The following is a 56,050-nucleotide window of genomic DNA, read 5'->3' as shown; positions in this document are numbered from 1 at the left end:
GCAGCGGGCCAAGGTCGCCAACGCCCGCCGCGACCCGGCGGTCTCGCTGTGCGTGCTGTCGGACGACTTCGACGGTCCCTGGGTGCAGGTGGACGGGACGGCGGAGGTGCTGGACCTCCCGGAGGCGCTGGAGCCGCTCGTGGAGTACTACCGCTCGATCAGCGGCGAGCACCCGGACTGGGACGAGTACCGGGCGGCGATGAGGCGCCAGGGCAAGTCGCTGCTGCGCGTCACGGTCTCCGCGTGGGGCCCGGTCGCCACGGGCGGCTTCCCGGCCGAGGTGCTCGACAAGCTCTGACCCTTGACGCACCCTCCCCGGGTGCCGTTCGCGCTGTGCACCGCCGCCGACGAGGACGCCGCCGTGCTGACCGACCCGGCGGCGGTGGTCGACGCCGTCGTGCGCCTGGTGCGGCTGCGCCGCGGGCCGATCGGCGTCGGGGTGGGACCTGCCGTCCGGGTGCCCGGTGCGACCACCGCCACCGCGGCGGCGTCCGCCGCGCTCGCCGCCGCGACGCGCCGCCCCGCACGGCTGGCCGTCCGGGGGCCGGTGCCGGCCGACGCGCTGGACGTCCAGGCGGTGCTCGGCGCGCTGGCGGCCCTGGTCGGCCGGCGCAGCCCGTCGGCGTGGGCGGCGGTGGACCTGTTGACCGCCGGTCGCACGCAGGCCGCGGCCGCCGCGGAGCTCGGGGTGAGCCGCCAGGCGGTGGGGCAGCGGCTGGCCGTCGCGGGCTGGGACCTCGAGTGCGAGCTGCGCCCGGCCGCCGCGCGGCTGCTCGCCCGCGCCGAGGGGTGAGCCCGCCGGCCCGCGCCGACGAGCGCGGTGATCATGCGGCGGCGAGAATGGTCGGGTCCGCGCCGGCCCGCCCTGGAGGTCCCGTGTCCCAGCCCACCGCCGACGGCGGGATCCGCTCCCCGGACCTGCTGGGCGTCTACGTCAACGACCACCTCGCCGCCGCGACCGGTGGGGTGGAGCTGGTCTCCCGGATGCTCGCCCGGCACGGCGGCACGCCCTACGAGCGCCGGCTGGAGGAGCTGCTGGACCAGCTGCGCGAGGAGCGCACCGCGCACCTGGCGATGGCCTCGGCGCTGGGCATCCCGGTGCGGACCTACAAGCAGGTGGGCACCTGGGTGGCCGAGAAGCTGTCGCGCGCCAAGCTCAACGGGCGGCTGTTCTCCCGCTCGCCGCTGAGCGACCTGGTGGAGTTCGAGTTCATCGCCACCGCCGTCCTGGCCAAGCGCGCCGGCTTCGAGACGCTGCTGGAGCTGTCCGCGGTCGAGCCCCGGCTGGACCGGGCGCTGCTGGAGCGGCTGGTCGCCCAGGCCGACGAGCAGCACCGGTGGCTGGCCGACGCCCGGCGCGAGGTGGCCGCACGGGTCTTCGGCGGCAGCGCGGGCGCCGCCGACCGGGCCGCCGACACCTGAGCTGCCCGGGGGGCGCCGCGCTGGTAGGGAGGGGGCATGTGCCACGACGTCGACAGCCGCCCGCCCGCCCCGCCGCGCGTCGGTGAGGTCGCCGAGCGCGGGCTGCTCACCCTGACCTCGGCCGACGGCACCGAGCTGGACGCGGCGTACGCCGCCCCGGCGGGCGAGGCCCGGGCCGGCGTCGTCGTGCTGCCCGACGTGCGCGGGCTGCACCCCTACTACGTGGCGCTGGCCGAGCGCTTCGCCGAGGCCGGCGTCCCCGCCGTCGCCGTCGACTACTTCGCCCGCACCGCCGGCCGCGCGGAGCGGGGGACGCGCGACCAGGACTTCGACTGGCGGGCGCACGTGCCGCGGACGACCGCCGCCGGCATCGACGAGGACACGGCGGCCGCCGTCGCCTACCTGCGCCGGCGCACGCGCCCGGACCTGCCGGTGGTCACGGTCGGCTTCTGCTTCGGCGGCAGCAACGCCTGGCGGCAGGCGGCGGGCACGCTGCCGCTGGCGGCCACGGCCGGCTTCTACGGCCAGCCGCGCATGGTGGGCGACCCGGCCGGCGGCGCGCGGCTGCCCGTCCTCATGGTCATCGCCGGCGACGACGCCGCGACCCCCGTCGCCGACCAGCTCGCCCTGGCCGAGCGGCTGCGCGCCGGCGGGGCCGAGGTGGAGACGGCGGTCTACGACGGCGCGCCGCACTCCTTCTTCGACCGCGCCGCCGAGCAGTGGGCGCAGGCCTCGGCCGACGCGTGGCGCCGGGTCCTGGCCCTGGTCGACCGGGCCGCCGCGGGGGAGGCCGCGCCGCGCTGAGATCGGGCCGCGGCCGTGCCACCCTGGTCACGGCCGCGGCGTGCCGTGGACCGGCCAGCGGCACGGCGCGCCGCACGGGGGAGAGCGGAGAGCAGATGGGAGCCCGACGCGACCTGTCGCGGGAGCGGACCGGGGGTGGCGCCACGCCGTCCGGGCTGGCCGCCGAGGTCGCCGACGCGCGCGCCGAGGCCGCGACCGCGGCGACGGCGCCGCCCGCCGTCCCGCTCCCCGGGGCGAGCCCGGCCCCACCCGCGGAGGACCACGACGGCGGCGGGGCCGCCGGGGAGCCCGCGGTCCCGCCGCCGGGCGCCTCGGGGCTGCCGCGCTGGCTGGTGCTGCTGGTCGGCCTCGCCGCCGCCACGATCGCCCTCAGCGGCGTCCGGACGCTGGCCTGGCTGATCGCCCCGGTGATGCTGGCCCTGGTCATCGTCATCGCGCTGATGCCCGTCCAGCGCTTCCTGCTGCGGCACGGCTGGCCGCGCTGGGCCAGCGCCACGGTCCTGCTGCTGCTGGTGTGGGCGGTCCTGCTGTCGTTCGTCGCGCTGCTGGTGGTGTCGGTCGCCCAGCTCGCCGCGCTGCTGCCGGACTACGCGCCGGAGTTCAACAGCCTGCTGCGCTCGGTGCAGGCCGACCTCAACGACGCCGGCGTGGTCTCGGGCCAGCTGTCCGACCTCGTCGGGCAGATCGACTACGGCCAGCTGGTCGGCGTGGCCACCGGCCTGCTGGCGAGCCTCACCGACGCCGCCTCCACGCTGCTGCTCCTGCTGTCGGCGCTGGTCTTCCTCGCCATCGAGTCCGGCGGGTTCGGCCGCCGGCTGGCCCTGGTCGCCGGCGAGCGGCCGCACCTGCTCATCGCCATGGGCCTGTTCGCCCGCGGGACCCGCAGCTACCTGCTGGTCAGCACGGTCTTCGGGTTCATCGTCGCGGTGGGGGACACGGTCGCCCTGGCGGTGCTCGACGTCCCGCTGCCGCTGCTGTGGGGCCTGCTGTCGTTCATCACCAACTACGTGCCCAACATCGGCTTCGTGCTGGGCCTGCTCCCGCCGGCGCTGCTGGGTCTGCTGGACGGCGGCTGGACCGAGTTCTGGGTCATCGTCGTCGTCTACTCGGTGCTCAACTTCGTCGTGCAGACGCTCATCCAGCCGCGCTTCGTCGGCGACTCGGTGGGGCTGTCCATGACGGTCACCTTCGTCGCGCTGCTGTTCTGGGGCTGGGCGCTGGGGGCCCTCGGGGCGCTGCTGGCGATCCCGCTGACGCTGCTGGTCAAGGCGCTGCTGGTCGACGTCGACCCGCGCGGGCACTGGCTGGACGCCCTGCTCCGCGAGGAGCCGCGGGCACCGCGCACCAGCCGGGCCCGCCAGCGGGCGCACGCCCGCCGCGCCGCCCTGGCCGCGGTGCGGGCGCTGGACGCGCCCCGCTCGCACGTCCCGCGGGGGCACGGGCCGCGCGCGCACCGGCGCGGGCACGACACGGACCCCGGCTGAGGGCGCGGACCCCGGCCGGGGAGGAGACCTCCGCGCGGGGGTCCCTCGGTCGCCGCGAGGGGCCCGTGCCGGGTGGCGTCGTACCCGCCGCGAGGTCGTGCGGTAGACACAGCAGGCCGTCGTCCCCCCTCGAACCCGGAGGTCATCGCCCGTGCTGGAGAGCATCGGCTACGCCGTCGCCTACACCGGCGTGGGCATCGCCCTGCTGGTCCTCGGCTTCTTCGCCCTCGACCTGCTGACCCCCGGCCACCTCGGGCGGCACATCTACGAGCACCGGTCGGTCAATGCCGGGATCACGCTCGCCGCGGGGTTCCTCGGCCAGGGCGCGATCGCCTTCGCCACCATCTGGACCAACGCCACCAGCGGGTTCGGCGAGGCGCTGGGCTACACGGTCGTGTTCGGCGTGCTCGGCGTGGTGCTGCAGGCGGTCGCCTTCGGCGTGCTGGACCTGGTCACCCCGGGCCGGCTGGGCGCCCACCTCACCGAGCCCGGCTTCCACCCGGCCAGCCTCGTCAGCGCCGCCGCGCAGCTGGCGGTGGCCGCGATCATCGTGGCCAGCATCTGGCCCTGACGCCGCCGGGCACGGTTCCCCGGCACCCCGCGGGCGGGCCCGCGAGCGAGGCGGCGGGAGCCGCCCGTACGGTGTCGGTCGAGCCTCTGCGAGACGACCCGGCGCCGCGTGGCGCCGGCAGGAGAAGGAGCGACATGACCGACGCACAGCGCCGCGTGGCCATCGTGACCGGGGCGGCCCGCGGGATCGGCGCGGCCACGGCCCAGCGCCTGGCCGCCGACGGCTTCGCCGTCGCCGTGGTGGACCTCGACGAGGCGGCGGGCAAGAGCACCGTCGAGGCGATCCAGGCCGCCGGGGGCACCGCGCTGGCCGTGGGCGCCGACGTGAGCGACACCGAGCAGGTCACCGCCGCCGTCGACCGCATCGCCGCCGAGCTCGGCCCGCCGGTGGTGCTGGTCAACAACGCCGGCGTCCTGCGCGACAACATGCTGTTCAAGATGAGCGACAGCGACTGGGACATCGTCATGAACGTGCACCTGCGCGGTGCCTTCCTGATGACCCGGGCCGCCCAGAAGCACATGATCGACGCCAAGTGGGGCCGGATCGTCAACCTGTCGTCGACCTCGGCGCTGGGCAACCGCGGCCAGGCCAACTACTCGACGGCCAAGGCCGGCCTGCAGGGCTTCACCAAGACCCTCGCCATCGAGCTGGGCAAGTTCGGCGTCACCGCCAACGCGATCGCGCCGGGCTTCATCCAGACCGAGATGACGAAGGCGACCGCCGAGCGCATGGGCATCGACTTCGACGAGATGATCAAGCACAGCGCCTCGCAGATCCCGGTGAACCGGGTCGGCCAGCCCGAGGACATCGCCCACCTCGTCTCGTTCTTCGTCAGCGAGGGCGCGGGCTTCGTCTCCGGCCAGGTCGTCTACGCGGCCGGTGGCCCCAAGGCCTGACCTGCTCGACCCCGAGGGGCCCGGACGGCGACCGCCGTCCGGGCCCCTTCGCGTGCGCGGTGCGACACGCTGCACACACTGAAACATTGCACGGACTGCAATGAACGTGCTGCACTGGGCGGCGTGACCGGACCGGGCCTGCGCGAGCGCAAGAAGGCCGACACCCGCGCGGCCCTGGCGCGCGCCACCCTGCGCCTGGCCCGGGAACACGGCTGGGCCGCGGTCACGGTGGAGCGGATCGCCGCCGCGGCCGACGTCTCCGCGCGGACGTTCTTCAACCACTTCGCCTCCAAGGAGGAGGCCCTCGTGCAGCCGGCCGGCGTCGAGCCCGGCCGCTTCGCCCGGCTCCTGGCCGAGCAGGACCCCGCCCTCCCCGCCCGCGACGCCGCCGCCGCGGTGCTGCGCGCCGAGCTCGCCGCCCTCGCCCACGGCGAGGACGGCGGCGGCTGGCGCGAGCGCCTCGAGGTCATCGGCAGCGACCCGGCGCTGCTGGCCCGCGCGGTGGAGGTCGGCACCGCCAACGAGCGGGAGATGGCCCAGGCCCTGGCCGCGCGCGCCGGGCAGGACGCCGGCCGCGACCTGGAGCCGGTGCTGCTCGCCGCCGTCCTCGGCGCCGCCGTCCACGTCGCCGTCGTCCGCTGGGCCTGCGCCGACGGCGGCACCGACCTGCCCGCCCTGCTCGACCAGGCGCTGGCGCTCGTCGCCGCCGGCGTCCCCGGGCCGCCCGCCCGCGTGCCCGGCCCGGCCGGCCGCTCCTGACCCCGGCGCCGACCGGCGCCGCACCCACCCCGCACCACCGAACGAGGAGTCCCGCGTGTCCGCGATGGCCGACCCCGCCGTCCCGACCAGCCCACCCGAGGAGACCGGCCCACCCGAGGGGACCGGTCCGGCCCCGATGAGCCGCCGGGAGGTGCTGTCGGCGCTGTCGGGCCTGTTCATGGGCATGTTCGTGGCGATCCTGGCCGCCACCATCGTGGCCAACGCGCTGCCGACGATCATCGCCGACCTGCAGGGCAGCCAGTCGGTCTACACCTGGATCGTCACCGCCGAGCTGCTGGCGATGACGGCCTCGGTGCCGCTGTGGGGCAAGCTCGCCGACCTGGTCAGCCAGAAGCTGCTCATCCAGTTGTCGTTCGCCCTGTTCGTCAGCGGCTCGCTGCTGGCCGGGCTGTCCCAGGACGTCGGCATGCTGATCGTCGCCCGCGCCCTGCAGGGCCTGGGCGCCGGCGGTCTCACCGCCCTCGTCCAGATCGTGATGGCGGCGATGATCCCGCCGCGCGAACTGGGCCGCTACGCCGGCGTCTTCGGCGCGATCTTCGCCGTCGGCACCGTCGCCGGGCCGCTCATCGGCGGGGTGCTGGTCGACACGTCCTGGCTGGGTTGGCGCTGGTGCTTCCTGCTCGGCGTCCCCTTCACGCTCGTCGCGATGCTGCTCATCCAGCGCACGCTGCACCTGCCGGCCCCCGCCCGCCGCGCGAAGGTGCACGTCGACTGGCTCGGCGCGCTGCTGCTGACCGCCGGCATCAGCACCCTGCTCATCTGGGTCACGCTGGCGGGCAACCGCTTCGACTGGCTGTCCGGCCCGACGTTCCTCATGGTCGGCGGCAGCCTCGCCCTGCTGGCGCTGGCGCTGGTGGTGGAGGCCCGCTCGCCCGAGCCGGTGATCCCGCTGGGGCTGTTCGGCAACCGCACGGTCTCCCTGTCGGTCCTGGCCAGCGCGCTCGTCGGCATCGCGATGTTCGGCGGCACCGTCTTCCTGTCCCAGTACTTCCAGGTGGCCCTGGGCTACTCCCCGACGAAGGCGGGCCTGCTGTCCCTGCCGCTGGTGATCGGCCTGCTCGTCTCCTCGACCGTCGCCGGGGCCCTGATCACCAAGACCGGCCGGTGGAAGCGCTTCCTCGTCGCCGGTGGCGTGCTCATGACCGCCGGGTTCGGGCTGCTCGCCACGATCGACGCGGACACGCCGCTGGCCCTGCTCGGCCTCTACATGCTCGTCGTGGGCACCGGCGTCGGCCTGATGATGCAGAACCTGGTCCTCGCCGCGCAGAACGACGTCCCCGCCGCGGAGCTGGGCACCACGACCTCGGTGGTCTCCTTCTTCCGCAGCCTGGGCGGCACGGTCGGCGTCAGCGTCCTCGGCGCCGTCCTGGCCGCCCGGGTCGCCGACGGCCTGGGCGCCCCGGCCGGCGGGGGCGGCGGGCACGGCGCGGCCGCGGCGCCCGACCCGGCGGCGCTGCCGCCCGAGGCGCTCGCGCTGGTCCGCGACACCTACGCCGACGCGACGGCGGAGCTGTTCCTCATCGCCACCCCGCTGGCGGCCCTGGCGCTGCTGGTCGTCCTGTTCATCCAGGAGAAGGCGCTGAAGACCACCTCGGGCGCGCAGCGGCTGGCCGCGGAGCAGGCGCCGGCGGCGCAGCACTAGCTGCGCGGATCACGCCGTCCGGCGGGCAGACCCGCCCGCCGGACGGCGTTGTCCCCACGTGACGACCTCCCCGCTGCGGCTCACCGTCCTGGGTGACTCCATCGCGTTCGGCACCGGCGCCTCCCATCCCCGGGACGGGCTGGGCCCCCGGCTGGCCGGGGCGCTGCGCGAGGAGGGCCACGACGTCGAGCTGGCCGTGCTGGCCGTCCCCGGTGCCGTCTCCGCCGACCTCGCCGCCCAGGTGCGCCGGGCCCGGCCGGCGGCGGACCTCGCCGTCGTGGTCGTCGGCGCCAACGACCTGGCCCGGCTGGTGCCGCCGCAACGGGCCGCGGCCGCGCTCGGCGACGCCGTCCGCGCGCTGCGGGTGGCCGGCACCGACGTCGTCGTGGTGCCCGCCCCCGACATGTCGAGCATCCCGTTCGTGCCGCCGGCGCTGCGGCCGCTGGTGCGGGCCGCCTCCGCCGAGCTGCAGCGCCGGCAGGAGGCCGTCGCCGCCGACGCCGGGGCGCGGGTGGCCGCCGTCGCCGCGCACGTCGGGCGCTCCTTCGAGACCGACCCGGCGATGTTCGCCGCCGACCGGTTCCACCCCTCCTCGGCCGGCTACGCCGCCATCGCCGCCGCGCTCACCCCGGTCGTGCTGGCCGCGGCCCGGGACCGGCGCGACGCCGCCGCCTGACCCGGCCTCACCAGAGCGACACCGAGCGGCGGAAGATGCCGGCCAGGTCGTCCTCGGTCACCGGCTTGGGGCAGGTGGCCAGCAGCCGCTGCTGCTTCATCGCGCCGTCGACCAGGTCCGGGACGTCGGCCTCGCCGTAGCCGACCGTCCCGATGCCGCCGGGGATGCCGATGTCGCGCATCAGCGCGACCAGCACCCGCGGCAGGACCTCGGCCGGCTCCCCGGAGTGGTCCCCGCGCGGATCGAGCAGCTCGGCGGCGCGCAGGTGCCGCTCCGGCGCGGCGTCGAAGGTGAAGCGGAAGGCCTCGGGCGCGGTCAGGGAGACCGACATGCCGTGCGGGACCATCGGCTCGGAGGACGGGTAGTCCCGCGGGTGGAAGTCCCGCACCCGCCCGGCGATCGGATAGGCGTTCGCATGCGGCACGTGCACGCCGGCGTTGCCGAAGCCCAGCCCGGCGAAGGTCGCGGCCATGGCCATGTCGGCGCGGGCGGCGTCGTCGTCCCCGTCGCGGACCGCGCGCCGGAACGAGGTCGCCAGCAGCGACAGCGCCTTCTCCGACCACATGTCGGCGATCGGGTTGGCCCCGCAGTAGGGCACCCGCTGCTCGGGCCGCTTGCGCTCGAAGCTGTCGTAGGGCCGGGCGGTGTAGCTCTCCAGCGCGTGGCAGAGGATGTCCATGCCCGAGGAGGCGGTGACCCCCGAGGGCTGGGTGCGGGTGAGCGTGGGGTCGATCACCGCCAGCGTCGGGCGCAGCCGCGGGTGGCTGATCCCGGTCTTCACCTTCAGCGACAGCACGTCCAGCACGCAGATGGTGGTGCTCTCCGAGCCGGTTCCGGTCGTGGTGGGCACGGCGACCAGCGGCTTGAGCGGGTGCACCGGCGCCCGGCCCCCGCCGACCGGGGCGTTGACGTAGTCCATGAGCTCGCCGGGGTTGGTGGTGAGCAGGTCCACGGCCTTGGCGGTGTCGATCGTGGACCCGCCGCCGACGGCCACGAACGCGTCCCACGGCCCGCCGGCGCGGGCGGACTCCACCGCCGCGGCCAGGCTCTCGTCGGTCGGCTCGACGTGGACGCCGTCGTAGACGTGCGCCTCGATGCCGAACTGCGCCATCTGGTCGGCGATGCGCTGGGGGGAACCGGTGGCGGCGACGCCGGGGTCGGTGAGGACCAGCACCCGGCGGGCGCCGGTCTGGGCGAGGTCGTGGCCGACCTCGTCGGCCGCGCCCGCGCCGAACTTGAGCTGGGGGGCGCCGTAGGTGAACACGCTCTCGGGGCTCGCCGGCGCCGTGATCGGGGTCATGCCCGGATCCTGGCGCGCCGGGGCCGGCGGGGCCACCGCTCGTGGCACCCGCCGGCCCCGGCCGCAGGTCAGGAGGCGATCAGGACGCCGGGGGCTCGTCCTTGCCGGCCTCCTCCAGCTCGTCGGCCTCCTCCTTGGTCTTGTGCACCGCGCCGTCGGCGTGCTCCGGCGGGCCGTAGACGGTGTACAGGACCAGCGGGTTCGGGCCGGTGTTGACGAAGTTGTGCTTCGTCCCGGCGGGGACGACGACGAGGTCGCCCTGCGCCACCTTCTTGGTGGACCCGCCGACGCGGGCCTCGCCGGTGCCGCTGACGAAGGTGAGGATCTGGTCGATGTCCTCGTGGACCTCCTCGCCGATCTCCCCGTCCGGCGGGATCGTCATGATCACCAGCTGGGTGTTCGAACCGGTCCACAGGACCCGGCGGAAGTCGGCGTACTTCTCGGCCTCGGTGGCGATGGGGTAGTGGATGACGGCCATCGACGGCTCCTCTCGACGCGTGCGTGCGCGGTCTGCGGTGGCCGCACGGGACCCGGCCCGGCGGCGGACAGCGGTGCTCCTGCCCGCCTGACCGGCGGGTTAGTCCTCGCCGGCCTCGCCCGATCAGGCGGTCCGTGCCCGCGCGAGCGTCCCGGCGGTGTGCGAGCGCCACAGCCGCAGCACGCCCGCGGCCACCAGCAGGACGCTGGCGGCGACGGCGACGCCCGCCACGGTCAGGACCCGCATGTCCCCGCCGGTGGCCAGCAGCTCGACGACGGCCACCTCCAGGGCGACCGCGCACCACACCGCGACCGCGGCGACCCGGTCGGCGACCGCGATGCCCGAGTACAGGAGCAGCTGCGCGAGCGCGAACAGGGTGCCCAGGAGGGTGAACAGCCACGTGGCGCCACCGAGGGCGTCGCCGTACTCGCCGCCGCCCACGAGCGGGAGGGCGTGCGCACCGAGGACGGCGGTCGCGCCGGTGAGGAGCGCGCCGACGGCGGCGACCAGGGCGACCGCGGCCGGCAGCATCCGCCGCCGGGTGCCGGGGTCGCCGAGCTTGGGCAGGAGGACCACGCTGACGCCCTGCGGCAGCCAGAACGCCACCTTCGCGAAGATCGAGGCGACGGCGTACTCGCCGGCCAGGTCCGGCGGGAGGTGGTGGCGGGCCAGCAGCAGGTCCAGGTTGACGAGCAGGACCAGCCCGAGCAGGGCCCCGGAGGCCTTGGCGGCGCTGAGCACCGAGCGGCGGGCGCCGCGGGCGACGCCGGGGCGACCGCAGGCGACCCAGCCGATCCCGGCGCTGGCCGCGCAGCCGGCGGCCATGCCGATCAGCGCGCTCTGGGGCGTCCCGCCGACCAGCAGCCCCACGATGCCGCCCCCGGACTTGGCCAGGCCGAAGACGGTGGTCACGACCGCCAGCCGGGTGTACCGGCCGGCGCCCTGGAGGATGCCGTCGTAGCCGCCGACGAGGGTGTGCGGCACGAGGACGGCGACCAGCCACAGCGCGGTCGAGGGGCTGTCCAGGTGCAGCACGGCGACCAGCGGGGCGACGGCGAGCAGCCCGAGCACCCCCACCGTGACCGCGCCGACGATCGTCGCCGCGTGCAGCCGGGCGGCCGTGGCGCGCCGGTCGCCGCGCCCGGCGCCGAGCGTCAGCGCCGCGGCGGTCTGCAGGCCGGTCGCGGGGACGACGCCGATGAACATCACGCTGAGCAGCGCGGCCAGCTCGCCGTAGGCGCCGGGCACGAGGAGCCGGGCGGCGATGACGGTGAAGACGTAGGCGATCCCGTTGACGCCCAGCAGCGCCAGGGACACGAGCGCGGCCGGGACGGCGGCCCGGGGGCCCCGGCGGACGCCGCCGGGTGCCGCGTCGGCCCGGGTGGTGGTCACCGCCGGTCCCCGGGCCGCGGCCGCCCCGCGCGACAGGCGCCGGGGGAGGAGCCGGGGGTCACGCCGTCGCCGCGCGGGCGGGCGGGGCGTCCTCCTCGGGCCGGTCGTGGGCGCCGGCCCCGGTCAGGTCCCGCAGGGTGGTCCGCGGCCGGCCGGCGCGCCCGCCGTCGCCCCGGGCGGCCCGGTCCAGCGTCGCGAGCAGGGCCCGGCCGGCCGCGTCGGGCCGCCCGGAGCGGCGCAGCGACCCGGCCAGGACCGCGGCGAAGGCGCTCACGCTGGCCGGCCACCGGTAGCTGGCGGCGTGCCGGGCGGCGGCCGCGCCCATCGACCAGCGGGTGTCGGGCTCGTCGAGCAGGCGCTCGACGGCCGCCGTCATCCCGTCCAGGTCGTCGACGAGCACGCCGCTGATGCCGTCGACGACCGACTCGCGCAGGCCACCGGCGGAGCGGTAGCCGACGGTCGGGACGCCGTGGCCGCCGGCCTCGGTGACCACCAGGCCCCAGCCCTCCTTGACGGAGGGGCACAGGTGCACCCAGGCGGCGGCCAGCTGCCGGTGCTTGGTCACCTCGTCGACGTGCCCGGTGAACTCGACCCGGTCGGCGACGCCGAGCCGCTCGGCCTCGGCGCGCAGCTGCTCGTCCCACCAGCCCTCGCCGACGACGGCCAGCCGCAGGTCCGGCCAGCGCGGGCTCAGCCGCGCGAGCACCTCGAGCGCGTGCTCGACCCGCTTGTGCGGCACCAGCCGGCCGAGCACGACCAGCCGCGGCGTGGCCGACCGCGGCGTCCCCACCGGCAGCGGCGGCTCGATGCCGTTGGGCACCACGGTGATCCGCCCGCCGTCGACGCCGAGCTCGACGAGCTCGGCGCGGGTGGCGTCGGACACCGTGACGTAGCGGGCGCGGCGGTACAGCCGCGGGGCGACGACGGACTCCAGCCACCAGCCGATCCGGCCGCCGACGCGGCCGAAGACGATCGGCCACTGCTCGCGGTGCACGTGGTGGACGACGACGGTGACGGGGGAGCGGGTGACCAGCGTGCTGCCGAAAGGGATGCCGTTCTGCACGTCGACCACCAGCCGCGGCCGGGTGCGCAGCACGTGCACCAGAGCGCGCGGGTAGACGGTCAGGCGCCCGCCGCGGCGCAGCACGCGGACGCCGGAGACGACCTCCTCGGCCGGTGCCCGGTCGTGGGCCGCGCACAGCAGGGTGACGCGCAGTCCGGCGGCCGCCAGACCCTCGGCCACCCGGTGCACGTACCGTTCGGACCCGCCGCCCTCGGGATGGCTGGAATCGCGCCAGTTCACGAAGAGGACGTCGGTGTCCCGGGCTGTCTCCAACACTCGCGGCACACTAATCGACCTCGGCATACATCTCGACTGACGAATTCCCCCCGGACCCGGACGGAGTAGCGCATGGACCGATCGGCCACCCTCTCGAGGTCGGTCACGTTGTTCCGGGCGTTCCTGCGCGAGCAGACCGAGCCCGACCGGTTCTACGGCGTGCTGGCCGCGGACTCGGTCGCCCAGCTGTCCCACCACGTCGGGCTGCAGGGGGCGCGGGTCCTCGACGTCGGGGGCGGTCCGGGCTACTTCGCGGCCGCCTTCCGCGGCGCGGGCGCCACCTACGTGGGGCTGGAGCCCGACGCCGGCGAGATGGAGGCCCGCGGCGAGACCGAGCCCGGCATGCTGCGCGGCAGCGGCGAGGCGCTGCCGGTGCGCACCGGCGCCGTCGACGTCTGCTACTCGTCCAACGTGCTCGAGCACGTCCGCCGGCCGTGGGTCATGGCCGACGAGATGGTGCGCGTGACCCGGCCCGGCGGCACGGTCTTCCTCTCCTACACGCCGTGGCTGTCGCCCTGGGGCGGCCACGAGACCGCGCCGTGGCACTACCTCGGCGGGCACCGGGCCCGGCGCCGCTACCGCCGCCGCACCGGCGCCGAGCCGAAGAACAGGTTCGGGGAGTCGCTGTTCGCCGTGTCGGTGGGGGCGGCGCTGCGCTGGGCGCGCTCCTGCCCCGACGCCGACCTCGTCGCCGCGTACCCGCGGTACCACCCGTGGTGGGCCGCGTGGGTGGTGCGGGTGCCGGGGCTGCGCGAGGTCGTCTCCTGGAACCTGGTCCTGGTGCTGCGCCGCCGTTCCTGACGGCGGCCCGCGGCGTCGGGGGAGGGGCCCCGCCGGACCGGCTCGCGACCGGGCCCGCCGAGTATCGTGTCCCGAGGTCGTGACGCGTGTGCCGGCCGCGACGCGGCGGCAGGAGGGTCTCGAGCAGGTGGCGGAGCCGATCTGGGAGGACGTGCCCCCGCGGGTGCCCGTCCCGGCCGCCTGAGCCGCCGGGCCCTCATGGCGACCCTCACGACCGGCGAGCCCGCCGGCGCCTCCCCCGTGGACGCGGCGGGTTCGGCGCCTCCCGGCCCGCCCCTGCTGCGGCGGCTGGGCGCGCTCCTGGTGCGCGGCCGGCTCGCGCTGGTCTGCCTGGGCTTCCTGCTGCTGTCCCTGCTGCAGCAGCCGGGCCGGGTGCTCGGGGACACGAAGCTGGACCTGGTCGTCGACCCCGCCGGCTTCCTCGCCCGGGCCCTGACCCTGTGGGAGCCCGAGGGTGCCGCCGGGCAGGTGCAGAACCAGGCCTACGGCTACTTCTTCCCGATGGGGCCCTTCTTCGCCGCCGGGGACCTGGTCGGCCTGCCGCCCTGGCTGGTCCAGCGGTTCTGGCTCGCGCTGCTGATGAGCCTGGCGTTCCTCGGCGTCGTCCTGCTCGCCCGGCGGCTGGGCATCGGCACGCCCGCCACGGCGATGGTCGCCGGGATCGCCTACGCCCTGGCGCCGCGGATGGTCACCGCGCTGGGCGCCACCTCGGTCGAGGTGGTCCCCATGGCCCTGGCCCCGTGGGTGCTGGTGCCGCTGGCCGGCGCCGCCCGGCACGGCTCCGCGCGGCGGGCGGGGTTGCTGTCGGCGCTGGCGGTGTTCTGCGTGGGCGGGGTCAACGCCGTCGCCACGTCCGCCGTGCTGCCCCTGGCCGTGCTGTTCCTGCTCACCCGCCCGGCGGGCCCGCTCCGGCGCCGGCTGGTGCTGTGGTGGGGCGCCGGCGTCGCGCTGGCGACCGCCTGGTGGGCCGGGCCGCTGCTGCTGCTGGGCCGCTTCAGCCCGCCGTTCCTCTACTACATCGAGACGGCGTCCACCACGACGGCGCCCACCGACGTGCTCAGCGTGCTGCGCGGCACCTCGCACTGGGTGGCGCAGCTGTCCTCGCCGTCGGGTCCGACCTGGCCGGCGGGCTGGTCGCTGGTGCACGACGCGCTCCCCGTGGCCGGCACGGTCGTGCTGGCCGCCGCCGGGCTGGTCGCGCTGTGCCGGCGCGACGTCCCCGAACGGGTCTGGCTGGTGCTCGGGGTCCTGGCCGGCGTCGGGCTGGTGACGCTGGGCCACCTGGCCTCGGTCCAGGGCCAGTGGGCCGGCCCGCTGCACGACGCGCTGGACGGCGCGCTGTCCCCGCTGCGCAACGTGCACAAGTTCGACCCGGTGCTGCGCCTGCCCCTGGCCCTGGGCCTGGCCCACCTGGGCGCCGTCCTGCTGCGGCGGGCCCGCCGGCGCGGGCAGGCACCCGCCGGGCGGGCCGCGCGCTGGGCGCGCGGGGGCGGCCGGGTCGCGTCCGCCGGCGTGCTCGGCGTGCTGGTCGTCGCCCTGGTGGCCACCGCCTCCCCGGCGCTGGCCGGCCGGCTCGCCCCGCCGACCGGCTTCACCGAGGTGCCCGGCCACTGGGCGCGGACGGCGGACTTCCTCGCCGACGAGCAGCCCAGCGGGCGTGCGCTGCTGGTGCCCGGCTCCTCCTTCGGCACCTACGAGTGGGGGACGACGGGCGACGAGCCTCTGCAGCCGCTGGCCGGGTCGGCCTGGGACGTCCGCAACGCCATCCCGCTGACGCCCGAGGGCCACATCCGGCTGCTCGACGCCGTCGAGGAGCGGCTGGCGCGCGGGGAGGGGTCGGCCGGGCTGGCCCGCTACCTGGCCCGGGCGGGGTTCTCCCACCTCGTGCTGCGCAACGACCTGGACACCGGCGCCGCCGCCGCGACCCGCCCGCTGCTGGTCCGCCAGGCGCTGCGGGACTCGCCGGGCATCACGCCGGTGGCCTCCTTCGGCCCGGTGGTGCGCGACGGGGACCGCGACGGGGGCCGGCTGGTCGACGCCGGGCTGGTCGAGCCGGCCCCGGCGGTCGAGGTGTACGCGGTCGCCGACCCCGCGCCGCGGGCCTGGACGGCGCCGCTGTCGGCCGCGGTCACCGTCCGCGGCGGGCCCGAGTCCGTGTTGGAGTTGGAGGACCGGGGCCTGGTCACCGACCGCCCGATCCTCATGGCCGGGACGACGGACCTGGTGGCCGGGCCGACGATGGCCGGCGACGCCCAGGTGCGGCGCGAGCGGAACTTCGGCCGCCTCGCCGGGGCGACCTCCGGCGGCCTGGCCCTCGACGACCCGCGGCGCCTGGACACCCCGGTCCGCGACTACCGGGTGCCGGGGCTGGCCGGCGCCGAGAGCGTCGTCCGCTACACCGGCGCGGCCCCGTCGGCCTCCAGCTCCGCCGCCGACCCCGACGGGTTCACCCCGACCCGCCTGGACAGCCAGCCCTGGTCGGCGGTCGACGGCGACCTGACCACGGCGTGGCGGCCCGCGCCCTGGGCCGCCACCGACGAGCCCTCCTGGTGGCGGCTGACCGCCGACCGGCGCTTCCTGGCCGGTTCCGTCGTCGTCACGCTCGGCACCGACCTGGGCGGCGAGCGGCCGGCGCGGCTGCGGCTGACCACCGACGCCGGTGCGCTGACGGTGCCGGTGGCCGACGTCGACGCCGAGCAGGTGCTGCCGCTGCCGCCGGGCTACACGGGCCGCCTCACCATCAGCGCGACGGAGACGGGACCGGACGCACCCGCCCTGGTGCTGGCCGAGGTCCGCGTGCCCGGCGTGACGCCGGAGCGGTCGGTGGTGCTGCCGCAGGGCCCCGGCTCGGTGGACGTCGTCGCCGTCGACGCCGAGCGGGGCCGCTCCGGCTGCGCCGTCGACGCCGACGGCGTGGCGCGCTGCGCGCCGCTGCTCGTGGAGGGTCCCGAGGAGGCCGTCCTGGTGGACCGGACGTTCGGCACCGACGCCCGGGCCGAGTACGACGTCGTCGCCACCGGGGTGCCGCGGCCGGGCGCGGCGCTGGACGCCGTGCTGGGGGCGGCCCGCGGCTCGACCGCGGTGACGGCCAGCAGCACCCCGGTCGCCGACCCCCGGGCCACCGCCGCGGCCGCCGTCGACGGCGACCCGGGCACCGCGTGGCTGGCCGACGGCGAGGACGCCGACCCCACCCTCGTGCTCACCTACCCGCAGCCGCGGGCCGTCGACTCGCTGCGCGTGGTCCCCGCCGGCGTCGGGACCGGCGTCGCGCCGACCGCGGTCACCGTCGACGACGGGACGCAGACGCGCACCCTCCCGCTCGGTGCGGACGGGACGGTGACGTTCCCGGCGGTGGTCACCGCCCGGCTGGCGGTGACGTTCGAGACGGCCGGCGAGGTCCGCTCGACCGACCCCTACACGCGGTGGCAGCAGCGGCTGGGCGTCGCCGTCGCCGAGCTCGAGGTCGGTGGCCCGAACCCGGTGACCCCGGCGACGACCCCGGTGGTCCTGCCGTGCGGCCAGGGCCCGCGGGTGCAGGTCGACGGGGTCGTCCTCGACACCTCGGTCAGCACCACGACCGGTGCGCTGCAGGCGCTGCAGCCGGTGCCGCTCACCGTCTGCGACACCAGCCCGCGGCTCGCGCTGCCCGGCGGCGAGCACCGGGTGATCGGCCGCAGCAGCGCCGCGGTGCACGTGGACTCGGTGACGCTCACCCGCGCCGGGGCGCCGCTCGCGCCGCCCACCCCGGTCGCCGGCCGGGCCGCCGCCGAGGTCACCCGCTGGGACGCCGAGCACCGCGCCGTCGAGGTCGCCGCCCGCGCCGAGACCACGCTGCTCGTCGTCCCCGAGAACCCGAACGTCGGCTGGACGGCGCGGCTGGGCGACCAGCGGCTGGAGACCGTGACCGTCGACGGCTGGCAGCAGGGCTACGTGCTCCCCGCCGGCGCCGCGGGCACGGTGCGCCTGGACTTCCCCGGCGGGAGCGAGTACCGGCAGGCGCTGCTCGGCGGGGCCGGGGCGGTCGCGCTGCTGGCGGTCGTGGCCGTGCTGCCCGCGCGGCCGTCGCGCTCGGGGGGTGGCCGCCGCCGGCCGCGGCCGCGCGCCCTCGCGGTCGTCGCCGCGGTCGCGGCCGGCGTCGTCCTGGTGGCGGCCGCCGCCGTCGGCACGGCCCTGGTCGGCGGGACGGCGGGGCTGGTCGCCGTGGGGGCGCTGTGGGTCGCCGGGGCGCTGCTGCCCGGCGGCTGGCGGTCGGGCCTGCTCGGCACGGTCGCCGGCGGCGCGCTGCTGGCGGCCGGCGGGATGCTGCTGGCCGACCGGGCCGGCACGGCCGACGCCCGCCAGGTGCTGGCGATCGTCGCGCTGGCCGCCGTGGTCGCCGGGGTGCTGCCCGCGCCGCGGCTGCGCCGCCGCCCGTCCCCGCCGCCGGACGCCGGCCCGGAGCAGGACGACGGCTCCGGGGACGACGGCTCCGGGGACGACGGCACCGGGGACGACGGCACCGCCACCCCGGCACCCGCGGCGGACCGGCCGTGATCGGGCACCATGGCGGCGTGTCCCGCCGACGCTCGCCCCTCGTGGCCGTCGCCGGGCTCCTCGTCGCCGCCGGCCTGTCGGGCTGCCTGGAGTTCCAGGCGCCGGTCGAGGAGCAGCTCCCGCCGGACGCCGGTGACTCCACCCCGGCGCAGCTGCCGCCGCCCAGCCCGCCGGGCCGCCTCGAACCGGCCTGCCCCCCGCCCGCCCAGCCCGGCACGCTGTCCGCGGAGGAGATGAACGCCGCGCTGTTCTCCCTGGACCTGCCCAACTGGCAGTCCGCGGACGTCGGCGCCAGCGCCCCGCTCAGCGACGGCCGCATCGCCTGGTTCTACGGCGACACCGTCGGCTCGCCCGAGGTCGAGCCGCGGCTGGTGTCCAACTCCGTGCTGGTCACCTCCGGCACCTGCACCTCCCAGCTGGTGCTGGGCGACGGGACGCCGACGCCGGTCGTCCCCGAGACCGGCAACGGGCTGTCGACCTGGCCGATGTCGGTGGTGCGGGTGCCGCCGACCGAGGCCGACGGGCCGGGGGTGGCCGACGTCCTGCTCGTCTACTCCTCGCGCGTGCAGCGCGGCGCCCGCATGTGGGACTTCGCCTACCGCGGCACCACGGTCGCCGTCTTCACCGTGACCCCCGGCGGCGTCCCGCAGCTGGCCCGCACCGCGGCCCTCACCCCCGACAGCATCGACCTCGGCCAGGTCAACTGGGGCGCGGCCTCGGCCGCCGACGGTGACTGGGTCTACGTCTACGGCACCCGCGCCACCGGGGAGGCCTACGTCTACGGCCGCGAGCTGTACGTCGCGCGGCTCCCGGTGGCCCGGGCCACCGACGGGTCGGCGATGCAGTACTGGGACGGCACCGGCTGGCAGGACGACGCCACCCGCGCGGCGCCGGTGCTCGGCGCCCTGGACGGCGTCGCCCAGACGCTGTCGGTGGACCGGGTGGGCGACCGGTGGCTGGCGGTCTCCAAGCTCGGCGGCGACCTCGGCGACTCGATCGCGATCTGGTCGGCCGACGGGCCCACCGGGCCGTGGACGGTGCAGCCCGTCCTCTCCTCGCCGGACGGCCACGACACCGGTGACCTGCAGTACACCCCGATGGGCCACCCCGACGTCCGCACGCCGTCGGGCCAGCTGCTGGTGTCGGTGTCGCGCAACACCACCGACTACGACGAGCTGCTGCGCCGCCCCCGCCTGGGCCGCCCGTACTTCTGGGAGGTCCCGCTGCCCTGACCCGCGGGTGGGCAGGGTCACCCGCGCGCGCGGAAGAACGGGGCCGCGCGCGGCGTCGGGTATGGGGTGCCCCCGCCTCCCGCCGTCCGCGCCCACGCCGTCTGGCTGGTGGCCCTGGCGTCGTACGTGGTCGCCGTGTTCCACCGCGCCTCCCTCGGCGTGGCCGGCCCGGAGGCCCAGGAGCGGTTCTCCGCCGGGGCGTCGGCCGTCTCGCTGTTCCTGGTGCTGCAGCTGGCCGTGTACGCGGGCATGCAGGTGCCGGTCGGCGTGGCCCTGGACCGCTTCGGCCCCCGGCGGCTGATCGTCGCCGGCGGCCTGACCATGGCCGCCGGCCAGCTGGTGCTCGCCGTGGCGACCGACGTGCCGACGGCGATCGCGGCCCGGGTGCTCGTCGGCGCCGGCGACGCCATGACGTTCATCAGCGTGCTGCGCGTGATCGGCGCCTGGTTCCCCTCCCGCACCGTGCCGGTGGTCACCCAGCTGACCGGCATCCTCGGCCAGCTCGGCCAGGTGCTGGCCGCGGCCCCGCTCGTGGCGCTGCTGCACGGCACCGGCTGGCAGCACACCTTCCTCGGCGCCGCCGCGGTGGGCGTGCTGGTGGCGGTGCTCGTCCTGGGCACCCTGCGCGACGCCCCGCCGGGAACGGTCCGGCCCGCGGCGCCCGGGCTGGCCGCCGTCCGCGAGGGGCTGGTGCAGACCTGGCGCGAGTCGGGCACCCGCATCGGGCTCTACACCCACCTGGTCACCCAGTTCTCCGGCACCGTGTTCGCCCTGCTGTGGGGCTATCCCTTCCTCACCGCCGGGGAGGGGCTGGCGCCGGGCACCGCCGCCGCGCTGCTCACCCTGCTGGTGGTCGTCGGGATGGTCGTGGGCCCGCTGCTGGGCCGCCTGTGCGGGCGCTGGCCGCTGCGGCGCTCGGTCCTGGTGTTCGCGATCCTCGCCGCGACGGCGGGCACCTGGACCCTCGTGCTGCTGTGGCCCGGCCGGGTGCCGCTGCCGGTGCTGGTCCTGCTGGTCGTCGTCCTGGGCACCAACGGGCCCGGGTCGATGATCGGGTTCGACTTCGCCCGCACCTGGAACCCCGCCGAGCGGCAGGGCAGCGCCAGCGGGGTGGTCAACGTCGGCGGCTTCCTCGCCTCGCTGCTGACGATCCTGGCGATCGGCGCCATCCTCGACGTCCTCACCCCGGGCGCCTCCACCGCCTACGACCGCGACGCGTTCCGGGCCGCCTTCGCCGTCCAGTACGTCTTCTGGGCCGTCGGCCTGGTCGGCGTGGTCCGCCACCGCCGCCTGCTGCGCGACCGGCTGGCCCGCGACGGCGTGGTGCTGGCCCCGCTGCGGGTGGCCGTCGCCGCCCGGCTGCGCGGCGGGTCCGCCTACCGCTGAGTCCCGCCCCGGACCCGCGCGCCGACCGGTCGCCCCGCGGGCGGCCGAGGGGCATGGTGAGGCGCATGAGAGGACTCGCCCGCACCGCCGCGGCCGGCCTCGGCGCAGTCGCCGCCGTCGCCGTCCGGGACCTCGTCCAACGGCAGCACGCCGTGCTGCGCAACTACCCCGTCGTCGGGCACGCCCGCTACCTGCTGGAGCGGATGGGCCCGGAGATCCGCCAGTACCTCGTCGCCGGCAACGAGGAGGAGCGGCCGTTCACCCGCGACCAGCGCCGGTGGGTGTACGCCTCGGCCAAGAAGCAGAACAACTACTTCGGCTTCGGCACCGACAACGACCTCGAGCACACCGCCGGCTACCCGATCATCAAGCACACGACGTTCGGCACCGCCGTGCCGCCGTCCCACCCGGCGTCGGCCGAGGACGTGCCGCTGCCCTCGGCGAAGGTGCTCGGCGGGCCGCGCGGCAGGCGGGCGGCGTTCCGGCCCCCGTCGGTGGTCAACGTGTCGGCGATGAGCTTCGGCTCGCTGTCGGGGACGGCGGTCGAGGCGCTCAACCGGGGCGTGGCGCTGGCCGGCTGCCTGCAGAACACCGGCGAGGGCGGGCTGTCGGTGCACCACCGGCACGGGGGCGAGCTGGTGTTCCAGATCGGCACCGCCTACTTCGGCTGCCGCGACGAGCAGGGCCGGTTCGACATGGCGCGTCTGCGCGACGTGGTCGCCGGTGCGCCGGTGCGGGCGCTGGAGATCAAGCTGAGCCAGGGCGCCAAGCCGGGCCTGGGCGGCGTCCTCCCGGCGGCGAAGGTGTCGGCGGAGATCGCCGCGGCGCGCGGGGTGCCGGTCGGCCAGACCTGCGTCAGCCCGTCGCGGCACGCCGAGTTCCGCGACACCGACAGCCTGCTGGACTGGGTGGAGCTGCTGGCCGCCGAGACGGGGCTGCCGGTCGGCATCAAGGCCGCCGTCGGCGACATGGGGTTCTGGGACGAGCTCACCGAGCTCATGGCGACCACCGGCCGCGGGGTGGACTTCGTGACGATCGACGGCGGCGAGGGCGGCACCGGCGCGGCGCCGATGGTGTTCGCCGACTCGGTGTCGCTGCCCTTCCAGCTCGGCTTCACCCGCGTCTACTCCACGTTCGCCCGCCGCGGGCTGCAGGAGCAGGTGACGTTCGTCGGCGGCGGCAAGCTCGGCCTGCCCGACAACGCGATCGTCGCCTTCGCGCTCGGCTGCGACATGGTGAACGTCGGCCGCGAGGCGATGCTGGCGATCGGGTGCATCCAGGCGCAGAAGTGCCACACGGACACGTGCCCGACCGGCGTGGCCACGCAGAACGCCTGGCTGGCCCGCGGCCTGGACCCGGCGCTCAAGTCGGTGCGGCTGGCCAACTACGTCGCCACGCTGCGCCGCGACCTGGTGAAGGTCGCCGAGGCCTGCGGTGTCGAGCACCCGGGGTTGATCGGCACCGGGGCGGTGGAGCTGCTCGACGGCCGGACGTCGTCCACCCCGCTGGGCGAGGTGTACGGCTACGAGCCCGGCTGGGGACTGCCCTCGGCGGCCGACCGGGCGGAGATCACCCGCATCATGCGGGCCGAGGCGCCCCACGGCGGCACCGCGCCGGCGTCGGCGGACGCCCGGCGCTGAGGCATGGGAGGCCATCCCCACGTCCTGACCGGCCGGGTGCGGGGATGGCTTCCCATGCCTCGAGGGGCCGTGACCCGTCAGCCCCGGCCGAGCAGCCGGTCGAGCGGGACGACGTCGGCGAACGGGTCGGCCGGCCGGGACGACACCGGGCGACCGGCGACCAGGTCGGCCAGCTCCCCGCCGGCGCGCGCGATGCGGGTCGCCAGGCCGCCGGAGGTGTCGGCCCAGTCCTCGGCGGCGGCGAAGACCGCCGTCGGCACGGTGGCGGTCCGCAGGAAGGCGAACAGCGGCCGCATCGCGTGCTCGAGCACCAGCGAGTGGCGGGCGCTGCCGGCCGTCGCGCCGAGCAGCGTCGGCGTGCCGGTCAGCGCGTCGGGGTCGAGCACGTCGACGAAGGTCTTGAACAGCCCGCTGTAGGAGGCGGTGAAGACCGGCGTGACCGCGATGAGCCCGTCGGCGCCGGTGACCGTGTCGATCGCGGCCCGCAGGCCCGGGCCGGGGAACCCGGTGACCAGGTGGTCGGCCAGGGCGCGGGCGTGCTCGCGCAGCTCGACGACCTCGACGGTGGCGTCGTCGCCGTGCCGGCCCAGGGCGTCGACGGTCGCGGCGGTCAGCCGGTCGGCGAGCAGCCGGGTGGACGACGGCGTGCTCAGGCCGGCAGTGACCACGGCGAGGGTGCGGGTGGTCATCGCACGGTCACCTCCTCGGGGGTGCGGTCGGGGGTGCCGGGGACGGTCGCGGCGCGGGCGGCGACGCGCGCGGCGTGGGTGGGGGCGTCGGGGACGGCGGCCGGCTTCAGCGCGGCGAACTCGCGGCGGAGCACGGGGACGACCTCCGCGCCGAGGATCTCCAGCTGCTCGAGGACGGTGCGCAGCGGCAGCCCGGCGTGGTCGACGAGGAACAGCTGGCGCTGGTAGTCGCCGACGTAGTCGCGGAACCCGAGCGTGCGCTCGATGACCTGCTGCGGGCTGCCGACGGTCAGCGGGGTGTCGCGGCTGAAGTCCTCCAGGGACGGGCCGTGGCCGTACACCGGCGCGGCGTCGAAGTAGGGCCGGAACTCGCGGACGGCGTCCTGGCTGTTCTTGCGCACGAACACCTGGCCGCCGAGGCCGACGATCGCCTGCTCGGGGGTGCCGTGGCCGTGGTGGGCGAACCGGTCGCGGTAGAACTCGACCATCCGCCGGGTGTGCTCCGGCGGCCAGAAGATGTGGTTGGCGAAGAAGCCGTCGCCGTAGTAGGCGGCCTGCTCGGCGATCTGCGGGCTGCGGATGGAGCCGTGCCAGACGAAGGGCGGGACGCCGTCCAGCGGCCGCGGCGTCGAGGTGAAGCCCTGCAGCGGCGTGCGGTGGCGGCCCTGCCAGTCGACGACCTCGGTGTCCCACAGCCGGCGCAGGAGCGCGTAGTTCTCCACCGCCAGCGGGATGCCGTCGCGGACGTCCTTGCCGAACCACGGGTAGACCGGCCCGGTGTTGCCGCGGCCCAGGGTCAGGTCGACGCGGCCGCCGGAGAGGTGCTGCAGCATCGCGTAGTCCTCGGCGATCTTCACCGGGTCGTTGGTGGTGATGAGCGTGGTCGCCGTCGACAGCTGCAGCGTCGAGGTCTGCGCCGCGATGTAGGCCAGCGTCGTCGTCGGCGAGGACGAGAAGAACGGCGGGTTGTGGTGCTCGCCCAGCGCGAAGACGTCGAGACCGACCTCCTCGGCCTTCCGCGCGATCGCGACGATCGCCCGGATCCGCTCCGCCTCGCTCGGCGTGCGCCCGGTCGTGGGGTCGGCCGTGATGTCGCTGACCGAGAAGATGCCGAACTGCATGTCACTCGCCTCTTGGGTTGAGAGTTCAACTACTGCCGCCTGCAACGGGCCGGCGGGCCGGGGGATTCCCGGGCGCCGGCACCCGGACGGACGCCGGTGGGTGACCGGCCGGGCACGCCCGGTGCGACACCCGCGTCGTGGCCGATCCGAGACCTGCCGGGCGCTCCCGCAGCCGCCACCGCTGGGCATCCTTCCCCCACCGCGGCACGGGGGCCGGGCGCGGTGGGGGAGTGCGAGGGGGACGTCGATGTCGGTGCACGCTGCGGTCCGGCCCGGTCCGGGCGCCCTCGACGCCCTGCTGGGCACCGAGCCGACCTTCCGGGGGGCGCTGCGCGGCTACGACCGCATGGAGGTCGACAACTACGTCGCCTGGGCCGAGACGGAGATCGCGGTGGCCCGCCGCGAGAACGACCACCTGCTCACCCGCTTCTCCGCCTGCTCGGCGGAGCTCGCCGACGCCCGCCGCCGGCTCGCCGGGGTGGACCGGGGGGACGCCGACCCGGTGCAGGAGCTGCTCGTGCGCGCCGCCGAGCACGCGGCCGCCCTGACCGCCGCCGCCGAGGCCGAGGCCGACCGGATCCGCGGGGCCGCCCGCGCCGAGGCCCGCGCCCGGCTTGCGAACGTCGCCGTCCTCCGGCAGGCGGTGGCCGCCGTCCGGGACGAGACACTCGCCACACTCGCCGCCGAGCGGCGGGACCGGGCCGCGGCCGAGCGGGAGTCCGCCGGGCGCATCGCCGCGCTGGAGGCCGAGGTCGAGCGGCTGCGCCGCGAGCGCGACGCCGCGCACGCGGCGTCGGCCCTGCTCGGGGAGCGGATCGAGGATGCGCTGCAGGTGGTCACCGCGGGCGTGCCCGACCTGCCACGGCCGGCCCGCGCGAGCTGACGGGGTCGCCCGCCGGTTGCCGCAGCGCGACCGAGAGCTCACGCAGCGTCCGCGTCCGGTCGCATCCCGGGGTGTGTGGGACCACTGGGGCGAGATCCGTCACGCACCGGATCCGGGGGCAGGGATTGTCACGGCGCGGTAACGGCACCTAACGTGGCTGCGTCCGGCCGGTCGTCTCGTCCCCATCCGGGGAGTTCGGCCGGACGCCGCCGAGTCGCGACCGCCTGGTGCGGGAGCGAGCCGGGGACCCACCGCAGTACTGGGGTGAATCCCGCCCGCCGAGTCCGCTCGGCGCGCGGGTAGGGCGCCTTCCCTCCCGAACCCGTCAGCTAACTCGGTAGGCGGCCACGGAAGAAACGGAGAGTCTCCGCATGCCTCGCCTCCGGGCTCACGCGGCCCGCAGGTGCCGCCGTCCGCGCGCGCTGCCCGTCTAGCGCCGCCGACCGCCGCCTGCACCGCCCCGGGCCGGCGCCGCCCCGTCGCGCCCCCGGACCACCCCGAAGACACCAGCACCGTCCGTGCGCCCCCTCCAGGAGGGGGTGGCCGACGCGTGCGCGCTCTCCCACGGAGTACCTCCCGCATGTCGCCCCGCTCGCTCTTCCGCACGTCCAGCCGCGCCCCCCGGGCCGCCCGCAGCGGCTCGCCGCTGGGCCCGCGCCGCCCCGGCCTGCTGCTCGCCGCGGCCGCCGCCGGCGGCGTCCTCGTCAGCGTCGTCGCCACCGGCGAGACGCCCGCCTCCGCCGACGCCGCCGCGCCCGAGTCGGTGAGCGTCGCCCAGGCGCTGGGGATCGACGGCGTGGCCCCCGCCGCGGCCGCCTCGCCCGACCTCTCCTCGCTCGGCGACCTCGCCTCCTCCCGGTCCGAGCGGGACGAGCAGGCGGTCGCCGCCGCCCTCACGCAGCAGGCCACCGACCAGGCCGAGCTCGACCGCCGCGCCGCCGAGGCCGCCGCCGCCGAGGCCGCCGCGCGCGCCGCCGCCGAGGCCCAGGCCGCCGCGGAGGCGCAGGCCGCCGCGGACGCGCAGGCCGCCCAGCAGCAGCAGCGGCAGGCGGCCGCCCCCGCCGCGTCGTCCTCCGGTGGTCAGGGCTCCTTCAAGGACTACGCGATGTCGCGGGTCGGCAGCGGGTCGGAGTTCACCTGCCTGGAGAACCTGTGGGGCCGCGAGAGCGGCTGGAACCCCACCGCGCAGAACCCGACGAGCACCGCCTACGGCATCCCGCAGTTCCTCGACTCCACCTGGGCCGGGACCGGCATCGCCAAGACCAGCGACGGCTACCGCCAGATCGACGCCGGCCTGATCTACATCGACAGCCGCTACGGCAGCCCCTGCGGCGCCTGGGCCCACTCCCAGTCCACCGGCTGGTACTAGAAGGAGGACCCCCTCGCCCCCCACGCCCCGCTCCGCGCGGCGCGGGCCCCTGCGAGGGGGCCGTTCCAGCACGTCACGACGCTCGCGGCGGGCCCCTGCGGCGGGGCCGTTCCAGCACGTCACGGCGCGCGGCGCGGGCCCCTGCGAGGGGGCCGTTCCAGCACGTCACGACGCTCGCGGCGGGCCCCTGCGGCGGGGCCGTTCCAGCACGTCACGGCGCGCGGCGCGGGCCCCTGCGAGGGGTCGCGCCGGGCGTGGTGAGGTGAGGGCCGTGCCGCCCGACGTCGTCCCCGCCGGTTTCATCCGCGCCCACACGGCGGTCCGGTCGCCGTCCTCGGTCCCCGAGGTGCGGCTGCACGTGGCCGACGACGTCGTCGCCCTCTGGGAGGCGATGGAGGTCTCGGCGGGCGGGGCGGGCGACGCCCCGCCGTTCTGGGCGGCCGCGTGGCCGGGCGGCCAGGCCCTCGCCCGGTTCGTCCTCGACACCCCCGGGCTCGTGGCGGGCCGCCGGGTGCTCGACCTGGGCGCCGGCAGCGGCCTGGTCGCGGTCGCGGCCGCGCTGGCCGGCGCCACCACCGTGCTCGCCAGCGATGTCGACCCGTTCAGCCGCACGGCGATCGAGGTCAACGCCGGCCTCAACGGCGTCCGGGGGATCACCGCCCTGGGCGACGTGCTCGGGCAGCCGGCGCCCCCGGTGGACGTCGTCCTGGCCGGGGACGTCTGCTACGACCGGGAGATGACCGAGCGGGTGGTGCCCTTCCTCGACCGGGCCCGGGCCGCCGGCTGCGCGGTGTACGTCGGCGACCCCGGCCGGCCCTACCTCCCGCACGAGCGGCTGGTCGAGGCGGCGGTGTACGAGATCCCCGAGACCGAGGGCCCCGGCCTGCGCCGGACCACGGTGTGGCGCCTGCCCTGATCGTGGAGGTCGCCTCTCGACGCCGTGTCGAGCGCGTCGACACCCGCTAGCGTCGCGTCCATGGCCGAGCCCCACCTCGCCGAGCCCCACCGCGCCGAGCCGGGCACCGCGCGCGGCCGGCGGGTCCGCCGACCCACCGGGGACGACCGGGAGCGGGCCCTGCTGGCCACCGCCGAGGCGCTGCTCGAGCAGCGGCCCCTGGCCGACATCTCGGTCGACGACCTGGCCCGCGGCGCGGGCATCTCGCGGTCGACCTTCTACTTCTACTTCGCCTCCAAGGAGGCGGTCGTCCTCGCGCTGCTGGACCGCGTGGTCGCCGAGGCCCGGGCGGCCCGCACCGCCGCGCTGGCCGGCGCGACCGGCGCCCGCGCGGCCTGGCGGGCGGCCCTGGTCACCGTCCGCGACACCTTCCGCGACCACCGGGCGCTGACCGCCGCCGCCACCGAGCTGCTCGCGGCCAGCCCCGAGGTGCGGGAGCTGTGGTCGGCGGTGATGGAGGGCTTCGTCGCGGAGACGGCGGCGGCGATCGAGGCCGAGCGGGCCCGGGGTGCGGCCCCGCCGGGGCCGCCGGCGCGCGACCTGGCGGTCGCCCTCAACTGGATGAACGAGCGCGTGCTCCAGGTGTCCGTCGGCGGGCACGGGCCCGGGCTGGCGGACGACGCCGCCGTGGACGTGCTGCTGACCGTGTGGCTGCGGACGATCTACGGCTCGGACGAGCGGCCGGGCTGACCCCCGGCGCCCCCGACAGGCCGTTGATCGACTCGACACCGTGTCGACAAGCGTTCCGGCGGGGGGCACGATGCCCGGAGGACCACGGAGAGCGGGAGCCCCATGACTGCCGAGACCGCAGAGCACGTCGACGTCCTCATCGTCGGAGCCGGGCTGTCCGGCGTCGGCGCCGCCTGCCACCTCGAGCGGGAGCGGCCGGGCACCGGCTACGCGATCCTCGAGGCCCGGGCCGCCATCGGCGGCACCTGGGACCTGTTCCGCTACCCGGGGATCCGCTCGGACTCGGACATGTTCACCCTGGGCTACTCGTTCCGGCCGTGGACCGACCCGCAGGCCATCGCCGACGGCCCCTCGATCCGCCGCTACGTCGAGGAGACCGCCCGCGAGTACGGCGTCGACCAGCGGATCCGCTACCGCCACCGGGTGCTGTCGGCGCAGTGGTCGTCGGCGGACGCGCGGTGGACCGTCACCGCCGAGCGCACCGACACCGGCGAGACCGTCACCCTCACCTGCTCGTGGCTGTCGGTGTGCTCCGGCTACTACCGCTACGACGAGGGCTTCAGCCCCCGGTTCGCTGGCGCCGAGACCTTCCGCGGGCAGGTCGTGCACCCCCAGCACTGGCCCGAGGACCTCGACGTGACCGGCAAGCGGGTCGTCGTCATCGGCAGCGGGGCCACCGCCGTCACCCTCGTGCCGAGCCTCGCCGGGCAGGCCGCGCACGTCACGATGCTCCAGCGCACCCCGACCTACGTGATCTCCCTGCCGGGCCGGGACAAGCTGGCCGAGTCGCTGCGCCGCGTCCTGCCCGAGCGCGTCGTCTACCCGGTGGTCCGCTGGAAGAGCCTGCTCGCGTCGATGGCCTCCTTCCAGCTGTCCCGCCGCCGCCCGGCCCTGATGAGGAAGGTGCTGCGCGCTGCCCAGGAGCGGCAGCTGCCGGCCGGCTTCGACCTCGACACCCACCTCACGCCGCCGTACGACCCGTGGGACCAGCGGCTGTGCGTCGTCCCCGACGGCGACCTGTTCCGCGCCATCCGCCGGGAGCAGGCGTCGATCGTCACCGACCGGGTCGTCCGCTTCGACGAGACGGGCATCGTGCTGGCGTCCGGGCAGCACCTGGACGCCGACGTCATCGTCACCGCGACCGGTCTGAACCTGCTGCCGATCGGCGGCATGACGCTCACCGTGGACGGTGCCCCGGTCGAGCTGTCGGAGACCGTCTCCTACAAGGGGATGATGGTCTCCGGGGTCCCCAACTTCACGATGACCATCGGCTACACCAACGCCTCCTGGACGCTGAAGGCCGACCTCGTCGCCCGCTACGTGACCCGGTTGCTCGCGCATCTGGAGCGCACCGGCACCGCCATCGCCACCCCGCTCGCGCCGGCCGATCCCGAGCGCGCGCCGTTCCTCGGCCTCACGTCGGGCTACGTGCAGCGCAGCCTCGACCTGCTGCCCAAGCAGGGCGGCCGGGCACCGTGGAAGCTGCACCAGAACTACGTCCGCGACCTGCTCCTGCTGCGCCGCGGCCCGGTCGAGGACGAGGGCATCCGCTTCACCGGCCGGCAGCCGGCGCGCGAGCGGGCGGCCGCCTGATGGACGCCTACCGCTTCGCCGGGGGGACGGCGGTCGTCACCGGGGCGGCCAGCGGCATCGGCGCCGCCCTCGCGCCCCTGCTGGCCGCGCGCGGCAGCGACCTGGTGCTCGTCGACCGCGACGCCGAGCGGCTGGCCGAGGTCGCCGCGGGCGTGCGCGCCGCCTCCCCGGGCGTCTCGGTGACCACCGCCGTCGTCGACCTGGCCGACCCGGTCGCCACCCAGCGCGTCGCCGACGACCTGGTCGCGGCCCACCCCGGGGTCACGCTGCTGGTCAACAACGCCGGCGTGGCCCTGGCCGGGCGCTTCGACCAGATGACCCTCGACGAGTTCGACTGGGTCATGGAGATCAACTTCCGCGCCGTCGTCCGGCTGACCAAGGCGTTCCTGCCGACGCTGAAGGCGCACCCCGGGTCGCACGTGGTCAACCTCAGCAGCCTGTTCGGCCTGATGGCACCCGCCGGGCAGGCGGCGTACTCGTCCAGCAAGTTCGCCGTCCGCGGCTTCACCGAGGCGCTGCGGCACGAGCTGGCCGAGGACGGGGTCGGCGTCACCAGCGTGCACCCCGGGGGCATCCGCACCCGGATCGCCGAGACCGCGCGGGTGGCCGGCGGCGTCGACCCGGCGGAGGCCGCGCAGGGCAAGGCCGACTTCGCCAAGCTGCTGACCTTCCCCGCCGAGAGGGCGGCCGCGCTGATCGTCGACGCGGTCGAGCGGCGCCGCCCGCGGCTGCTCATCGGCCTCAGCGCGAAGGTCCCCGACGTGCTGGTCCGGCTGGCCCCCGGCGGCTACGGCCGGCTGCTGGTTGCCGTCGCCGGGCTGGCCGGGCGCCGCCGCTGACCCCTCGCCCGGCGGGCGGCCGGGGCAGACTGGGCCCGGGACCCGCGGCGGACGGGTGCGGAGGGGGCACGGTGACCGAGCAGGAACCGGCCGGCGGGCGCGTCCCGCGGTCGATCGAGGAGTTCGTGGCCCAGCTCAAGGGCTTCACCGACCGGGCCCGCGGCCTGGCCGCCGGCGCCGTCCCCGGTGGGTTCTCGCTGCCCCGGTTGCCGTCGCCGCCGGGCGCGATGTCGGCGGCGCAGCTGCGTGCCATCGACCAGGCGGTCCGCGGGCAGCGGCAGCTGATCACCGGCATGGTCGCCCAGCTGCAGGCCTTCGACGAGCAGCTGGCCGTCTTCGAGCGGCTGCTCGAGCCGCTGGTCGAGTGGAGCGGCACCTGGGCGCGGCTGGAGGAGTCGGTGGCCGAGCTCGTCCGCGGCCCGTCCGCCGCCGCGCCCGACGAGCCGGCGCCGCCCTCGCGCTGACCCCCGCACGGGCGCCAGACTGCTCCTCCCGGGCGTGCCCCGCGCCCGGCGCGACAGCGAGGAGCCCTCCGTGGCCGGTCGGTACGAGTACAAGGTGGTCGAGCTCCGCGAGGGGCTGCTCGGCGGCAAGATGTCGGGTGACAAGCTGGAGAAGGTGCTCAACGAGCACGCCCGCGAGGGCTGGCAGCTCAAGGCGATCACCTCGGTCGAGGTGAAGGGCCGGATCGGCCCGGGCGGTGTGGACGGCGTCCTGGTCACGCTGGAGCGCCTCGCGGGGTGACGAGGTCGTCGGGGGAGGGCACGTGACCGACCGCGACGACCGGGCGCTCCTGCACGCCGACTGCGCGCGCTGCGCCGCGCTGTGCTGCGTGCTGCCGCCGTTCGCCGCGTCGGCGGACTTCGCGATCGACAAGCCCGCCGGCCGGCCCTGCCCGAACCTCGCCGCCGACGACCGCTGCACCATCCACGCGCAGCTGCCCGCCCGCGGCTTCCCCGGCTGCGTCACCTTCGACTGCTTCGGCGCCGGCCAGCAGGTCGTGCAGGTGACCTACGCCGGGCGGGACCCGCGCGGCCGGCCCGAGGCGCTCGCCGTCCTGGACGCGATGCGGCAGCTGTCGGAGCTGCTCTGGTACCTCGCCGAGGCGCTGGCGCGGCCCGCCGCCGCGCCGCTGCGCGACCGCCTCGTCGAGGCCCGCGACCGCACCCGCGCGCTGCGCGACGCCGGGGCGGCGGAGCTGGCCGCGCTGGACACCGACGCGCTCCGCCGCGAGGCGGGACCGCTGCTGCGCGAGGCCAGCACGCTGGTCCGGGCCGCGTTGCCCGGCCCGCGCCGGGACCGCTCGGGACGTGACCTCGTGGGGGCCGACCTGCGCGGGGCCGACCTGCGGGCCGGCTGCCTGCGCGGCGCGCTGCTCATCGGCGCGGACCTGCGCGGCGCGGACCTGCGGGGAGCCGACCTGCTCGGCGCGGACCTGCGGGCCACCGACCTGCGCGGCGCCGACCTGCGCGACGCGCTGTTCCTGACCCGGCCGCAGGTGGCCGCCGCCCGCACCGACGGCGCCACCCGCGTGCCGGCCGCGGTCCTGCCGTGAGCTCCGCGGCCGGGGTCCTCGGGCTGTTCGACACCCTCGAGCCGGTGGCGCCGGGGGAGCTCGTCGGTCGCTGGCGGGGCGCCGAGCTGCCCACCGGCAACCGGCTCGACGGCCTGCTCACCGCGCACGGCTGGTGGGGCAAGGACGTCGTCGACACCGAGACCGTGCACCCGCTGCTGTTCGCCGGCCGGAGCGGCGTGCCCCGGCCGGTGCCGCCGTGGCCGGTGCCGCTGGCCCTCCTGCGCCGGGCGCCGGGGCTGGTCCGCAGCCCGGCGGCGCGGGCCGGGTTCGCCGCCGTCCGGCCGCTGCTGCGCGCCCGCCGGCCCGGCGCCCGGGTCCGCGCGGTGGCCTGCCGCGGCGTGGTGACCGCGGCGATCGTCTACGACGCGCTGCCGGTGGTCGACGCGTTCCGCCGGGTCGACGGGCGCACGCTGCTCGGGCTGATGGACATGCGCGGGCTGGCCGAGCCGTTCGCGTTCGTCCTCACCCGCTGTCCCGGTTCCGGCGGGGCCGCAGCAGGCCGGTGACCGACTCCACCCGCGACTGGGCCTGACGCAGCCCCGACACGATGGGGAGCAGGTCGTCCGACAGCCGGGCCAGGGTGTCCGGCAGCGTCTCCACCACCGGGTCGTCGAGGACCCGCCCCACGCGGATCAGCCCCGGCCGCAGCGCGCGGACCGGCTCCTCGAGCTCCTCGACGAGCGCCTCGAGCCGCTCGGCGGTGCGCTGCGCGGAGGAGATGGCCGCCGTCGCCGTCCGCGTGGCGGCGATGAGCTCCCGGACGGCGCCGTTGAGATCGGTCAGCGTGCGGGGGAGCGAGGCCAGCGCCTCGGTCTGCGTCTGCAGGAGCGAGACGAGGTCGGACAGCCCGGGCAGGCGCGGCAGGCGGAAGGGGTCCACGCCGCCACGGTCGACGGCGCGGCGGGCCGGCGCAAGCCGGCCCGCCGTCAGCCCGGCAGCACCTCGCGCCACAGCCGGCCGGCGGCCCGGCCGGTGCCGACGTCGGCGAGCCCGCGCAGCGCCTGGACGTCGTGCACGGTGCCGGCGGCCCCGCCGAGCAGGGCGAACACCCCCACGCCGGTGGCGAGCATCCCCGGGTGCGGCGCGGGCATGCCGTTCGGCCGCACGAAGGTGATCTTCCACGGCTGCCCGGCCGCGGTCAGTCTGACCCCGCCGCCGAACCACCACCACGGCCAGGACACGTCGGTGACCTGCCGCAGCGGGACGTCGAAGACCGGCTCGTCGGAGACGAACGTCAGGCCGCGGCGGTCGGTGGCCAGGTAGCCGGGCACGTTCCGCAGCCCCCCGATCAGCCAGGCCGGGCTGACCAGCAGGCCGCCGGGGCCGGTCATCAGAGCGCCTTCAGGATGTCCTCGACGCGCTCGCGGGCGTCGCCGAAGAGCATCCGTGTGTTCTCCCGGAAGAAGAGCGGGTTCTGCACCCCGGCGTACCCGGTGTTCATCGACCGCTTGAACACCACGACCCGCTCGGCCTCCCACACCCGCAGCACGGGCATGCCCGCGATCGGGCTGGCGGGGTCCTCGGCGGCGGCCGGGTTGACGGTGTCGTTGGCGCCGATGACCAGGACGACGGAGGTGCGCGCCAGGTCGTCGTTGATCTCGTCCATCTCCAGGACGACGTCGTAGGGCACCTTCGCCTCGGCCAGCAGCACGTTCATGTGCCCCGGCAGCCGGCCGGCGACCGGGTGGATGCCGAAGCGGACGTCGACCCCGGCGTCGGTGAGCCGGCGGGTGAGGTCGGCGACCGGGCCCTGCGCGTGGGCGACGGCCATGCCGTAGCCGGGGGTGATGACGACCGTCTCGGCGTCCTTGAGCAGCTCGGCGACCTCGCCGGCGGTGATCTCGGTGTGCTCGCCGTCCTCGCCGCCGGCCCCGGAGGCGGCGGCGCCCTCGTTGCCGAAGCCGCCGGCGATCACCGACAGGAACGAGCGGTTCATCGCCTGGCACATGAGGTAGCTCAGGTAGGCACCGGAGGAGCCGACCAGGGCGCCGGTGACGATGAGCAGGTCGTTGTCCAGCAGGAAGCCCGACGCCGCGGCCGCCCAGCCCGAGTAGCTGTTGAGCATCGAGACGACGACCGGCATGTCGCCGCCGCCGATCGAGGCGACCAGGTGCCAGCCCAGCGCCAGCGCCAGCACGGTGAGCACCGCGAGCACGGGCAGGTTCGGCGAGACGACGAAGACGACGGTCAGCACCGCGAACAGCGCCAGCGCGCCGAGGTTGAGCCAGTTCTTGCCCGGCAGCACCAGCGGGTTGCTCTTGATCCGCGCCGACAGCTTGAGGAAGGCGACGATCGACCCGGTGAAGGTCACCGCACCGATGAAGACGCCGATGGCGACCTCGGCGGAGTGGATCTCCACGGCCAGGCCGAGGTGCTCGGCCTCGCCCTCCGGGGCGCCCTCGACCGACAGGTAGCCGTTCCAGCCGACCAGCACGGCGGCGAGGCCGACGAAGCTGTGCAGCAGGGCGATGAGCTCGGGCATGCCGGTCATCTCGACCCGGCGGGCGCGCCACAGGCCGATCCCGGCGCCGATGGCCATGGCCACGACGATCGCGACGACGGCGGCGGCCTCCAGGTCGTCGGCGGCCAGGGCGACGGTCGCGACCAGCGCCAGCGCCATGCCGGCGATGCCGTAGAGGTTCCCCGACTTGGCCGTCTCGTGCTTCGAGAGGCCGGCCAGGGACAGCACGAAGAGGAGGGCGGCGACCAGGTAGGCGGCCGCCGCGGCGGACTCGAGGCTCATCGGGCGCTCCCCGCGGTCGTGCGGGCGGGGCCGCGGGTGAACATGCCGAGCATCCGGCGGGTGACGGCGAAGCCGCCGAAGACGTTGATCGAGGCCAGCAGCACGGCGATGAACGCCAGGACGGTGACCACGCCCGAGACGTGGCCCAGCTGCAGCAGCGCGCCGACCACGATGATCCCGGAGATCGCGTTGGTGACGCTCATCAGCGGGGTGTGCAGGGCGTGGTGCACGTGCCCGATCACGTAGAAGCCGACGACGACGGCGAGGGCGAACACGGTCAGGTTGCCGACCAGCTGGTTGGGCGCGAACGCGGTCGCGAGGAACAGCAGGGCCGCGGCGAGGCCGACCAGCGCGTTGCGGCGACCGGTGGTCATCGGGGCCCGCTCCGGCTTGACCAGCGGGGCGGGCGGAGGCGGTGCCGGCGCCGACGGGGCGGCCGACACCTGCACCGGCGGTGGCGGCCACAGCACCTCGCCGTCGCGGACGACGGTCATCGCGCGCTGCACGACGTCGTCCAGGTCGAGCGCCAGGACGCCGTCCTTGGCCGGGGTGAGCAGCGCGACCAGGTTCACCAGGTTCGTGCCGTACAGCTGCGAGGCCTGGGCCGGCAGCCGCCCCGGCAGGTCGGTGTAGCCGATGATCGTGACGCCGTTGGCGGTGGTCACGACCTGGTCGGCGACCGAGCCCTCGACGTTGCCGCCCTGCGCCGCGGCCATGTCCACCACGACGCTGCCGGGCTTCATCGAGGCGACCATCTCGGCGGTGATCAACCGCGGCGCGGCCCGGCCGGGGATGAGCGCGGTGGTGATGACGATGTCCACGTCGCGGGCCTGCTCGGCGTACATGACCGCGGCCCGGGCGTTGTAGTCGTCGCTGGTCACCGACGCGTAGCCGGTGCCGCCACCGGGCTGGGCCTCGTCGGCGGGGACGCCGACGTACTCCCCGCCCAGGGAGGCGATCTGGTCGGCCACCTCGGGGCGGACGTCGGTCGCGCGCACGATCGCGCCCAGGCTGGACGCGGCGCCGATCGCGGCGAGCCCGGCCACGCCGGCGCCGGCGACGAGCACCTTCGCCGGCGGCACCTTGCCCGCGGCGGTCACCTGGCCGGTGAAGAACCGGCCGAACGCGTGCGCGGCCTCGATGACCGCCCGGTAGCCGGCGATGTTGGCCATCGACGACAGCACGTCCAGCGACTGGGCGCGCGAGATGCGGGGGACGGCGTCCATCGCCAGCGCCGTGACCGGCCGCTCGGCGAGGGCGGCCACCAGGTCCGGGTCGAACGCCGGCGCGAGCAGGCTGACGAACACCGCGCCGTCGCGCAGCGCGCCGATCTCCGCCGCCGACGGCTTGGCCACGTGCAGCACCAGGTCCGCGCCCCACGCCTGCGCGGCGGTGCCGACGCTCGCGCCCGCCTCGGCGTACTCCTCGTCCGGGAACGACGCCGCGGCGCCCGCGCCGGACTCGACCAGGACCGTGTGGCCCAGGTCCAGCAGCCGGCGGACGGTGGCCGGGGTCGCGGCCACGCGGGTCTCACCCGGGGACGTCTCGCGGGGTACTCCGATGAGCACGAGCACTCCAGTGCAGGTCGGTCCGGCGTCGTTGCCGGGGAGGGGCCTGAGGGGGGCGAGGCGGGCGCGCGGGGCGCGCCGGACCATTCGGACGTTCCTACCAGCCCCGCGATCCCCACACGGGGCCGCGGTCTGTGAGGAGGAGCACGTCGGAGCGGGGGCGCGCTACCCGATGGGGTGGTCGCCGCCCGGCCGGGCTGCAGGGCGGGCCGCGCGGCGCCGTAGACACCGCAGGGCCGGAGAACCGCCGGCCGCGTACCACCAGCACCGAACGGGAGCGAGGACCGTGACAGCCACCTCGTCCGCGGACGCCGGCCCACGCGTGGCGCCGGAGATCGTCTCCGCGGTCTTCCACGGCGCCACCGTCAGCGACGGGCTGGCGCTGCTCGTCGCCGAGACCTCCGGCGGGCAGCCCCGCCTGGCGTGGGGCAACGAGGGCGCCGTCCACCTGCTGGGCTACGCCGCGGAGGACCTCCGCGGCCTGCCGGTCGCCTCCCTGCTGCCGTCGCTGCGCGGCGCGGAGCTCAGGCTGCTGCTGCGCCGCGAGCGGACGGCGCGGATGAACCTCCCCGTGCGCACCGCCAGCGGCGCGTCCACCGAGTGCGCCGTCGTCTGCACCCCGACCCCCACCGGCCGGACCTGGAACCTGCGGCTGGTCGCCACCGACACCGCGCAGGAGCGCGTGCTGCGGGCGACCGCCGACGCCCACGAGCGGCGGTTCGCCACCCTGGCCGAGCGGTCCCCGGTGCCGACGCTGCTGTCCGAGCAGGGCATGCGGCTGGCGCACGTCAACGACGCCTTCTGCAGCCTGGTCGGCCGGCAGGCCGAGGAGCTGCTCGGGACCGGCTGGATGGCCGCGGTCCACCCGCACGACCTCGACGCGGTCATCGAGCGGGTCGCGGCCGTCCTGGGCGGCGCGGACGGCGAGGTGCAGGCCCGGCTGCTGGTGGACGACGGGAGCGAGCGGCGGACCGTCCTGCGCTTCGCGCACGTCTTCACCCCGGGCGTCGGCGCCGGGTTCGTCGCCACCGTCGAGGACATCACCGAGCGCCTGGCGTTCGAGGCGCGGCTGGCCCACCAGGCCACCCACGACCCGCTCACCGGCCTGCCCAACCGCACGCTGCTGGCCGAGCACGTCGCCGAGCGCTTCGTGCGCGGCCGGGAGGGGCTGGCCTGCCTGTTCCTCGACCTGGACAACTTCAAGGTCGTCAACGACTCCCTGGGCCACGCGGCCGGGGACGAGCTGCTGGTGGTGGTCGCCGGCCGGCTGCGGTCGGTGGTGCGGCCCGGGGACCTGGTCGCCCGCTTCGGCGGGGACGAGTTCGTGGTGGTCTGCGAGGACGTCGGCACCGGCGACGCGCTCGCCCTGGCCGAGCGGATCGGCACCGCCCTGGCCGCGCCCGTCCGGCTCGGCGGCGTCGACGTCCGCCCGCGCGCCAGCGTCGGGGTGGCCGTGCAGACCGGGGAGCACGGCAGCGCCGAGGACCTCATCCGCGACTGCGACATCGCCATGTACCAGGCCAAGAACGGCGGCAAGGGCCGGATCACGGTGCTGGACGACCGGGCCCGGGTCGAGGCCCGCGACAAGCTGCGGCTGGTCGCCGACCTGCGCGACGCCATCGAGCGGCGCGAGGTGACCCTGCTCTACCAGCCGATCTTCGCCGCGGCCGACGGCGTCTCGACGGCCGTGGAGAGCCTCGCCCGCTGGGAGCACGCCGAGCGCGGGCCGATCAGCCCGGCGACCTTCGTGCCGCTGGCCGAGGAGAGCGGCCTCATCGGCCCGCTGGGCTCGCTGGTGCTGGACGAGACCTGCCGCCAGCTGGCCGAGTGGGACCGCCTGCTCGGCGGGGAGGCCCCGGCCCGGGCCAACGTCAACGTGTCGGCCCTGCAGCTGGACGACAACCTGCACGGGCTCGTCGTCGAGGCGCTGCGCCGGCACCGGCTGGCGCCGGCGCGGCTGTCGATCGAGATCACCGAGTCGGCGCTGATGACGGACCCGGCCGCCGCCCGGGTGGTGCTCCAGCAGCTGCGCGACCTCGGCGTCCAGCTGGCGATCGACGACTTCGGCACCGGCTACTCGTCGCTGGCCTACCTGCGGCACCTGCCGGTGGACTGCCTGAAGGTGGACCGGTCGTTCGTCGCCGAGCTCGCCGAGGGGCACACCGAGATCACCACCGCGGTCATCGCGCTGGCCGGCAGCCTCGGGCTGAGCACGGTCGCCGAGGGCGTGGAGACGACGGAGCTGGCCGGGCAGCTGGCCGCCCTGGGCGCGACCTACCTGCAGGGCTTCGGCCTGGCGACGCCGATGAGCGGCGCCCGCGCGGCGGCCTGGTACGCGATGCACGGCCGGCCGGCCCAGGCGCCGCCCGCCGTCCCCGCTCCCCGCGAGCCGCGGCCGTGACCCCCGACCGCCCCACCCCCGCCTCTCCCGGAGCCGACGTGACACCCCCGCAGCTCGCCGCCGTCCCCACGCTGGCGCCGGCCCCGTCCTTCGACCTGGACCGGGTCCTGGCCAGCATCGACACGATGGCCTCGCAGCGGCCGGTGGCGGCGCAGATCGTCTCGGTGGCCAACTCCGACGACAGCAGCGCGCGCGTGCTGGCCGACATCCTGGCCGCCGACGTGGCCCTGGCCGGTCGCGTGATGAAGCTGTCCAACAGCGCCTACTTCGGCATGCGCGGGCGGGTCACCACGCTGCAGTTCGCCGTCACCGTCGTCGGTTTCACCACGGTGCGGACCATGGCGACCGTCGCGCTCACCGACCTCGACGACGAGTCGCGGCTGCCCGAGGGCTTCTGGATCGGCACCACCAGCGTGGCGCTCGCGGCCTCGCTGCTGGCGCCGCGCTTCGGTGAGCGCCCGCAGGACGCGCTGTGCCTGGGCCTGCTGGCCCAGCTCGGGGTGGCCCTGCTGCACCACGAGGACCCCGAGGGGCACCGCGAGCTGCTGGCGGCGGAGGCGACGCCGGCCGGCCGCCGCGCGGCGGAGGTCCGCCGCTACGGCATCTCGGGGCTGCGGCTGACCGCGGTCGCGCTGCAGCAGTGGGGGTTCCCGCACAGCATGGTCGCGCCGCTGACCGCGGTCGACGACCGCGACGGCACCGACGGCGCCCTGCTGCGGGCGGCGTTCGAGGTGGCCGCGCGGCTCACCCAGCCCGGGTACGAGCCGCAGGACGTCGCGGGGCTCACCGACGGCGCGCTGCGCGAGGACGCCGTCGGCCCGGTGCTGGAGCAGGTGCGCCAGGACGCCGAGGAGCTGCGCCGGGCGATGCTCGGCGACTGACGCCGCCCTGCCGCGGCACCCCCACGCGCACGGAGAGCGCCCTCCCCGGCCGCGCGGGCGGCGGGGGAGGACGCTCTCCGTGGGGGGACCGCTGGTGGGTCAGCCCGAGTAGGGCGCGCCCATCGGGTCGATCGTGGCGTGGTCGCCGACGGTCGTCACGAGCCGGTCGAGGGCGAAGTCGCCGTCGCCGAGCACGTGGTCGATCGCGGTCAGCCGGCTGGTGTAGTGGCCGACCTTGTACTCGGCGGTGACACCGATGCCGCCGTGCAGCTGGATGGCCTCCTTGCCGACGTGGCGGCCGGCGCGGCTGGTCTGCAGCCGGGCGCGGTCCCCGGCGAGGACGACGTCCCCGCCGGCGTCGGCGACCATGCTCGCCCACAGCGCGGTGCTGCGGGCCAGCTCCAGGGAGACGTACATGTCCGCGGCGCGGAAGGTGAGCGCCTGGAACTTGTTCAGGGTCACCCCGAACTGCTTGCGCTGCGTCAGGTACTCCGCCGTGGTCCGCAGCGCCGTGTCCATCGCGCCGACGGACTCGTGGGCGTACGCGATCCGGGCCAGGGCGAAGGCCTTCTCGACGTCCGCGGAGCGGTCGGCGGTGCCCTCGCCGAGCAGGCGCGCGGGCGTGGACGCGAACGTCACGTTGGCCGCGCGGCCGCCGTCGTGGGTGCGGTAGCCGGTGCGGCTGAGCCCCTCGGCGTCCCCGTCGACGACGAACAGCGCGGTGCCGCCGTCGGTGACGGCGCTGACCACGAGGACGTCGGCGCGGGCCCCGTTGAGCACCGGCTCCTTGACGCCGGTCAGCGTCCAGGAGTCGCCGTCGCGGGTGGCGGTGACGCCGGCGGCGGCGGGGCTCCAGCGGGTGGCCGGCTCGGCGTGGGCGAACGCCAGGACGCTCGTGCCCTCGCTGAGCGGCCCGAGGACCGCGGCGCGCTGCTCGGCGGTGCCGACGGCGGCCACGAGCCCCCCGGCCAGGACGACGGCCTCGACGAACGGCTCGGGCGCGAGCACCCGGCCGATCTGCTCGGCGACGATCGCCACCTCGACGTGGCCGGCGCCCATGCCGCCGTCCTCCTCGGCGAAGGGCAGCCCGAGGACCCCCATCTCCGCCAGCCGCGCCCAGGTCTTCTCGTCGAAGCCGGGGTCGGTCTTGGTCACCTGCCGCCGCTGCTCGGCGTCGCCGTAGGCGCGCTCCAGCAGGCCGCGGACGGCCTCGCGCAGGTCGTTCTGCTCGCTGTCGAACTCGAAGTCCACGATGATCAGAGCCCCAGGATCGTGCCGGCGATGATGGTGCGCTGCACCTCGTTGGAGCCTCCGTAGATGGAGACCTTGCGGTAGTTCAGGTACTCCGGCGTGGCCACGCGGGCCCATTCGGGCACCTCGGAGCCGCCGTCGGCGAACGAGGCCAGCGAGAGCGGGCCGGCGATGTCGACGAGCAGCTCGGTCGCCGCCTGCTGCAGCTCCGAGCCGCGGAGCTTGAGCACCGACGACGCCGGGTGCGGCTTGCCGTCGGCGGAGTTGGCGACGACGCGCAGGGCGGTGAGCTCGAGGGCGAGCAGCTCGTTCTCGACCTCGGCGATGCGCCCGGCCATCCGCGGGTCCTCCAGCAGCGTGCGGCCGCCGGCGGTCACCTCGCGGGCCAGCTCCTTGGCCAGCGTCAGGTAGTGCTTGGTGGAGCCGACCCGGGCGATGCCGACCCGCTCGTTGCCGAGCAGGAACTTGGCCATCGTCCAGCCCTGGTTGACCTCGCCGACGAGGTTCTCGCCGGGGACGCGCACGTCCTCGAAGAACACCTCGTTGACCTCGAAGCCGCCGTCGAGCAGCTCGATGGGCCGCAGCGTCACGCCGGGGGTGTCCATCGGGAAGAGCAGCATCGAGATGCCGCGCTGCTTCTTCTCGGCGGTCGGGTCGGTGCGGACCAGGCAGAACATCCAGTCGGCGTGCTGGCCGAGCGTGGTCCACGTCTTCTGGCCGTTGACGACCCAGTCGTCGCCGTCGCGGACGGCGCTGGTGCGCAGCGACGCGAGGTCGGACCCGGCGTCGGGCTCGGAGAAGCCCTGGGCCCACCAGATGTCGAGGTTGGCGGTCGCGGGCAGGAAGCGCTCCTTCTGCGCCTGGCTGCCGAACTGCGCCAGCACCGGACCGATCATGCTGGTGTTGAACGCCAGCGGCTCGGGGACGCAGGCCAGCTGCATCTCCTCGCGCCAGATGTGGCGCTGCAGCGGCGTCCAGTCGCGGCCGCCCCACTCGACCGGCCAGTGCGGCACGGCCAGGCCCGCGGCGTTGAGCACCCGCTGGGTCGTGACGTACTCCTCCTTGCCGATGTGCCGGCGGGACGCGACGGTGTCCCGGATCTCCTGGGGCACCTGCGTGGTGAAGAAGGTGCGCATCTCTGCCCGGAAGGCCTCGAGCTCCGGGGACAGCTGCAACCGCATCGGACCTCTCTCCTGACGCCGGCGACGGGGCCGGCGCCCTCTCGTGCGTGTGACGACGACGATCCCACAATCGTTACCGGCCGGTAGCACGGGCCGGGGTGACGCGCACGCGGGAACCCCCGGGCGGCCGTGCCCGTTCGCCCGGGCATGGAGCTGACCTGCCCGAAGTGCCACGGGGCCATGCGGACCTACGAGCGCAACGGCGTCCACGTCGACCAGTGCGGGGACTGCCGGGGCATCTTCCTCGACCGCGGCGAGCTCGAGCGCCTGGTCGACGCCGAGAACGCCTGGCACGGCCGGCCCCGCGCGCCGCAGGCCGCCCCGGCCGCGGAGGGGCGCTACCGCTCCGACCACGACCGGTACGACGACCGGTACGACGACCGGCACGACGGCGGACACCGCGGGGGCCAGCGCCCGGCCGTGGCGTCCGGTGGCCTGGGGGCCGTGGTCGACGAGGTGCTCGGTCAGGTGCAGAAGCGGTCGCACTCGGGTGGCTCCCACGGTCACCAGGGTCAGCCGTACCGCAAGAAGCGCAAGGAGTCGTTCCTGGGCGACCTCTTCGGCTGAGGGAGGGCCCCGGCGCCCCCCACCGCTCGCACGCCCGCGGCGGGCCCTGCACCGGGGTCGGGGCCGGGGCAGGCTGGTCCCGTGTTCGACGTGGACTGGATGGACCTGCTGTGCCGGGCGGAGCTGCGGGAGCGGACGGCGGCCCTGGTGGCCGAGGCCTGCGCGTGGGCCGTCGGGCTCTCCGACCGCCCGCACCACCTGCGCCGGCGCGGGCGGCTGGTGGAGACCGGCGGCACGATGGGCGACCGGGCGGCGACCGGCCAGATGCTCAGCGGTGACGAGGACGGGCGCCTGGACCTCGGGGACGCCCGGCCGGGCAGCTTCGCCGACGCGCTGAACGCCGTCGACGCCGACGGTGTCGTGTTCGCCGACCGGTTCGACCGCGAGGTGGTCGACCCGTTCGTGCGCGAGACCTGCGTGCTGGCGGCCGGGCGGGCGCGCGCCACCCGGCCGGCCGAGTGGGCGGAGCTGCTCGACGACCTCGGCGAGGACGGCGGCGACCTGCCCGCGGTCGTCGCGGCGGGGGAGTGGGAGGTCCCGCTGCGCACGGAGGCCGAGCACCTCGTGCTGGCCGCCCTGGGGGACGTGCCGCTGCTGCAGGTCGAGGCCGAGGGCCTGCCGCTGGCCCTGGTCCGGCGGGCCGAGGCGCTGACCCGCGAGGCGGCCGCGCCGCCACCGCCCGCGGCGAGCGGGGACGCCGCCGCGGGGGCGGTGTTCCTCGCGCGCGCGGCGCTGGCCGGGGGCGACCCGCCGGAGCCGGTCGCGCCCGCCGACGCCGACCGCCTGCTCGCGCTGCTGCTGGGCGAGGGGATCGAGCCCGAGGAGGTGGCCGCCGTCCTGCCGCACCTGTCGCTGGCGCCGGGCACCGCCGAGGCGGTGCTCGCGCTGCTCGCCGCCGGCGGCTGACGGCCCGCGCCGGGTCTCCGCGCCGGGCCCCGCGCCGGGTCAGGCCCCGGGGTCGGCGGCCAGCCGGGTGAGCACCCGGGGGAGCAGGTCGGCGGGCACCCCGCCGGGCTCGGGCAGGGACTCGACGGCGAGGCCGTGCACCAGCGCCAGCAGCACCACGCCCAACGACTCGGCGTCCCAGCCGCTCACGCCGCGGTCGCTCAGGAAGCCGGCGACGACGGCGGTGACCCGGTCGCGCAGCGTCCGGCGCGCGGCGACGAACGCCTCCCGCACGGCCGGCTCGCGCACCGCCCGCTGCCAGAACTCCAGGAACAGCAGCTGCCAGCGCGGGTCGAGCCGGGCCAGCTCCGCGGCGACGGCGGCCAGCGCCCCGGCGAGGTCCCCGGCCCCGGCCATCGCCGTCTCCACGGCGGACAGGCGCGCGGCCGCCTCGGCCTCCATGAGGGCGAGGAAGAGCTCGTCCTTGCTGCCGAAGTTGGAGTAGACGGCGCCCTTGGTGAAGCCGGCGGCGGCGGCGACGTGGTCGAGGCTGGCGGCGGCGAACCCCCGCTCGGCGAAGACCTGCCGGGCCCCGTCGAGGACGCGGGCGCGCACGTCGGCACGGGCGGGACGCGGTGTGCGCGGGGACACGCCGCCGGGGGTGGACTCGGACACGACCACGAGGATACTGGACGGTATCCAATACCGATCGGTATCGAGGTGTGCGATGTCCCGTCCGCAGTCCCCGGCCCCGGCGCGCGGCCCCGCCCGCACCGCGGTCCTCGTCGTGGGCGCGCTCCTGCTGCAGCTGGGGTTCGTGCTCAGCTACGTCGGCGCCTTCCACGCGCCCGCCCCGCGCGAGGTCCCCCTGGCCGTCGTCGTCCCCGCCGGCGCCCCGGCCGGGACCGCCGACACGGTCGTGCAGCGGCTCGACGGGCTCGCCGGAGCGCCGCTGGACGCCCGGGCCGTGGCCGACGAGGGCGCCGGCCGCACGCTGCTGGCCGACCGCGAGGTGGCCGGCGTCCTCCTGCTGGGCGCCGACGGGCACGACCGGCTCCTGGTAGCCGGCGCCGAGGGCGGTGCGCTGAGCACGGCGCTGCAGACGGTGGTCGAGCGGGTCGACGCGGCCCAGCAGCGGGCGGTGTCCACCGAGGACGTGCTGCCCGCCGCCGCGGGGGACGCCCGCGGGCTGTCGTCGTTCTACCTCGCCGTCGGCTGGGTCGTCGGCGGTTACCTGGTCGCCGCGGTCATCGGCGTCTCCGCCGGTCCGGCGGCCACGCGCCGGGTGGGGCTGGGCCGCCTCGGGCTGCTGGCCGGCTACGCCGTCGTCTCCGGCGTCGGCGGGGCGCTGGTGGCCGGCCCGCTGCTCGGCGCCCTGCACGGGTCGTTCCTCGCCCTGTCCGCCCTGGGCGCGCTCGTGGTGTTCGGCGTCGGCGCCGTCACCATGGCGCTGCAGGGCGCGCTCGGGCTGGTCGGCGTCGGGGTAGCGATCCTGCTCTTCGTCGTCCTGGGCAACCCCAGCGCGGGCGGCGCCTACCCCGCCCCGCTGCTGCCGCCGTTCTGGGCCGCGATCGGCCCGTGGCTGCCCCCGGGCGCCGGCACCGGCGCCGTCCGGGCGCTCGTCTACTTCGACGGCACCGGCGCCGGGCAGGCGCTGCTGGTCCTCGCCGGCTACGCGCTGGTCGGCGTGCTCGGCACGCTGCTCACCGCCGGCCGGGGCGCGAGCAGCCAGGTGACCAGCGCGGCCGCCACGGAGACCGCGCAGCCGGTCAGCGCCAGCACCGTGTAGCCCCCGGCGGCGGGGACGCGGTCGCCGGCGGGGGTGGCCCCCGCCAGCACCGCGGCCACGAGAGCGCTGCCGGTGGCGAAGCCGACGTAGCGCAGGACCTGGTTGAGGCTCATCGCGCTGCCGGTCTCCCGGGCGGGCACCGCGCCCACGACGAGGGCCGGCAGGACGGCGAAGACGCCGCCCACGCCGAGCCCGGCGACCGCCAGCACGCCGCCGAGCGCCCAGAGGTCGCCGGGCACGAGCGCGTACAGACCGAGGGCCAGCGCGAGCACCAGCGCGCTCACCGGCAGCGAGACGTGCGCGCCGCGGCGGTCGGTGAGCGCCCGGGCCGCGCGGCTCGCCGCGACGCTGGCCACCGAGAAGGGCACCAGCACCAGGCCGGCCTCGACCACCGAGGACCCGAACCCGTAGCCCGACGCCGCCGGGGTCTGGGCGAGGACGGTGGCCGAGGCGAGCAGCACGTAGTTGGCCAGCCCCACCAGCAGCGACGTCAGGTGCGCGGTCGCCGCCGTCCGTCCCCGGGCCAGGCGCAGGTCGACCAGCGGCGCCGGCACCCGCAACGACCACGCTCCCCAGGCGACGGCGGCGAGCAGGCTCCCGGCGGCCGGCCCCAGCAGGGCCGGTGACGTCCAGCCCCAGGTGCCCCCCTCGCTGAGCACCAGCAGGCCCGCCGCCAGCGCGCCGCCGAGCAGGAGGGCGCCGACGGCGTCGAGCCGGCGCGGGGGCACGTCGGGGGACGGGGGGAGGACCAGCGCGCCGGCGGCCAGCGCGAGGCCGCTCACGACGGCGCCGAGCCAGAAGGCGGCGTGCACCCCGCCGAGGTCGGCGACCAGCCCGGCGCCGGGGTAGCCCAGGCCCACCCCGGCGACGACGGTGATCGACAGCGCCGCCACGGTCGCGCGGCGGCGCGCGCCCGGCAGCGCGTCCCGGGCGGTGGCCATGGCCAGGGGTGCGAGGCCGAGGCCGAGGCCCTGCAGCCCGCGGCCGGCCAGCAACCAGCCCAGGCCCAGCGGCAGCGCGGCCAGGAGGCTGCCGGCCAGGACGACGGCGAGGCTGGCCAGCATCACCCTCCGCCGGTGCCGCCCGTCGCCGAGGCGGCCGAGCACCGGGGTGGCGACGGCGCCGACGAGCAGGCTGATCGTCAGCGACCACTGGGCGTCGTGCACCGCCACGCCGTACGCGTCGGCGATCGCCGGGACGAGCGGGGCGCCGAGGCTGCTGATGACCGCGACGACGGCGACGCAGAAGACGAGGACCGGGCCGAGCGCGCGGCTCGCGGCCCGCGGGGCGGGCGTGGTCACCCCTCGATCGGCAGGCCGGTGTAGTTCTCGGCCAGCTCGCGGGCGGCGGCCTCCGAGGAGCAGACCCGGCGCAACTGGGACAGCTGCAGCTCGGCGTCGAAGTCGTCGCCGGAGGTGTGCAGCATCGAGGTCATCCACCAGGAGAAGTGGGTGCAGCGCCAGACCCGGCGCAGCGCGGTGTCGGAGTAGGCGTCGACCAGGTCGGTCCGCCCCTCCCGCAGCAGCCGGACCAGCGCGGTCGCCAGCAGTGTCACGTCGGCGACGGCGAGGTTGAGCCCCTTGGCGCCGGTGGGCGGCACGATGTGCGCGGCGTCCCCGGCCAGGAACAGCCGGCCGCGGCGCATCGGGGCGCAGACGAACGAGTGCATCGGCAGGACCGACTTCTCGGTCACCGGGCCGGTGCCGACCGCCCAGCCGTCGAGCGCGAGGCGGGTGGCCAGGGCCGCCCAGATCCGGTCGTCGGACCAGTCCTCGATCCGCTCGCCCGGGTCGACCTGCAGGTACAGCCGGGAGACCGTCGGGGAGCGCATCGAGTACAGCGCGAAGCCCTCGGGGTGCCAGGCGTAGACGAGCTCGTCGGTCGTCGGCGCGGCGTCGGCCAGGATCCCCAGCCAGGCGTGGGGGTACGTGCGCTGCCACACCCGGGCACCCCCGGGCCCGGCCGCGACGACGGCGCGGGAGGGGCCGTGGGCGCCGTCGGTGCCGGCGACGGCGTCGCACTCCAGCACCTGCGGGGTGCCGTCGGCGGCGGTGAACCGGACGCGGGGGTGGTCCCCGTCGACGTCCTCGGGCGTGACGGCGGAGACCTCGAACAGCAGCGGCGGCCCGCCGTCGAGCTGGGCGGTGACGAGGTCCCGGGTGATCTCGGTCTGGCCGTACACCCACACCGAGCGCCCGCACAGCGCGGGGAAGTCGAGGAAGTGGCGGGTGCCGGGGTGCTGCAGGTGGATGCCGGAGTGCCGCAGCCCCTGGCGGTGCAGCCGGTCGCCGACGCCCGCGGCGGTCAGCGTGTCCACGGTGTGCTGCTCGAGGACGCCGGCCCGGATGCGGGCCTCGACGTACGCGCGCGACCGGTTCTCCAGGACCACCGAGTCCACGCCCTGCAGGTGCAGCAGCCGCGACAGCAGCAGCCCGGCCGGGCCCGCCCCGATGATCGCGACCTGAGTGCGCACGTGCCCGAGTGTGACCCCGCCGGCGCGCCGCGGCCTACCGTCGTCGCATGACGCCCAGCACGTCCGACGGCGGGCCGGTCCTGCCGCGCTACCCGCGGCAGGACCCCGCGCAGCGGGTGCCGCTGGCGTACCGGGACTACCGGAGCACCGCCCTGCGGGCCCCGCTGCGGACGCCGGTCGACCTGCCGCAGCGGCTCACCGAGGTCACCGGCCCGGTCCTCGGCGAGGACCGCGTGCGGCCGGAGGACGCCGACCTCACCTGGCGCAACGGGGGCGAGGCGCTCGGGCAGCGGGTCCTGGTGCACGGCCGGGTGCTCGACAGCGACGGCCGCCCGGTGCCCGGCGCGCTGGTCGAGGTGTGGCAGGCCAACGCCGCCGGCCGCTACCGGCACGTCGCCGACACCTGGCCGGCGCCGCTGGACCCGCACTTCGACGGCCTCGGGCGGGTGGTCACCGACTCCCTGGGCCGGTACGAGTTCCTGACGGTCAGGCCGGGCGCCTACCCGTGGGGCAACCACCCCAACGCCTGGCGGCCGGCGCACATCCACTTCTCGCTTTCCGGGCGGGCCTTCGTCCAGCGCCTGGTCACGCAGATGTACTTCCCGGACGACCCGCTGTTCGGGCAGGACCCGGTCTTCTGCGCCATCCCGGCGGCGGCCCGGCACCGCGCGGTCAGCCGGTTCTCCCTGGAGCGCACCCGGCCCGACTGGGCGCTGGCCTACGAGTGGGACGTCGTGCTGCGCGGCGCCGAGCAGACCCCGTTCGAGGCCCACTCCGACGGCCCAGACGACGGGGACGTCGCGTGAACACCCTGGACGTGCCCGCCGACCCGCCGGGCCCCCTCCAGCCCCGCTCCGGGCCGCGCGGCTCCGGCTTCCGCAGCGGACCCCTGCGGCTGGGCACGACACCCAGCGCCACCGCCGGCCCCTACCTGGCGATCGGGCTGACCTGGCCGGACGGCCCGTGGGCCGCCGCGGAGGGCAGCGCGGGCGGCGTCTGGATCCGCGGCCGGGTGCTCGACGGCGCCGGCGACGTGGTGCCCGACGCGCTGGTCGAGACCTGGCAGGCCGACCCCGAGGGCCGCTTCCCCTCGCCCGAGGACCCCCGCGGCGCGGCGACGTACCCCGGCTTCCGCGGGTACGCCCGCGCGCAGACGGTCACCGGGGAGTTCGCCGTCTTCACGCTCAAGCCCGGCCGGGTGCCCGACGGCGAGGGCGGGCTGCAGGCGCCGCACGTGGACGTCTCGGTCTTCGCCCGCGGCCTGCTCGACCGGGTGGTCACCCGCGTCTACTTCGCCGACGAGGTCGAGGCCAACACCGCCGACGCCGTCCTGCGCGGGCTGCCCGAGGACCGGCGCGCCACGCTGCTGGCCACGCCCGCGGACGACGGCTACCGCTTCGACGTCCGGCTGCAGGGCGAGGCCGAGACCGTGTTCTTCGCCGTCTGAGCGGGGCGCGGCCGCGGCTGGTAGGCAGGGCGGCGTGACGAGCCTCCTCGACGGCACGTTCGCCCGCGGCGGGGTCGCCGCGGCGGTCGGCGGCGACGCGTGGCTGCGGGCGCTGCTGGCCGTGGAGGCGGCGTTGGCCCGCGCCGCCGCCCGCGTCGGGCTGGTGCCCGCCACCGCCGCCGACGCGGTGGCCGCGGTCTGCGCCGACCCGGCACGGCTGGACCTCGCGACCGTGGTGGCCCGCGCCGCCGACGCCGGCAACCCGGTGCCGCCGCTGGTGCGCGCGCTCGCCGACGCGGTGGGGGAGCGCGACGCGGTCGCGGTGCACGTCGGTGCCACCAGCCAGGACGTCGTCGACACCGCGCTGCTGCTGATGAGCCGCGCGGCGATCGGCGCGCTCGACGCCGACCTCGCCGCGGCCGCGGAGTCCGCGTCCGGACTGGCCCGCACCCACCGCGACGACGTGCTGATGGGCCGCACGCTGCTGCAGCAGGGCCTGCCGACGACGTTCGGGCTCAAGGCCGCCGGCTGGCTGGCCGCCCTCGACGGCGCCCGGCTGCGGCTGGCCGAGGTCGTCGCGACGCTCCCGGTGCAGTACGGCGGCGCGGTCGGCACGCTGGCCGCCAGCGCGGGCGCCGGGGTGCAGGTGCGCGAGGCGCTCGCCGCGGAGCTGGGCCTGGGGACCACCGCCGTCGCCTGGCACACCGTCCGGCTGCCGGTCGCCGACCTGGCCGGCGCGCTCGGGACGGCCGCGGGGGCGGTGGCGACGGTCGCCGTCGACGTGGTCCTGCTCGCCCAGACCGAGGTCGGCGAGGCCGCGGAGGTCAGTGACACCCGCGGCGGGTCGTCGGCGATGCCGCACAAGCACAACCCGGTCGCGGCGGTCTCGGCCCGGGCCTGCGCCCGCCGCGCCCCCGGGCTCGTCGCGACGCTGTTCGCCGCGATGGAGCAGGAGCACGAGCGGGCCGCCGGGGCCTGGCACGCCGAGTGGCCGACGCTGACCGACCTGCTGGTCACGGTGGGGTCAGCGGCGTCGTGGCTGGCCGAGAGCCTGGCGAGCCTGCGCCCGGACCCCGCGCGGATGGCCGCCACCGTGGCCGCCGCGGCGCGCGCGATCCCGGCGGCCGCCGAACTGGACGTCGGCGAGGCGGGGGCCCAGGTGGACGCCGCCCTGGCCGAGCACCGCCGGCTCACGGAGGGGGACGCATGACGGGGACGGGGACACGGGCATGACCGCCGTCGAGGTCGCGTACACCGCGGACGGGCCGGCCGGCGCGCCGGTCGTCGTCCTCTCGAACTCGCTGGGCGCCACCCGCGGCATGTGGGACCCGCAGGTGCCGGCGCTCGCCGAGCGGTACCGCGTGGTCACCTACGACACCCGCGGCCACGGGGAGTCCGCGGCGCCGCCCGGGCCGTACACGCTCGACGACCTGGTCGACGACGTCGTCGCGCTGCTGGACCGGCTGGGGGCGCGCCGGGCCTCGGTGGCCGGGCTGTCGCTGGGCGGGATGACGGCGCTGCGGCTGGCCGCCCGCGAGCCCGCGCGGGTGGACCGGCTGGCCGTGCTGTGCAGCTCCGCGAGGACCGAGGCGCCGGGCTTCCTCGACCGCGCGGCGGCGGCGCGCGCGTCGGGCACCGCCGGGTTCGCGCCCGCGGTCGTCGGCCGCTGGCTCACCCCGGCGTACGCCGCGGAGCACCCCGATCTCGTCGCCCGGCTGGAGGCGATGGTCGCCGGCGCCGACGACGAGGGGTACGCCGCCTGCTGCGAGGTCGTCGCCGGGCTGGACCTGCGCGCGGACCTGGCCCGGATCACCGCGCCGACGCTCGTCGTCTCCGGCGCCGAGGACCCGGCGCTGCCGCCGGCGCACCAGGAGGCCATCGCCGCCGGGATCGCGGGCGCGGCGCTGCTCTCGGTCAGCCCCGCGGCGCACCTGGCCAACCTGGAGCGCCCGCTCGAGGTCACGAGCGCGCTGCTCGCCCACCTCGAGGGGCGGGCCCGGTGAGCGAGGAGCGGCCGGCCACCGACGAGACCCGGCGCGAGGCGGGCATGCGCACCCGGCGCGAGGTGCTGGGCGACGCGCACGTCGACCGGGCCGTCGCCGGCACCACGCCGTTCACCGCCGGGTTCCAGGACTTCATCACCCGCGTGGCCTGGGGGGAGGTGTGGCAGCAGCCCGGGCTGTCCCGCCGCGAGCGCAGCATCGCGACCCTGTCGATCACGATCGCGCTGCGGCACTGGGACGAGTTCGCCCTCCATGTGCGCGCCGCGGTGCGCAACGGCCTGTCCGACGAGGAGATCGCGGAGGTGCTGCAGCACGCCGCCGTCTACGCCGGCGTGCCGGCCGCCAACCACGCCTTCCGGGTCGCGGCGGAGATCCTGGCCGAGCTCCGGCCGTCGTCCGGGGACTGAGGGCACCCGGGGCCACGGCGACGGCGCGGGGCCGCACCGTCCCTCACAGGGCCGCCACAGCCGACCGGCAGCCGCAGGTCATCCGGCGGGCCGAGCCTGGGGGCATGAGGTCCTCGCCGCCGCCCCGTCCCGCTCCGCCCGCGCCCGCCCCGGTGGCGCCGGGATCGCCGTCCGCCGCCGGTGGGGACCTGCCCGAGCTGCTGGCGCACCTGGGCCGCGCCGACGACGACACCCTCGCCGCCGAGCTCGGCGAGCTGGACGTCGAGGCCGTCGCCACCTACCTCGCGTTCGAGGACCTGCTCGCCGGCGAGGCCGCGCTCGGCCCCCGCGGCAACAACTCCTACCTGCGCTGGCACGAGGAGACCGGCCGCTTCGAGCTGGTGCCCTGGGACCACGACGGCGTCTCCCGCGCCACCGCGCGGCGGACCGGCGGCAGCGCCCTGGCCGAGCGGCTGACCGTCCACGAGGGCTTCCGGGCCCGGTACGCGGAGGCCACCGCGGCGCTGCAGGCCCAGCTGTGCGACAGCGGGGCCGCGGGGACCGTGCTCGACGCCTGGGCCGAGCTCCTCACCGAGCAGTCGGCCGAGCTGTCGCCCGAGCAGGTGGCCGAGCCGGCCGCCGGGGGCCCGGCCGCCGGGTCAGCCGCGCAGGCGCAGGACCTGTCCCGGCCGCAGCTGCGCGCACCGGTCGACGTCGGCGTCGGCGACGTAGGCGAGGACCGGGTACCCGCCGGTGACCGGCGCGTCGGCGAGGAACAGCACCGGCAGCCCCGACGGCGGCACCTGCAGCGCGCCGCGCACCATCCCCTCGCTGGGCAGCTCGCCGGCCCGCGCGCGGTGCAGCGGCTCGCCGTCCAGCCGCAGCCCGACCCGGTTGCTCTCGGCGGTGACCACCCAGGCCTGCGCGGTGAGCGACGCCCACGCGTCCCCGCCGAACCAGTCCCGGCGCGGGCCGGGCAGCACCCGCACGGCGACCTCGCCGCCGGGCGGGTCGGGCAGCGGCGCGAGGTCCACGCCGGGCAGCGGCCCGGACGGCGGACCCACCGCCAGCACGTCGCCGGCCGACACGACCGGTGGCCCGAGCCCGGACAGCAGGTCGGTGGCGCGCGACCCCAGCACCGGCTCGACGGCGATCCCCCCGCGCACCCCCACGCAGGTGCGCAGCCCCGTCCCGGGTGCGCCCAGCCGCAGCCGCGCGCCCGCCGGGAGGAGCGCCGGCGCGTTGTGCGCCGGGCTCCCGGGGCAGCGGGCGCCGGTGGTGACCACGAGCAGGTCGGCGTCCGCCCGCAGCACGAGCCCGCCGAGGGTGACCTCCAGCAGGGCCGCGTCCGGGTCGTTGCCGAGCAGCCGGTTCGCCAGCGCCGCGGCGGCCCGGTCGGCCGCCCCCGAGCGGCCCACGCCGAGCGCGCCCCGGCCCGGCCGGCCGAGGTCCTGCACCGTCGTGAGCGGGCCGGTGGCCAGGACGGTGACCGTGCGGGTCATGCCGGCACGAACCGCACGCGCACGCCGGGCCGCAGCAGCGCGGCCGGGTCGCGCGCCAGGTCGAACACGGCGACGTCGGTGCGGCCGATCAGCTGCCAGCCGCCCGGGGACTCCCGCGGGTAGACGCCGCTGAACGGGCCGGCCAGGCCCACCGCGCCGGCCGGCACGCGGGTGCGCGGGGTGGTGCGCCGGGGCACGTCCCACGGCTCCCCGTCCGGCGTGCAGTAGCCGAAGCCCGGGGCGAAGCCGCAGAAGGCGACGGTCCAGGAGACGCCGGTGTGCCGGGCGACGACGTCGTCGGGGGCGACGCCCCACAGCGCGGCGACGTCGGCCAGGTCGGCGCCGTCGTAGTGCACCGGCAGCTCCACGGACTCCCCGGTGCCCACCCGCCCGGGCCGCGGGCGCACCCGCCGCACCGCGGCCTCGACCTCGGGCAGCGCCGCGACGGCGGGGTCGGTGACGAGCAGGACCGTCCGCGCCGCCGGGACGACGTCCACCACCCCGGGCAGCGGGTCGGCCACCAGCGCGGCGTACAGGCCGAGCACCTCGTCCAGCGAGTCGAGCTCCACCAGCAGCGCGGCCGACCCGCTGGGCAGGACCCGCATTCAGGCGCCCGCGAACGGGGCCAGGGCGACCCCGGCCGCGGTGAGCTCCGCGCGCACCCGGCGGGCGATCGCCACCGCGCCCGGGGTGTCGCCGTGCACGCAGATCGACCCCGGCCGCACGAGCAGCGCGCCCCCGGAGACGTCGGCGATCGGCTCGCCGCGGGCCATGGCCACGCAGCGGGCCGCGATCTCGTCCGCGTCGTGCAGCACCGCACCCGGCTCGCGGCGGGGGACCAGCGTGCCCCCGGGCGTGTACGCCCGGTCGGCGAAGGCCTCGGTGACGACGGTCAGGCCGGCCGCGGCGGCCTGCCGGAGGAACGCGGAGCCGGGCAGGCCGAGCACCGGCAGGGTCCGGTCGTACTCGGCCACCGCCCGCACGAGCGCCGCGGCCTGCTCCTCGTGCCCGACGACCGCGTTGTACAGCGCCCCGTGCGGCTTGACGTAGCGGACGCGGGTGCCGGCCACCCGCGCGAACGCCTCCAGCGCGCCCACCTGGTACAGCACGTCCTGGGTGAGCTCGTGCGGGTCGACGTCGACGAAGCGCCGGCCGAACCCGGCCAGGTCGCGGTAGGAGACCTGCGCCCCCACCGCGACCCCGGCCGCCGCGGCCCGCTCGCACACCCGGCGCAGGATCACCGGGTCGCCGGCGTGGAAGCCGCAGGCGACGTTGGCGCTGGTCACCACGCCCAGCAGCGCCTCGTCGTCGCCGAGGGCCCACCGGCCGAAGCCCTCGCCCAGGTCGGAGTTCAGGTCCACCACGCCGTCCACACCGGACATCTTGGTCAGCGGCGGCGGGCCGGCCACTCCTGCACCCACACCTCGCCCGGCGCCAGCGCCGCCCACCGCCGCCCCGCGGCCCGCAGGACCGCGGCGGCCGCGGCCAGCCGCTCGGGCGGGACGCCGGTGCGGCCGGACTCACCGGGCAGCACCTCCGCGCCGTCGGCGAGCCGGTGCACCAGGTCCGCGAGCGCCTCGGCCCGCCCGATCGCCGCGGCGCGCTCGCGCTTGAGCCGGGCCGACCGGTCGGCGGCGTGCGGCGGACGGCGGCCCGACACGTGCCGCATCGTCGTCCACACCGCGCCGTCGGCCACGCAGCCCCAGATCCCGTCGCGGATCCCGAGCTCGGCCTCGACCAGCGCGTGCACCAGGTCGTGCGGCAGGTCGGGGCCGCCGCCGGCGCCGCGGATCGCGAACACCACGCCGTCGTCCCGCTCGACCAGGGACTCCACGGCCCGCCGGTCGGGCATCCGCTCGAAGGTCAGCCGCACCCCACCAGCATCGGGCAGCGGCTCAAGCGGGTTTCACGACGTCGTACCGGACGACCACGAACTCGCCGTTGACCGCCCACTCCGTGCGGGTCAGCTCGACGTGCCGGGGCAGCAGCGGGGCGCCGGCGCCGAGGGTGACCGGCGCGATCGAGACGACCACCTCGTCGAGCAGGCCGGCGTCGGCGAACTGGCCGGCCAGGTCGCCGCCGCCGACGACCCACACGTCCCGGTCCCCGGCGGCGGCGACCATCTCCGCGTGCAGGGCCCTCAGTTCTTCGCGGGTGTCGGCCGCGGTGATCCGGATGTCCGCGCCGGGGTAGGGCACCAGGTCGCTGCGGTGGGTCAGCACCCACGCCGGCATCGCGTACGCCCACGAGTCGGGCTCGTGCGCGCGCACCCAGCGGTAGGTGCTCGACCCCATCACGATCGCGCCGACCCGCTTCTCGAACTCCTGGTGGCTCATCGGCCCGTCGGCGTCGATCTGCCGGGACAGCAGCCAGTCCAGCGAGTGGTCCTCGGTGGCGATGAAGCCGTCGAGGGTCGTGGCGGTGTTGTAGACGGTGCGGGTCATCGGTCTCTCCTCGTGAGCCAGTCGATCGGGTCACCGGTGTCGGTCGCGACACCGGCGTCGCGCAGCAGGTGGCGCACCAGCAGCCGCCGGTGCGCCGAGTAGGTGAGGACGTGGGCGACCACGCTGCCGAGCACGAAGGTCTCGGGCGGCTCGCACAGGGCGTCGACGAGCCGGTCGCCCCAGGCGCCGCGGCGGGCGATGTCGCGGACGGCGGCGAGCCAGCGCGGGGCGACCGCGTCGTGCCGGGCGAGCAGGGCGGCGGGGTCGTCGGCGCCGCGGGCGGGGTGGTCGGCGCCCTCGATCGAGGCCAGCCACACCTCCTTGCTCCACACGAGCATCTCCAGCAGCGCCGCGAGCGACTCCTCGGCGCCGTCCCAGGGCAGCACCGTCCAGCCGGGCAGCCGCGGCCGCCGGTAGGCCTCGTCGTCGAGGCCCTTG

Annotated in this window: 56 protein-coding genes and 1 riboswitch (2 of these 57 only partly in view); of the genes, 35 read left to right on the top strand and 21 right to left on the bottom strand. The window is 76.8% G+C overall.

All coding sequences use genetic code 11. The features are described 5' to 3' along the window. From ACI781_RS02570 to ACI781_RS02525, 10 genes are all read left to right on the top strand, one after another. Positions 1 to 298 carry the 3' portion of a PPOX class F420-dependent oxidoreductase gene (locus ACI781_RS02570; protein ID WP_456564515.1) on the top strand. It extends 170 nt beyond the left edge of the window, so only the last 298 of its 468 coding nucleotides appear in the window; the start codon falls outside the window, past its left edge; it ends in the stop codon at positions 296 to 298. A 21-nt stretch (positions 299 to 319) separates the two neighbouring features. Further along, a complete protein-coding gene (locus tag ACI781_RS02565) occupies positions 320 to 793 on the top strand; it encodes a hypothetical protein (protein ID WP_456564514.1) in 474 nt (157 codons plus the stop codon). 83 nt (positions 794 to 876) lie between these two features. Then, positions 877 to 1,422, top strand: a complete 546-nt coding sequence (locus tag ACI781_RS02560) for a hypothetical protein (RefSeq protein ID WP_456564513.1) — start codon at positions 877 to 879, stop codon at positions 1,420 to 1,422. Positions 1,423 to 1,458: 36 nt separating this feature from the next. Continuing rightward, on the top strand, positions 1,459 to 2,226 hold the full coding sequence (locus ACI781_RS02555; RefSeq protein WP_456564512.1) for a dienelactone hydrolase family protein: 768 nt from the start codon (positions 1,459 to 1,461) through the stop codon (positions 2,224 to 2,226). A 95-nt stretch (positions 2,227 to 2,321) separates the two neighbouring features. After that, positions 2,322 to 3,710, top strand: a complete 1,389-nt coding sequence (locus tag ACI781_RS02550) for an AI-2E family transporter (RefSeq protein ID WP_456564511.1) — start codon at positions 2,322 to 2,324, stop codon at positions 3,708 to 3,710. A gap of 151 nt (positions 3,711 to 3,861) precedes the next feature. After that, positions 3,862 to 4,281 (top strand): DUF350 domain-containing protein, encoded by a 420-nt coding sequence (locus ACI781_RS02545; RefSeq protein WP_456564510.1) that lies wholly within the window; start codon positions 3,862 to 3,864, stop codon positions 4,279 to 4,281. Between the two features lie 134 nt (positions 4,282 to 4,415). Next, positions 4,416 to 5,177, top strand: a complete 762-nt coding sequence (gene fabG, locus ACI781_RS02540; RefSeq protein ID WP_456564509.1) for a 3-oxoacyl-ACP reductase FabG — start codon at positions 4,416 to 4,418, stop codon at positions 5,175 to 5,177. 123 nt (positions 5,178 to 5,300) lie between these two features. Further along, positions 5,301 to 5,936, top strand: a complete 636-nt coding sequence (locus tag ACI781_RS02535) for a TetR/AcrR family transcriptional regulator (protein WP_456564508.1) — start codon at positions 5,301 to 5,303, stop codon at positions 5,934 to 5,936. 64 nt (positions 5,937 to 6,000) lie between these two features. Then, positions 6,001 to 7,599 (top strand): MDR family MFS transporter, encoded by a 1,599-nt coding sequence (locus tag ACI781_RS02530; RefSeq protein WP_456564529.1) that lies wholly within the window; start codon positions 6,001 to 6,003, stop codon positions 7,597 to 7,599. 58 nt (positions 7,600 to 7,657) lie between these two features. Further along, a complete protein-coding gene (locus ACI781_RS02525; RefSeq protein WP_456564507.1) occupies positions 7,658 to 8,275 on the top strand; it encodes a GDSL-type esterase/lipase family protein in 618 nt (205 codons plus the stop codon). A gap of 7 nt (positions 8,276 to 8,282) precedes the next feature. Here the strand turns inward: ACI781_RS02525 and ACI781_RS02520 are convergent, their stop codons facing one another. The 4 genes from ACI781_RS02520 to ACI781_RS02505 form a co-directional block, all read right to left on the bottom strand. Beyond that, positions 8,283 to 9,575, bottom strand: a complete 1,293-nt coding sequence (locus ACI781_RS02520) for a hydroxyacid-oxoacid transhydrogenase (RefSeq protein ID WP_456564506.1) — start codon at positions 9,573 to 9,575, stop codon at positions 8,283 to 8,285. Between the two features lie 79 nt (positions 9,576 to 9,654). Beyond that, positions 9,655 to 10,053, bottom strand: a complete 399-nt coding sequence (locus ACI781_RS02515; protein WP_456564505.1) for a cupin domain-containing protein — start codon at positions 10,051 to 10,053, stop codon at positions 9,655 to 9,657. 123 nt (positions 10,054 to 10,176) lie between these two features. Beyond that, positions 10,177 to 11,445 carry a hypothetical protein gene (locus tag ACI781_RS02510; protein WP_456564504.1) on the bottom strand — a complete coding sequence of 423 codons (1,269 nt, stop codon included), beginning with the start codon at positions 11,443 to 11,445 and terminating at the stop codon, positions 10,177 to 10,179. Between the two features lie 58 nt (positions 11,446 to 11,503). Next, positions 11,504 to 12,784, bottom strand: a complete 1,281-nt coding sequence (locus tag ACI781_RS02505) for a glycosyltransferase family 4 protein (RefSeq protein ID WP_456564503.1) — start codon at positions 12,782 to 12,784, stop codon at positions 11,504 to 11,506. A 72-nt stretch (positions 12,785 to 12,856) separates the two neighbouring features. Here ACI781_RS02505 and ACI781_RS02500 point away from each other — a divergent pair, with 72 nt between their 5' ends. The 5 genes from ACI781_RS02500 (at position 12,857) to ACI781_RS02480 (ending at position 22,376) form a co-directional block, all read left to right on the top strand. Further along, entirely contained in the window at positions 12,857 to 13,585 is a 729-nt protein-coding gene (locus tag ACI781_RS02500) for a class I SAM-dependent methyltransferase (RefSeq protein ID WP_456564502.1), read from the top strand. Positions 13,586 to 13,783: 198 nt separating this feature from the next. Then, the gene (locus tag ACI781_RS02495) at positions 13,784 to 18,118 is read left to right on the top strand and encodes an alpha-(1->3)-arabinofuranosyltransferase (protein ID WP_456564501.1); all 4,335 of its coding nucleotides are present in this window, start codon (positions 13,784 to 13,786) and stop codon (positions 18,116 to 18,118) included. Positions 18,119 to 18,135: 17 nt separating this feature from the next. Then, on the top strand, positions 18,136 to 19,350 hold the full coding sequence (locus tag ACI781_RS02490; RefSeq protein WP_456564500.1) for a DUF4185 domain-containing protein: 1,215 nt from the start codon (positions 18,136 to 18,138) through the stop codon (positions 19,348 to 19,350). Positions 19,351 to 19,416: 66 nt separating this feature from the next. Continuing rightward, positions 19,417 to 20,736, top strand: coding sequence for an MFS transporter (locus ACI781_RS02485; protein WP_456564499.1), 1,320 nt, complete (start codon positions 19,417 to 19,419; stop codon positions 20,734 to 20,736). 65 nt (positions 20,737 to 20,801) lie between these two features. Further along, entirely contained in the window at positions 20,802 to 22,376 is a 1,575-nt protein-coding gene (locus ACI781_RS02480) for a glutamate synthase-related protein (RefSeq protein WP_456564498.1), read from the top strand. Between the two features lie 77 nt (positions 22,377 to 22,453). Here the strand turns inward: ACI781_RS02480 and ACI781_RS02475 are convergent, their stop codons facing one another. After that, on the bottom strand, positions 22,454 to 23,065 hold the full coding sequence (locus tag ACI781_RS02475; protein ID WP_456564497.1) for an FMN reductase: 612 nt from the start codon (positions 23,063 to 23,065) through the stop codon (positions 22,454 to 22,456). After that, positions 23,062 to 24,186 (bottom strand): LLM class flavin-dependent oxidoreductase, encoded by a 1,125-nt coding sequence (locus tag ACI781_RS02470; protein WP_456564496.1) that lies wholly within the window; start codon positions 24,184 to 24,186, stop codon positions 23,062 to 23,064. Before ACI781_RS02470 ends, ACI781_RS02475 begins: the two co-directional genes overlap by 4 nt. A gap of 247 nt (positions 24,187 to 24,433) precedes the next feature. On the opposite strand from ACI781_RS02470, the gene ACI781_RS02465 reads away from it, so the two are divergent. The 10 genes from ACI781_RS02465 (at position 24,434) to ACI781_RS02420 (ending at position 32,597) form a co-directional block, all read left to right on the top strand. Next, positions 24,434 to 25,069, top strand: a complete 636-nt coding sequence (locus ACI781_RS02465; RefSeq protein ID WP_456564495.1) for a hypothetical protein — start codon at positions 24,434 to 24,436, stop codon at positions 25,067 to 25,069. Positions 25,070 to 25,280: 211 nt separating this feature from the next. Then, a riboswitch (cyclic di-AMP (ydaO/yuaA leader) is annotated at positions 25,281 to 25,428 on the top strand. A 221-nt stretch (positions 25,429 to 25,649) separates the two neighbouring features. Further along, positions 25,650 to 26,438, top strand: a complete 789-nt coding sequence (locus ACI781_RS02460) for an aggregation-promoting factor C-terminal-like domain-containing protein (protein ID WP_456564494.1) — start codon at positions 25,650 to 25,652, stop codon at positions 26,436 to 26,438. Between the two features lie 271 nt (positions 26,439 to 26,709). Beyond that, the gene (locus tag ACI781_RS02455; RefSeq protein ID WP_456564493.1) at positions 26,710 to 27,354 is read left to right on the top strand and encodes a class I SAM-dependent methyltransferase; all 645 of its coding nucleotides are present in this window, start codon (positions 26,710 to 26,712) and stop codon (positions 27,352 to 27,354) included. A gap of 60 nt (positions 27,355 to 27,414) precedes the next feature. Beyond that, entirely contained in the window at positions 27,415 to 28,083 is a 669-nt protein-coding gene (locus ACI781_RS02450; protein ID WP_456564492.1) for a TetR/AcrR family transcriptional regulator, read from the top strand. Positions 28,084 to 28,185: 102 nt separating this feature from the next. Then, positions 28,186 to 29,676, top strand: a complete 1,491-nt coding sequence (locus ACI781_RS02445) for a flavin-containing monooxygenase (RefSeq protein ID WP_456564491.1) — start codon at positions 28,186 to 28,188, stop codon at positions 29,674 to 29,676. Beyond that, on the top strand, positions 29,676 to 30,515 hold the full coding sequence (locus tag ACI781_RS02440) for an SDR family NAD(P)-dependent oxidoreductase (protein ID WP_456564490.1): 840 nt from the start codon (positions 29,676 to 29,678) through the stop codon (positions 30,513 to 30,515). Before ACI781_RS02445 ends, ACI781_RS02440 begins: the two co-directional genes overlap by 1 nt. A gap of 71 nt (positions 30,516 to 30,586) precedes the next feature. Further along, positions 30,587 to 30,979, top strand: coding sequence for a hypothetical protein (locus ACI781_RS02435; protein WP_456564489.1), 393 nt, complete (start codon positions 30,587 to 30,589; stop codon positions 30,977 to 30,979). 70 nt (positions 30,980 to 31,049) lie between these two features. After that, entirely contained in the window at positions 31,050 to 31,259 is a 210-nt protein-coding gene (locus ACI781_RS02430) for a DUF4177 domain-containing protein (RefSeq protein ID WP_456564488.1), read from the top strand. Positions 31,260 to 31,281: 22 nt separating this feature from the next. Next, positions 31,282 to 32,070 carry a pentapeptide repeat-containing protein gene (locus ACI781_RS02425; protein WP_456564487.1) on the top strand — a complete coding sequence of 263 codons (789 nt, stop codon included), beginning with the start codon at positions 31,282 to 31,284 and terminating at the stop codon, positions 32,068 to 32,070. Next, the gene (locus tag ACI781_RS02420) at positions 32,067 to 32,597 is read left to right on the top strand and encodes a DUF4334 domain-containing protein (protein ID WP_456564486.1); all 531 of its coding nucleotides are present in this window, start codon (positions 32,067 to 32,069) and stop codon (positions 32,595 to 32,597) included. Before ACI781_RS02425 ends, ACI781_RS02420 begins: the two co-directional genes overlap by 4 nt. Here the strand turns inward: ACI781_RS02420 and ACI781_RS02415 are convergent. The 4 genes from ACI781_RS02415 to ACI781_RS02400 are packed head-to-tail and all read right to left on the bottom strand — an operon-like array spanning position 32,554 to position 36,402. Beyond that, positions 32,554 to 32,970 carry a hypothetical protein gene (locus ACI781_RS02415; RefSeq protein WP_456564485.1) on the bottom strand — a complete coding sequence of 139 codons (417 nt, stop codon included), beginning with the start codon at positions 32,968 to 32,970 and terminating at the stop codon, positions 32,554 to 32,556. The genes ACI781_RS02420 and ACI781_RS02415 overlap by 44 nt on opposite strands. A 47-nt stretch (positions 32,971 to 33,017) precedes the next feature. Continuing rightward, positions 33,018 to 33,422: a hypothetical protein gene (locus tag ACI781_RS02410; protein WP_456564484.1), complete on the bottom strand. Its 405-nt coding sequence runs from the start codon at positions 33,420 to 33,422 to the stop codon at positions 33,018 to 33,020. Beyond that, positions 33,422 to 34,834 carry a Re/Si-specific NAD(P)(+) transhydrogenase subunit beta gene (pntB, locus tag ACI781_RS02405; RefSeq protein WP_456564483.1) on the bottom strand — a complete coding sequence of 471 codons (1,413 nt, stop codon included), beginning with the start codon at positions 34,832 to 34,834 and terminating at the stop codon, positions 33,422 to 33,424. Before pntB ends, ACI781_RS02410 begins: the two co-directional genes overlap by 1 nt. After that, positions 34,831 to 36,402 carry a Re/Si-specific NAD(P)(+) transhydrogenase subunit alpha gene (locus ACI781_RS02400; protein ID WP_456564482.1) on the bottom strand — a complete coding sequence of 524 codons (1,572 nt, stop codon included), beginning with the start codon at positions 36,400 to 36,402 and terminating at the stop codon, positions 34,831 to 34,833. Before ACI781_RS02400 ends, pntB begins: the two co-directional genes overlap by 4 nt. Positions 36,403 to 36,688: 286 nt before the next feature. On the opposite strand from ACI781_RS02400, the gene ACI781_RS02395 reads away from it, so the two are divergent. Both ACI781_RS02395 and ACI781_RS02390 read left to right on the top strand, forming a co-directional pair. After that, a complete protein-coding gene (locus tag ACI781_RS02395) occupies positions 36,689 to 38,803 on the top strand; it encodes a putative bifunctional diguanylate cyclase/phosphodiesterase (protein WP_456564481.1) in 2,115 nt (704 codons plus the stop codon). 38 nt (positions 38,804 to 38,841) lie between these two features. Continuing rightward, positions 38,842 to 39,684 (top strand): HDOD domain-containing protein, encoded by an 843-nt coding sequence (locus tag ACI781_RS02390; protein WP_456564480.1) that lies wholly within the window; start codon positions 38,842 to 38,844, stop codon positions 39,682 to 39,684. A gap of 99 nt (positions 39,685 to 39,783) precedes the next feature. Here the strand turns inward: ACI781_RS02390 and ACI781_RS02385 are convergent, their stop codons facing one another. Next, positions 39,784 to 40,935: an acyl-CoA dehydrogenase family protein gene (locus ACI781_RS02385; RefSeq protein WP_456564479.1), complete on the bottom strand. Its 1,152-nt coding sequence runs from the start codon at positions 40,933 to 40,935 to the stop codon at positions 39,784 to 39,786. A gap of 5 nt (positions 40,936 to 40,940) precedes the next feature. Then, on the bottom strand, positions 40,941 to 42,116 hold the full coding sequence (locus tag ACI781_RS02380; RefSeq protein WP_456564478.1) for an acyl-CoA dehydrogenase family protein: 1,176 nt from the start codon (positions 42,114 to 42,116) through the stop codon (positions 40,941 to 40,943). Between the two features lie 129 nt (positions 42,117 to 42,245). Between ACI781_RS02380 and ACI781_RS02375 the strand changes: the two genes are divergently transcribed. Both ACI781_RS02375 and ACI781_RS02370 read left to right on the top strand, forming a co-directional pair. Next, on the top strand, positions 42,246 to 42,683 hold the full coding sequence (locus ACI781_RS02375; RefSeq protein ID WP_456564477.1) for a TFIIB-type zinc ribbon-containing protein: 438 nt from the start codon (positions 42,246 to 42,248) through the stop codon (positions 42,681 to 42,683). An 81-nt stretch (positions 42,684 to 42,764) separates the two neighbouring features. Further along, positions 42,765 to 43,589 carry a hypothetical protein gene (locus tag ACI781_RS02370; RefSeq protein ID WP_456564476.1) on the top strand — a complete coding sequence of 275 codons (825 nt, stop codon included), beginning with the start codon at positions 42,765 to 42,767 and terminating at the stop codon, positions 43,587 to 43,589. Positions 43,590 to 43,628: 39 nt separating this feature from the next. Here ACI781_RS02370 and ACI781_RS02365 read toward each other — a convergent pair whose 3' ends face one another. Further along, positions 43,629 to 44,243 carry a TetR/AcrR family transcriptional regulator gene (locus tag ACI781_RS02365; RefSeq protein WP_456564475.1) on the bottom strand — a complete coding sequence of 205 codons (615 nt, stop codon included), beginning with the start codon at positions 44,241 to 44,243 and terminating at the stop codon, positions 43,629 to 43,631. A 52-nt stretch (positions 44,244 to 44,295) separates the two neighbouring features. Between ACI781_RS02365 and ACI781_RS02360 the strand changes: the two genes are divergently transcribed. Next, the gene (locus ACI781_RS02360) at positions 44,296 to 45,357 is read left to right on the top strand and encodes a DUF3533 domain-containing protein (RefSeq protein ID WP_456564474.1); all 1,062 of its coding nucleotides are present in this window, start codon (positions 44,296 to 44,298) and stop codon (positions 45,355 to 45,357) included. Here the strand turns inward: ACI781_RS02360 and ACI781_RS02355 are convergent. Both ACI781_RS02355 and ACI781_RS02350 read right to left on the bottom strand, forming a co-directional pair. Continuing rightward, on the bottom strand, positions 45,240 to 46,658 hold the full coding sequence (locus tag ACI781_RS02355) for an MFS transporter (RefSeq protein WP_456564473.1): 1,419 nt from the start codon (positions 46,656 to 46,658) through the stop codon (positions 45,240 to 45,242). The genes ACI781_RS02360 and ACI781_RS02355 overlap by 118 nt on opposite strands. Continuing rightward, positions 46,655 to 47,830 (bottom strand): 4-hydroxybenzoate 3-monooxygenase, encoded by a 1,176-nt coding sequence (locus tag ACI781_RS02350; RefSeq protein WP_456564472.1) that lies wholly within the window; start codon positions 47,828 to 47,830, stop codon positions 46,655 to 46,657. Before ACI781_RS02350 ends, ACI781_RS02355 begins: the two co-directional genes overlap by 4 nt. A 47-nt stretch (positions 47,831 to 47,877) precedes the next feature. Here ACI781_RS02350 and pcaH point away from each other — a divergent pair, with 47 nt between their 5' ends. Genes pcaH through pcaC form a run of 5 tightly spaced genes read left to right on the top strand, consistent with a single transcriptional unit; the run spans position 47,878 to position 51,687 of the window. Next, positions 47,878 to 48,636 (top strand): protocatechuate 3,4-dioxygenase subunit beta, encoded by a 759-nt coding sequence (gene pcaH / locus ACI781_RS02345; RefSeq protein ID WP_456564471.1) that lies wholly within the window; start codon positions 47,878 to 47,880, stop codon positions 48,634 to 48,636. Continuing rightward, a complete protein-coding gene (pcaG, locus tag ACI781_RS02340; RefSeq protein ID WP_456564470.1) occupies positions 48,633 to 49,277 on the top strand; it encodes a protocatechuate 3,4-dioxygenase subunit alpha in 645 nt (214 codons plus the stop codon). The genes pcaH and pcaG overlap by 4 nt, the downstream gene beginning before the upstream one ends. Positions 49,278 to 49,311: 34 nt before the next feature. Next, on the top strand, positions 49,312 to 50,487 hold the full coding sequence (gene pcaB, locus ACI781_RS02335) for a 3-carboxy-cis,cis-muconate cycloisomerase (protein ID WP_456564469.1): 1,176 nt from the start codon (positions 49,312 to 49,314) through the stop codon (positions 50,485 to 50,487). 19 nt (positions 50,488 to 50,506) lie between these two features. Beyond that, complete coding sequence (gene pcaD, locus ACI781_RS02330; RefSeq protein ID WP_456564468.1) at positions 50,507 to 51,280, top strand: 3-oxoadipate enol-lactonase; 774 nt, start codon at positions 50,507 to 50,509, stop codon at positions 51,278 to 51,280. Beyond that, positions 51,277 to 51,687: a 4-carboxymuconolactone decarboxylase gene (pcaC, locus tag ACI781_RS02325; RefSeq protein WP_456564467.1), complete on the top strand. Its 411-nt coding sequence runs from the start codon at positions 51,277 to 51,279 to the stop codon at positions 51,685 to 51,687. The genes pcaD and pcaC overlap by 4 nt, the downstream gene beginning before the upstream one ends. Before the next feature lie 638 nt (positions 51,688 to 52,325). Here the strand turns inward: pcaC and ACI781_RS02320 are convergent. The 6 genes in view from ACI781_RS02320 to ACI781_RS02295 are tightly spaced (at most 22 nt apart) and all read right to left on the bottom strand, a layout consistent with a single transcriptional unit that may run on beyond the window. Then, positions 52,326 to 53,168 (bottom strand): 5-oxoprolinase subunit C family protein, encoded by an 843-nt coding sequence (locus tag ACI781_RS02320; protein ID WP_456564466.1) that lies wholly within the window; start codon positions 53,166 to 53,168, stop codon positions 52,326 to 52,328. After that, positions 53,165 to 53,773, bottom strand: a complete 609-nt coding sequence (locus ACI781_RS02315) for a 5-oxoprolinase subunit B family protein (RefSeq protein ID WP_456564465.1) — start codon at positions 53,771 to 53,773, stop codon at positions 53,165 to 53,167. Before ACI781_RS02315 ends, ACI781_RS02320 begins: the two co-directional genes overlap by 4 nt. Continuing rightward, on the bottom strand, positions 53,774 to 54,577 hold the full coding sequence (locus ACI781_RS02310; protein WP_456564464.1) for a LamB/YcsF family protein: 804 nt from the start codon (positions 54,575 to 54,577) through the stop codon (positions 53,774 to 53,776). Then, entirely contained in the window at positions 54,556 to 55,041 is a 486-nt protein-coding gene (locus ACI781_RS02305; protein WP_456564463.1) for a hypothetical protein, read from the bottom strand. Before ACI781_RS02305 ends, ACI781_RS02310 begins: the two co-directional genes overlap by 22 nt. Positions 55,042 to 55,063: 22 nt before the next feature. Continuing rightward, entirely contained in the window at positions 55,064 to 55,612 is a 549-nt protein-coding gene (locus ACI781_RS02300; RefSeq protein WP_456564462.1) for a dihydrofolate reductase family protein, read from the bottom strand. Beyond that, positions 55,609 to 56,050, bottom strand: partial view of a helix-turn-helix domain-containing protein gene (locus tag ACI781_RS02295; protein WP_456564461.1) — the 3' portion only. 533 nt of this gene lie beyond the right edge of the window; 442 of the gene's 975 nt are visible here — the last part of the coding sequence; its start codon lies off the right edge, out of view; the stop codon is at positions 55,609 to 55,611. The genes ACI781_RS02300 and ACI781_RS02295 overlap by 4 nt, the downstream gene beginning before the upstream one ends.

Source organism: Blastococcus sp. SYSU D00695 (genome assembly GCF_054050555.1).
Note: the sequence above shows the minus strand (reverse complement) of the source record. Positions and strands in the feature narration are given on the sequence as shown.

Excerpts from the sequence above, each read along its gene's own strand:
- ACI781_RS02555 (WP_456564512.1), top strand. The coding sequence starts at position 1,459 with ATGTGCCACGACGTCGACAGCCGCCCGCCCGCCCCGCCGCGCGTCGGT.
- ACI781_RS02550 (WP_456564511.1), top strand. The coding sequence starts at position 2,322 with ATGGGAGCCCGACGCGACCTGTCGCGGGAGCGGACCGGGGGTGGCGCC.
- fabG (WP_456564509.1), top strand. The coding sequence starts at position 4,416 with ATGACCGACGCACAGCGCCGCGTGGCCATCGTGACCGGGGCGGCCCGC.
- ACI781_RS02530 (WP_456564529.1), top strand. The coding sequence starts at position 6,001 with ATGGCCGACCCCGCCGTCCCGACCAGCCCACCCGAGGAGACCGGCCCA.
- ACI781_RS02520 (WP_456564506.1), bottom strand. The coding sequence starts at position 9,575 with ATGACCCCGATCACGGCGCCGGCGAGCCCCGAGAGCGTGTTCACCTAC.
- ACI781_RS02515 (WP_456564505.1), bottom strand. The coding sequence starts at position 10,053 with ATGGCCGTCATCCACTACCCCATCGCCACCGAGGCCGAGAAGTACGCC.
- ACI781_RS02500 (WP_456564502.1), top strand. The coding sequence starts at position 12,857 with ATGGACCGATCGGCCACCCTCTCGAGGTCGGTCACGTTGTTCCGGGCG.
- ACI781_RS02495 (WP_456564501.1), top strand. The coding sequence starts at position 13,784 with ATGGCGACCCTCACGACCGGCGAGCCCGCCGGCGCCTCCCCCGTGGAC.
- ACI781_RS02480 (WP_456564498.1), top strand. The coding sequence starts at position 20,802 with ATGAGAGGACTCGCCCGCACCGCCGCGGCCGGCCTCGGCGCAGTCGCC.
- ACI781_RS02475 (WP_456564497.1), bottom strand. The coding sequence starts at position 23,065 with ATGACCACCCGCACCCTCGCCGTGGTCACTGCCGGCCTGAGCACGCCG.
- ACI781_RS02470 (WP_456564496.1), bottom strand. The coding sequence starts at position 24,186 with ATGCAGTTCGGCATCTTCTCGGTCAGCGACATCACGGCCGACCCCACG.
- ACI781_RS02465 (WP_456564495.1), top strand. The coding sequence starts at position 24,434 with ATGTCGGTGCACGCTGCGGTCCGGCCCGGTCCGGGCGCCCTCGACGCC.
- ACI781_RS02460 (WP_456564494.1), top strand. The coding sequence starts at position 25,650 with ATGTCGCCCCGCTCGCTCTTCCGCACGTCCAGCCGCGCCCCCCGGGCC.
- ACI781_RS02450 (WP_456564492.1), top strand. The coding sequence starts at position 27,415 with ATGGCCGAGCCCCACCTCGCCGAGCCCCACCGCGCCGAGCCGGGCACC.
- ACI781_RS02445 (WP_456564491.1), top strand. The coding sequence starts at position 28,186 with ATGACTGCCGAGACCGCAGAGCACGTCGACGTCCTCATCGTCGGAGCC.
- ACI781_RS02440 (WP_456564490.1), top strand. The coding sequence starts at position 29,676 with ATGGACGCCTACCGCTTCGCCGGGGGGACGGCGGTCGTCACCGGGGCG.
- ACI781_RS02410 (WP_456564484.1), bottom strand. The coding sequence starts at position 33,422 with ATGACCGGCCCCGGCGGCCTGCTGGTCAGCCCGGCCTGGCTGATCGGG.
- pntB (WP_456564483.1), bottom strand. The coding sequence starts at position 34,834 with ATGAGCCTCGAGTCCGCCGCGGCGGCCGCCTACCTGGTCGCCGCCCTC.
- ACI781_RS02380 (WP_456564478.1), bottom strand. The coding sequence starts at position 42,116 with ATGCGGTTGCAGCTGTCCCCGGAGCTCGAGGCCTTCCGGGCAGAGATG.
- ACI781_RS02360 (WP_456564474.1), top strand. The coding sequence starts at position 44,296 with ATGTCCCGTCCGCAGTCCCCGGCCCCGGCGCGCGGCCCCGCCCGCACC.
- pcaH (WP_456564471.1), top strand. The coding sequence starts at position 47,878 with ATGACGCCCAGCACGTCCGACGGCGGGCCGGTCCTGCCGCGCTACCCG.
- pcaD (WP_456564468.1), top strand. The coding sequence starts at position 50,507 with ATGACCGCCGTCGAGGTCGCGTACACCGCGGACGGGCCGGCCGGCGCG.
- ACI781_RS02320 (WP_456564466.1), bottom strand. The coding sequence starts at position 53,168 with ATGACCCGCACGGTCACCGTCCTGGCCACCGGCCCGCTCACGACGGTG.
- ACI781_RS02315 (WP_456564465.1), bottom strand. The coding sequence starts at position 53,773 with ATGCGGGTCCTGCCCAGCGGGTCGGCCGCGCTGCTGGTGGAGCTCGAC.
- ACI781_RS02300 (WP_456564462.1), bottom strand. The coding sequence starts at position 55,612 with ATGACCCGCACCGTCTACAACACCGCCACGACCCTCGACGGCTTCATC.